The sequence below is a fragment of the Paenibacillus amylolyticus genome, from assembly GCF_051136285.1.
Lineage (GTDB): Bacteria > Bacillota > Bacilli > Paenibacillales > Paenibacillaceae > Paenibacillus > Paenibacillus amylolyticus_F.
The window spans coordinates 3,516,513-3,574,183 of the sequence record NZ_CP194938.1 but is presented as its reverse complement, the minus strand read 5'-3'; the positions used below and the strand labels follow the sequence as shown (position 1 = coordinate 3,574,183).

General features: G+C 45.9%; 48 protein-coding genes and 1 other RNA gene (2 of these 49 cut by a window edge). 41 read left to right on the top strand and 8 right to left on the bottom strand.

The annotated features are described in order from the left end of the window. The 3 genes from rnr to ssrA all read left to right on the top strand — a co-directional run. Positions 1–2,613, top strand: the 3' portion of a protein-coding gene (rnr, locus tag ACR8BL_RS15710) for a ribonuclease R (protein WP_434748504.1). The gene continues 192 nt to the left of window position 1, outside the view; 2,613 of the gene's 2,805 nt are visible here — the last part of the coding sequence; the start codon falls outside the window, past its left edge; its stop codon occupies positions 2,611–2,613. Between the two features lie 155 nt (positions 2,614–2,768). After that, the gene (gene smpB, locus ACR8BL_RS15705) at positions 2,769–3,251 is read left to right on the top strand and encodes an SsrA-binding protein SmpB (RefSeq protein ID WP_434748503.1); all 483 of its coding nucleotides are present in this window, start codon (positions 2,769–2,771) and stop codon (positions 3,249–3,251) included. A gap of 629 nt (positions 3,252–3,880) precedes the next feature. Then, positions 3,881–4,245, top strand: a transfer-messenger RNA (tmRNA) gene (gene ssrA / locus ACR8BL_RS15700). 432 nt (positions 4,246–4,677) lie between these two features. Here ssrA and ACR8BL_RS15695 read toward each other — a convergent pair. Beyond that, entirely contained in the window at positions 4,678–4,890 is a 213-nt protein-coding gene (locus ACR8BL_RS15695; RefSeq protein ID WP_434748502.1) for a hypothetical protein, read from the bottom strand. A 116-nt stretch (positions 4,891–5,006) separates the two neighbouring features. Between ACR8BL_RS15695 and ACR8BL_RS15690 the strand changes: the two genes are divergently transcribed. From ACR8BL_RS15690 to ACR8BL_RS15615, 16 genes are all read left to right on the top strand, one after another. Next, the gene (locus tag ACR8BL_RS15690) at positions 5,007–5,744 is read left to right on the top strand and encodes a vWA domain-containing protein (RefSeq protein ID WP_434748501.1); all 738 of its coding nucleotides are present in this window, start codon (positions 5,007–5,009) and stop codon (positions 5,742–5,744) included. Continuing rightward, positions 5,744–6,544, top strand: coding sequence for a protein phosphatase 2C domain-containing protein (locus ACR8BL_RS15685; protein WP_434748500.1), 801 nt, complete (start codon positions 5,744–5,746; stop codon positions 6,542–6,544). The genes ACR8BL_RS15690 and ACR8BL_RS15685 overlap by 1 nt, the downstream gene beginning before the upstream one ends. 3 nt (positions 6,545–6,547) lie before the next feature. After that, on the top strand, positions 6,548–8,485 hold the full coding sequence (locus ACR8BL_RS15680) for a helix-hairpin-helix domain-containing protein (protein ID WP_434748499.1): 1,938 nt from the start codon (positions 6,548–6,550) through the stop codon (positions 8,483–8,485). A gap of 59 nt (positions 8,486–8,544) precedes the next feature. Continuing rightward, on the top strand, positions 8,545–9,375 hold the full coding sequence (locus tag ACR8BL_RS15675) for an endonuclease NucS domain-containing protein (RefSeq protein WP_434748498.1): 831 nt from the start codon (positions 8,545–8,547) through the stop codon (positions 9,373–9,375). A gap of 723 nt (positions 9,376–10,098) precedes the next feature. Next, entirely contained in the window at positions 10,099–10,437 is a 339-nt protein-coding gene (locus tag ACR8BL_RS15670) for a hypothetical protein (protein ID WP_434748497.1), read from the top strand. 173 nt (positions 10,438–10,610) lie between these two features. Then, positions 10,611–10,808: a hypothetical protein gene (locus ACR8BL_RS15665; RefSeq protein WP_123066182.1), complete on the top strand. Its 198-nt coding sequence runs from the start codon at positions 10,611–10,613 to the stop codon at positions 10,806–10,808. After that, entirely contained in the window at positions 10,801–11,019 is a 219-nt protein-coding gene (locus ACR8BL_RS15660) for a hypothetical protein (RefSeq protein ID WP_434748496.1), read from the top strand. The genes ACR8BL_RS15665 and ACR8BL_RS15660 overlap by 8 nt, the downstream gene beginning before the upstream one ends. A gap of 302 nt (positions 11,020–11,321) precedes the next feature. After that, the gene (locus ACR8BL_RS15655) at positions 11,322–13,757 is read left to right on the top strand and encodes a histidine kinase (protein ID WP_434748495.1); all 2,436 of its coding nucleotides are present in this window, start codon (positions 11,322–11,324) and stop codon (positions 13,755–13,757) included. After that, positions 13,745–15,463, top strand: coding sequence for a response regulator (locus tag ACR8BL_RS15650; protein ID WP_434748494.1), 1,719 nt, complete (start codon positions 13,745–13,747; stop codon positions 15,461–15,463). Before ACR8BL_RS15655 ends, ACR8BL_RS15650 begins: the two co-directional genes overlap by 13 nt. Before the next feature lie 359 nt (positions 15,464–15,822). Next, entirely contained in the window at positions 15,823–17,142 is a 1,320-nt protein-coding gene (locus ACR8BL_RS15645) for an extracellular solute-binding protein (RefSeq protein ID WP_434748493.1), read from the top strand. A gap of 168 nt (positions 17,143–17,310) precedes the next feature. Then, entirely contained in the window at positions 17,311–18,180 is an 870-nt protein-coding gene (locus ACR8BL_RS15640) for a carbohydrate ABC transporter permease (protein WP_434748492.1), read from the top strand. A gap of 15 nt (positions 18,181–18,195) precedes the next feature. Further along, on the top strand, positions 18,196–19,077 hold the full coding sequence (locus ACR8BL_RS15635; protein ID WP_434748491.1) for a carbohydrate ABC transporter permease: 882 nt from the start codon (positions 18,196–18,198) through the stop codon (positions 19,075–19,077). A 160-nt stretch (positions 19,078–19,237) separates the two neighbouring features. Beyond that, a complete protein-coding gene (locus ACR8BL_RS15630) occupies positions 19,238–19,858 on the top strand; it encodes a polysaccharide deacetylase family protein (protein WP_434748490.1) in 621 nt (206 codons plus the stop codon). A 170-nt stretch (positions 19,859–20,028) separates the two neighbouring features. After that, the gene (locus ACR8BL_RS15625) at positions 20,029–21,282 is read left to right on the top strand and encodes a mechanosensitive ion channel family protein (protein WP_434748489.1); all 1,254 of its coding nucleotides are present in this window, start codon (positions 20,029–20,031) and stop codon (positions 21,280–21,282) included. 314 nt (positions 21,283–21,596) lie between these two features. Further along, positions 21,597–23,552 (top strand): helix-turn-helix domain-containing protein, encoded by a 1,956-nt coding sequence (locus ACR8BL_RS15620; protein WP_434748488.1) that lies wholly within the window; start codon positions 21,597–21,599, stop codon positions 23,550–23,552. A 114-nt stretch (positions 23,553–23,666) separates the two neighbouring features. Continuing rightward, positions 23,667–24,518: an aldo/keto reductase gene (locus tag ACR8BL_RS15615; RefSeq protein ID WP_434748487.1), complete on the top strand. Its 852-nt coding sequence runs from the start codon at positions 23,667–23,669 to the stop codon at positions 24,516–24,518. 186 nt (positions 24,519–24,704) lie between these two features. On the opposite strand, the gene ACR8BL_RS15610 is transcribed toward ACR8BL_RS15615, so the two are convergent. Beyond that, on the bottom strand, positions 24,705–27,878 hold the full coding sequence (locus ACR8BL_RS15610; RefSeq protein WP_434748486.1) for an alpha-mannosidase: 3,174 nt from the start codon (positions 27,876–27,878) through the stop codon (positions 24,705–24,707). A gap of 211 nt (positions 27,879–28,089) precedes the next feature. On the opposite strand from ACR8BL_RS15610, the gene ACR8BL_RS15605 reads away from it, so the two are divergent. Beyond that, complete coding sequence (locus ACR8BL_RS15605) at positions 28,090–29,079, top strand: helix-turn-helix domain-containing protein (RefSeq protein WP_434748485.1); 990 nt, start codon at positions 28,090–28,092, stop codon at positions 29,077–29,079. A gap of 134 nt (positions 29,080–29,213) precedes the next feature. Here ACR8BL_RS15605 and ACR8BL_RS15600 read toward each other — a convergent pair whose 3' ends face one another. The 4 genes from ACR8BL_RS15600 to ACR8BL_RS15585 all read right to left on the bottom strand — a co-directional run bounded on the left by ACR8BL_RS15600 (position 29,214) and on the right by ACR8BL_RS15585 (position 32,218). Beyond that, positions 29,214–29,900 carry an ABC transporter ATP-binding protein gene (locus ACR8BL_RS15600; protein ID WP_434753140.1) on the bottom strand — a complete coding sequence of 229 codons (687 nt, stop codon included), beginning with the start codon at positions 29,898–29,900 and terminating at the stop codon, positions 29,214–29,216. Further along, entirely contained in the window at positions 29,900–31,021 is a 1,122-nt protein-coding gene (locus ACR8BL_RS15595; RefSeq protein WP_434748484.1) for an ABC transporter permease, read from the bottom strand. Before ACR8BL_RS15595 ends, ACR8BL_RS15600 begins: the two co-directional genes overlap by 1 nt. Positions 31,022–31,134: 113 nt before the next feature. After that, positions 31,135–31,701 carry a TetR/AcrR family transcriptional regulator gene (locus tag ACR8BL_RS15590; RefSeq protein ID WP_434748483.1) on the bottom strand — a complete coding sequence of 189 codons (567 nt, stop codon included), beginning with the start codon at positions 31,699–31,701 and terminating at the stop codon, positions 31,135–31,137. A gap of 181 nt (positions 31,702–31,882) precedes the next feature. After that, on the bottom strand, positions 31,883–32,218 hold the full coding sequence (locus ACR8BL_RS15585) for a winged helix-turn-helix transcriptional regulator (RefSeq protein WP_434748482.1): 336 nt from the start codon (positions 32,216–32,218) through the stop codon (positions 31,883–31,885). 105 nt (positions 32,219–32,323) lie between these two features. Here ACR8BL_RS15585 and ACR8BL_RS15580 point away from each other — a divergent pair, with 105 nt between their 5' ends. From ACR8BL_RS15580 to ACR8BL_RS15525, 12 genes are all read left to right on the top strand, one after another. Beyond that, on the top strand, positions 32,324–32,707 hold the full coding sequence (locus tag ACR8BL_RS15580; RefSeq protein ID WP_434748481.1) for a RidA family protein: 384 nt from the start codon (positions 32,324–32,326) through the stop codon (positions 32,705–32,707). A gap of 190 nt (positions 32,708–32,897) precedes the next feature. Next, on the top strand, positions 32,898–33,881 hold the full coding sequence (locus ACR8BL_RS15575) for a carbohydrate deacetylase (RefSeq protein WP_434748480.1): 984 nt from the start codon (positions 32,898–32,900) through the stop codon (positions 33,879–33,881). Between the two features lie 221 nt (positions 33,882–34,102). Continuing rightward, positions 34,103–34,456, top strand: coding sequence for a response regulator transcription factor (locus ACR8BL_RS15570; RefSeq protein ID WP_434748479.1), 354 nt, complete (start codon positions 34,103–34,105; stop codon positions 34,454–34,456). Positions 34,457–34,640: 184 nt separating this feature from the next. Continuing rightward, complete coding sequence (locus ACR8BL_RS15565) at positions 34,641–35,348, top strand: PspA/IM30 family protein (protein ID WP_434753139.1); 708 nt, start codon at positions 34,641–34,643, stop codon at positions 35,346–35,348. A gap of 30 nt (positions 35,349–35,378) precedes the next feature. Next, the gene (locus ACR8BL_RS15560) at positions 35,379–36,410 is read left to right on the top strand and encodes a TFIIB-type zinc ribbon-containing protein (protein WP_434748478.1); all 1,032 of its coding nucleotides are present in this window, start codon (positions 35,379–35,381) and stop codon (positions 36,408–36,410) included. 23 nt (positions 36,411–36,433) lie between these two features. Further along, positions 36,434–37,207, top strand: a complete 774-nt coding sequence (locus tag ACR8BL_RS15555; protein WP_434753138.1) for a TPM domain-containing protein — start codon at positions 36,434–36,436, stop codon at positions 37,205–37,207. Positions 37,208–37,300: 93 nt separating this feature from the next. Next, positions 37,301–38,311, top strand: coding sequence for an SPFH domain-containing protein (locus ACR8BL_RS15550; RefSeq protein ID WP_434748477.1), 1,011 nt, complete (start codon positions 37,301–37,303; stop codon positions 38,309–38,311). 339 nt (positions 38,312–38,650) lie between these two features. Then, the gene (locus tag ACR8BL_RS15545) at positions 38,651–38,878 is read left to right on the top strand and encodes a DUF896 domain-containing protein (protein ID WP_090924289.1); all 228 of its coding nucleotides are present in this window, start codon (positions 38,651–38,653) and stop codon (positions 38,876–38,878) included. Between the two features lie 184 nt (positions 38,879–39,062). Next, positions 39,063–40,022, top strand: coding sequence for a ring-cleaving dioxygenase (locus tag ACR8BL_RS15540; RefSeq protein WP_434748476.1), 960 nt, complete (start codon positions 39,063–39,065; stop codon positions 40,020–40,022). A 139-nt stretch (positions 40,023–40,161) separates the two neighbouring features. Next, complete coding sequence (locus ACR8BL_RS15535; protein WP_434748475.1) at positions 40,162–41,250, top strand: low temperature requirement protein A; 1,089 nt, start codon at positions 40,162–40,164, stop codon at positions 41,248–41,250. 297 nt (positions 41,251–41,547) lie between these two features. Further along, positions 41,548–44,331, top strand: coding sequence for a glycoside hydrolase family 3 C-terminal domain-containing protein (locus tag ACR8BL_RS15530; RefSeq protein ID WP_434748474.1), 2,784 nt, complete (start codon positions 41,548–41,550; stop codon positions 44,329–44,331). A gap of 240 nt (positions 44,332–44,571) precedes the next feature. Next, the gene (locus ACR8BL_RS15525) at positions 44,572–44,763 is read left to right on the top strand and encodes a hypothetical protein (RefSeq protein WP_090924244.1); all 192 of its coding nucleotides are present in this window, start codon (positions 44,572–44,574) and stop codon (positions 44,761–44,763) included. Positions 44,764–45,079: 316 nt separating this feature from the next. Here ACR8BL_RS15525 and ACR8BL_RS15520 read toward each other — a convergent pair whose 3' ends face one another. Both ACR8BL_RS15520 and ACR8BL_RS15515 read right to left on the bottom strand, forming a co-directional pair. After that, on the bottom strand, positions 45,080–45,280 hold the full coding sequence (locus ACR8BL_RS15520) for a hypothetical protein (protein ID WP_434748473.1): 201 nt from the start codon (positions 45,278–45,280) through the stop codon (positions 45,080–45,082). A 9-nt stretch (positions 45,281–45,289) separates the two neighbouring features. Continuing rightward, on the bottom strand, positions 45,290–45,994 hold the full coding sequence (locus tag ACR8BL_RS15515; RefSeq protein WP_434748472.1) for a hypothetical protein: 705 nt from the start codon (positions 45,992–45,994) through the stop codon (positions 45,290–45,292). A gap of 711 nt (positions 45,995–46,705) precedes the next feature. Between ACR8BL_RS15515 and ACR8BL_RS15510 the strand changes: the two genes are divergently transcribed. The 9 genes from ACR8BL_RS15510 to ACR8BL_RS15470 form a co-directional block, all read left to right on the top strand. Then, entirely contained in the window at positions 46,706–47,071 is a 366-nt protein-coding gene (locus ACR8BL_RS15510; protein WP_434748471.1) for an exo-alpha-sialidase, read from the top strand. Between the two features lie 75 nt (positions 47,072–47,146). Next, complete coding sequence (locus ACR8BL_RS15505) at positions 47,147–47,959, top strand: copper homeostasis protein CutC (protein ID WP_434748470.1); 813 nt, start codon at positions 47,147–47,149, stop codon at positions 47,957–47,959. Positions 47,960–48,285: 326 nt separating this feature from the next. After that, entirely contained in the window at positions 48,286–49,764 is a 1,479-nt protein-coding gene (locus ACR8BL_RS15500) for an alpha-L-fucosidase (RefSeq protein WP_434748469.1), read from the top strand. A gap of 1 nt (position 49,765) precedes the next feature. Continuing rightward, positions 49,766–51,574: a beta-galactosidase gene (locus tag ACR8BL_RS15495; RefSeq protein WP_434748468.1), complete on the top strand. Its 1,809-nt coding sequence runs from the start codon at positions 49,766–49,768 to the stop codon at positions 51,572–51,574. 109 nt (positions 51,575–51,683) lie between these two features. Beyond that, positions 51,684–52,550, top strand: a complete 867-nt coding sequence (locus tag ACR8BL_RS15490; RefSeq protein WP_434753137.1) for a sugar phosphate isomerase/epimerase family protein — start codon at positions 51,684–51,686, stop codon at positions 52,548–52,550. Positions 52,551–52,832: 282 nt separating this feature from the next. Continuing rightward, on the top strand, positions 52,833–53,891 hold the full coding sequence (locus ACR8BL_RS15485) for a Gfo/Idh/MocA family protein (RefSeq protein WP_434748467.1): 1,059 nt from the start codon (positions 52,833–52,835) through the stop codon (positions 53,889–53,891). 746 nt (positions 53,892–54,637) lie between these two features. After that, the gene (locus tag ACR8BL_RS15480) at positions 54,638–56,050 is read left to right on the top strand and encodes an alpha-L-fucosidase (protein WP_434748466.1); all 1,413 of its coding nucleotides are present in this window, start codon (positions 54,638–54,640) and stop codon (positions 56,048–56,050) included. Between the two features lie 347 nt (positions 56,051–56,397). Then, positions 56,398–57,342 carry an ABC transporter permease gene (locus tag ACR8BL_RS15475; protein WP_434753136.1) on the top strand — a complete coding sequence of 315 codons (945 nt, stop codon included), beginning with the start codon at positions 56,398–56,400 and terminating at the stop codon, positions 57,340–57,342. Positions 57,343–57,357: 15 nt separating this feature from the next. Further along, positions 57,358–57,671, top strand: the start of a protein-coding gene (locus ACR8BL_RS15470; RefSeq protein ID WP_090924237.1) for a carbohydrate ABC transporter permease. The gene runs 595 nt beyond the window's last position; 314 of the gene's 909 nt are visible here — the first part of the coding sequence; the start codon lies at positions 57,358–57,360; its stop codon lies off the right edge, out of view.

The following is a 57,671-nucleotide window of genomic DNA, read 5'->3' as shown; positions in this document are numbered from 1 at the left end:
CGTATGAATCTGGTGCGTGGACGCCTGCAGGCGCATGCAAAAGGGTTTGCTTTTTTGATTCCTGAAGATCGGGAGCACCCGGATGTATACATCCATGCCAATGATATGAAAAGTGCAATGAATGGTGATATTGTACTCGTTAAAGTAACGTCCCAAGGGCCGTCTGGCGGTCGCCTGGAAGGTGAGATTGTACGGATTGTGACGCGTGCGATCACACAGATTGTGGGTGTTTTTCAGAGTCACGAAGTATATGGATTTGTAATGCCGGATGATAAACGGATTAATCGTGATATTTTCATTCCGCGTACGAATTTTGCAGGTGCAGTGGATGGACAGAAGGTGGTTGCCAAGATCGTCAGTTACCCTGAGGGCCGTGCAGCAGCTGAGGGTGAAATTATCGAGATTTTGGGTCACAAGGATGAGCCAGGTATTGATATTTTATCAGTCATTCGCAAGCATCAGTTGCCTGAAGCCTTCCCGGATGAAGTGATGCAAGAAGCAGAAAAAGCACCGGATTCCATTACGGATGAAGAGATTATTCAACAGGGACGCCGCGATCTGCGTGGCCTGAACATCGTTACGATTGATGGTGAGGATGCGAAAGATCTGGATGATGCGGTTAACGTGGAAAAACTGCCGAACGGCAACTACCGTCTGGGTGTTCATATTGCCGATGTGGGCTACTACGTGCGTGAGAACTCCAAACTGGATCAAGAGGCGTATAACCGTGGATGCAGTGTGTATCTCGTTGACCGGGTTATTCCGATGCTGCCGCAACGCCTGTCGAACGGAATCTGTAGTTTGCACCCACAGGTGGATCGTCTGACGTTGTCTTGTGAGATGGAGTTTAACGACCAGATGAAGGTTGTGAAACACGACATTTTCACAAGTGTCATTAAAACGAAGGAACGTATGACCTATACCAACGTACGCAAAATCCTTGAAGGCGAAGAGCCAGAGTTGCTTGAGCGCTACAAAGATTTGGTGGATGACTTCCACCTGATGAAGGAAATTGCTCTGAAACTGCGTGCGATGCGGATGCGCCGCGGGGCGGTGGACTTTGATTTTGAAGAATCCAAAATCATTGTCGATGAGAACTGCAAACCGGTCGATATCGTGAAACGGGAGCGCTCCATCGCGGAGCAAATCATTGAGGAGTTCATGCTTGCCGCTAATGAGACGGTAGCGGAGCATTTCCACTGGCTCAAAGTGCCGTTCATCTATCGTGTGCATGAAGATCCGGATCAGGAAAAACTGCAAAATTTCCTCGCCTTTGCGGCGAATTTCGGACACCAAGTCAAAGGACGTGGCAATGCGATCCATCCAAGAGCGCTCCAATCGCTGCTGGAGGATATCAATGGTACGAAGGAACAGACGGTCATCAGTACGATGATGCTGCGTTCCATGAAACAGGCGAAATATGATTCTGAAATGTCCGGTCACTTTGGTCTGGCTGCTGAATTCTACAGTCACTTTACATCACCGATTCGTCGTTATCCCGATCTGGTCATTCACCGGGTTATTCGTGAAGTTATTGAGAACAAAGGAGCGTTACCGGAGAATCGCCAAGAGTACTTGGCAAGCCGGATGTCGGATATCGCACAGCAGTCCTCGGAACGTGAACGTGTAGCGGTGGAAGCTGAACGGGATACGGAGAAAATGAAAAAAGCCGAGTACATGCTCGACAAGGTCGGCGAAGAGTTCGAAGGCATGATCAGCAGTGTAACCAGCTTTGGTATGTTCATTGAGCTGGAAAACACAGTGGAAGGATTGATTCGTCTCAGTGCGTTGACAGACGACTATTACCATTTTGATGACCAGCATATGGCATTGATTGGGGAGCGTACATCCAAAGTATTCCGCATCGGTGATGAAGTGAAGATTCGCGTGGCACGTGTGAGCATGGAAGAGTATACGATTGATTTTGAAATGGTCGATATGAAACCTCGCCAAGAACGTGATGGCGGATTCGACCGTGGTTCACGCGGTGGTAAAGGTGGTCGTCCTGCAAGCGGCGGCGGACGAGGCGGAGCCAAAGGTGGCTTCGGTGGAGGCCGTGGCGGCAAAGGCGGCAGCGCTGGTGCAGGCGGTAAACGTGATCGTGGTGGCCGATCAGCTACGCAAGAGAGCAACAAGGGTGCTCAAGCTGGTCGCGGCGGAGCAGGAAATGCTGGAGCAGGAGCGAGCTCTTCGAAGGGTGGATTTGCCGGTAAAGGCAGCGGTAAACCGAAAGGTGAACGTCGTGCGGGTGAAACCGGTGGTTCAAGCAACCGTGGTAAAGGAGCGGTAAGCTTTGGTTTTGGCTCAGGTAAAGGCGGTTATAGCTCAGGATCGTCTGGGCAAGACACGACTTCTTCTGCAGGCGGTCAAGGCGGCGGCTTAAACGGCAGTGGCCGTGGCGAAGGAAGCTTCAAGTCCGGTAAGGGCGGTAGCTTTAAAGGTGGCAAAGGCGGAGGTAAGCGTAATAATACATCGCCTAGTGGTATTTTCATCGGAGAGAATGCTACACCAGGCGGCGTGCAAGAAGGCGGAGCACCGCGTCGCAAGCGCAAGAAAAACAAAGGCGGAGCAGGAAGTGAAACGGCAGCTTTTGTACGTAAGAAAAAGAAGTGAGTAAGAAGTAAGGAGGGGCGGCAGAGGCCGCCTCTTTCTTGATTTTAACAGCCGTCCTTGCTACAATTAAGGTCTGGCACGGGTGTTTTGGTGCAACATGGAACCATGCTGATACAGCAGGGTACGGGTTTATTTTATGGAGAAGGAGTGAGGACATGGGTAAGAATGATGGGCAGAGTAAAGTGCTTGCACAGAACAAAAAGGCTTCCCATGACTACTTCATTGAAGATACGTATGAAGCGGGCATGGTGTTGACTGGTACGGAAATCAAGTCGATTCGTAACGGTCGTGCGAACATTGGAGACTCATTTGCAACGATTCGTAACGGTGAGATTCATATTCACAATATGCATATTAGTCCTTTTGAACAAGGCAATCGGCATAATCCACTTGATCCTACACGCACACGTAAGTTGTTAATGCATAAAGTGCAAATCCATAAGCTGCTTGGCTTGTCAAAGCAGGATGGATACAGCATTGTGCCGTTGAAGATCTATATTCGCAATGGCTATGCGAAGCTGTTACTGGGCCTTGGTAAAGGTAAGAAGCAATATGATAAACGTGACACCGCTGCGAAGCGGGATGCTCAACGTGATATCCAACGTGCACTGCGCGAGAAGCAGAAGGTTGCTCGTTAAGCGAGAACTACGTTGTTTCGTGCGATTCGCAATCTTGTGAGATGTCAGCATGAGGGCGTAGCTTGTCTTGGGTTAATGAATTAAGAATTGAAGGAGTCCTCACGGCTGCCCTTGTAACGGGTGAGCGTGAGGCTTTTTTGATGAAGGGCGCTGAGTAAGTTTGTTTAAGAGTGGGTAAGTTAATAAAGGTAACGGTTGCAGACTGGATTCTACGCATGTTTGTGTGTTTGAGAGTGTATACAATGGCTTATAGCTTATGTACAATCATTAACATCTGTGCACCTCTTCATGATAACAATGTTCCAGTCAATGGAGTCCCATTCTATAAGATGTGACGTGTAGTCTGAGTAAACTTTACTTCCGATGAGTGAAGTTGTATAATATGTAGACGATTGAGCATGATGGCGTAGTGAGTTGGTTAGTTTGGATAACCTTTCATCTGTGCTCAATACAATGGATTGCCTTCCAGCAATCTGCACTATATCGGTGACTTGGGCTGTGATATGATTACTCATGTAGCAGACAGGAATGCCGAGTATGTAAGAAACATCTTTTCACCTTGGAGGGATTAGATGTGTAGCACCTTTGCTCCGTATTCACGGATTAATCCTGGAGCCCTTCTTCATTGAGGGGGCGTTTATGGATTCGACGGGGATAGTTCGAGCATGGGTAGCGGGTAGTGGGGACGCGTCCGCTTTATCAACGCTAAAGCCTATTAAACGGCAAACAACAAACAAACTACGCTTTCGCAGCCTAAGAAACTGTGTGCGTGCTTCTACCCTGCATCGCCCATGTGACAGGACTAGGGGCTAACAAGTAGTGGGATACGCTGTCACATCTCCGCCTGGGGTGTGCTGAAGAAGACAATCAGGCTGACCCAACGTATAGCCGGTTACGGGGCGATACTCGGGTGACATCAAAACTGTGACTACACCCGTAGAAGCTTATGTGTCGTTATCTTCGGACAGGGGTTCGACTCCCCTCGCCTCCATTAGTAGTATTAGAAAAAGCATCCAAAAGGGTGCTTTTTTTCATGTTTTCAGGAGATCACCAGGGGTACATTTTGGTTGGAAAGCCTTGATAACACTGGGTTTACGAGTAATACTGGCAATGAATAGCATGAGTCCCTCTCATAAGGTTTATTCTGGTGTTGGGTGAACCACCATGAATATGCGAGAGAAAAGGGGGCAGAAACACAGTGGTTAATGCCCCGCATTCAGTGGCTACAGACGGGAAGAAACGTCCCCAATCTGCCGCTATGGACTTTTCATAAAGTGTATTTCGGTCATGCACTATTTGAAATGTAAGATGCACAGTCTTGGTTTCCCACTGCAAAATTAACTTTTGGACGTTTTTACTAACTATGATATTCAGTTGCTCTAAACTGCGCATTTCATCGTCCAGAAGTTCAATCAGTTTCTTTAATTCATGCTGTATTAATTGCAAAATTCATTGGTTTATAGCTTCTCATCGCCTCTTTGTGCTCTGTTTCTTTGGTCTTAAGCTCACTCATCATCTCCTCCAGCAAGTCTTTATAGAAGGGTTTGACCCTTCCTGAATTGATGTCTGCTTGCATATCATTTGTCTTCTTCCTCAGAAACTCTATATCAGTTTCTAGTGTCGATATGGCACTCAGCATTTGCTTGTTCGTCTCCTGATGGTAGCCGAGTATTGCCTGTTCAAGCTGATTATCCAGTGTCAGCCGTAACTTAGCTAAGCGCCATTTTAGCGCTTTTTATTTTTAAAGAAGGAAAAATGTCACAAAAGGTAGAAAATAGATATATTGAAGATTATAAATATATTCTACATAAGGTGGTTGGGGAAATGTCGGATTTGAATTTTGAACAGATTCCTTTTGCAGTTGAGTTTGCTGAAAATCCAGAGCCTAGATGTCCATGCATATTACTATTAGATACATCGTATTCTATGCAAGGCAGACCAATAAGGGAGATGAATGATGGGCTCAAGCTGTTTAAAGAAGAGTTGCTATCCGACTCCATGGCAACGAAAAGAGTTGAGCTGGCTATAGTGAAATTTGGACCAGTTGAAGTTCATACAGATTTTATGACGGTAGATAGTTTTTATCCTAATGATCTGGAATGCACTGGTGATACCCCACTTGGTGAAGCAATAGAGCAAGCGTTGGACCTTTTAAATCATAGAAAGGATATCTATAAACAAAATGGTGTGAGTTATTATCGTCCATGGATTTTTCTAATTACTGATGGAGAACCAACAGATAGTTGGCAGCGAGCAGCCTCTTTAGTAAAAAAGGGGGAAGAGACAAAGGCATTCTCATTTTTTTCTGTCGGGGTTGAAGGTGCAGACATGGATATTCTTAAGCAGATGACAACTCGAACTCCACTCAAGTTAAAAGGGCTTAGGTTTAAAGAACTATTCTCTTGGTTGTCTAATTCTTTAAGTTCCGTATCACGTTCTGCTGTTGATGATCAAGTGAAGCTAGAGAGTCCAGAAGGGTGGGGCAGTGTCTGATGTGCTTAGAGAAATGGCGTTATGGTTTTATTTCAGTGAAGGGGACTTCTCATGAAACTACTAATACAAACTGTCAGGATTCATCAGTATGTACAATATTAGAAGATAAACAGGGCAAGGAAATCCTTGTTGCGGTCATATCTGATGGGGCTGGGAGCGCCAAAGTATCTGAAATGGGTTCATCTCTTGTGTGTTCATTATTTGTAGATGAAATACAAGCGTATCTTGAAACAGGAAATGAAATAAGAGATCTCGGCAGAGAATTCTATGAAGAATGGATACTCCGAGTTCATTCAGAAATAGATATTAGAGCAGAGGCGATGCAATTATCCAAGAGGGATTTTGCTTGTACCTTTTTGTCTGCTGTTCTTACAGATGAGATAGGGTTTTTCGCACAAATTGGGGATGGAGCTATAGTGATGAATTCTCCTGAGGAACCAGATACATATAACTGGGAGTTCTGGCCTCAACAGGGTGAGTACGAGAACACTACATATTTCATAACTGAAAATAATGCCATACAAAAGTTGATGTTTAGTCCACGCCAAGGAAAAGCATGTACAGAAATTGCAATGTTTACAGATGGTATACAACGTTTGGTGCTGCATTATGAATCTCAAACTGTACACAGTCCGTTTCTCCAACCATTTTTCAAAATTCTTAGGAACCAAGATGAATCATCAACAGAAAGGTACACGAGTTCTCTAGCAGCTTTTCTGAATTCAGATAAAGTTAACGAACGAACAGATGATGATAAAACGTTGCTTCTGGCAACACGATTAGCGAATACAGCGGTGTAAATAATGAAAATGATAACGAACGCAATTAATGGCAAGAATCAGAACATCACTATTGGTGAAGAATTGGGAAAAGGAGGCGAAGGCAGCGTCTATAGGCTGGGGAACAACAGCAATTATGTTGCCAAGCTGTATCACAATTCTTTAGACAATGGTAAGAAGGCTAAGTTAAGAGCTATGGTTCAGATTCAATCAGATGATCTGCTTGCATTTACAACTTGGCCCGTCGATATTCTCAAATCTTCTAAAAGTAATGAGATTATAGGATTTGTGATGCCGAAGCTTTCAGGCAAGAAGATTCATGATCTATACAGCCCAAAGGCGAGAAATAATGAATTTCCTTCTGCTTCCTATGCCTTTCTAGTACACACAGCGATGAATCTGGCAAAAGCTTTTGCGGCGGTACATCAGGCAGGCCATATCATTGGGGATGTTAACCACGGTAACTTTTATGTGACAGAGCAAGGAATCGTGACATTGCTTGACTGTGACGGTTATCAGATAAAAGTGGGAAATACGATATACTCTTGTGATGTTGGAATACCTATGTATCAGCCTCCAGAGTTACATCAAGTTAAATCCTTTCGTAATTTAACGAGAACTGAGAATCATGATAATTTTGGCTTAGCCATTTTTATTTTTTTGCTGTTATTTATGGGCAGACATCCTTTCGCTGGGCAGTATTTAGGTGTAGGGGACATGCCTATTGAAAAAGCTATATCCGAAAATCGTTTTGCGTATAGCAGCTTAGCTTCTTCAAAAATGATGAAGCAGCCTCCAGGATCGCTTCCATTAACTATGCTTTCTGATGAGATAAGTGCTCTTTTTGAAAGAGCTTTTGATGAACAGAGCTCACGCAACGGCAACAGACCTTCAGCACTTGAATGGACAAATGCTCTCAAAAAATATTCTGACCAATTGAAGAAGTGCTCTCATAAAAATGGACATGTGTACTTCAACGGTCTTTCCAAGTGCCCTTGGTGTCAGCTAGAGCAGATGGGACTGATACTCTTCACTGTTGTAGGAGTGAGTGCTCAATTCAATAGTGGCTTTAAACTAGACGAGATTTGGGTTCGCATTAATTCAGTCCCAGTTCCAAGAACAGCACCAATCTTACCCAATCCACATAGTCTATCACTGTCACTTAAGCCTTCCCAAAATGTTTTAGAACAAAAGAAAAAGAACAAACTTCCATTCTCATTTGGAGTAGCTGGCTTGGGATTAATAATGATCTATCTATTCCCAAGTGCCTGGTTTCTTACATTAGTGGCTACTATTGTTACAATCTCGCAGTTGCCTAGGAAGCCGAGCTTTAAACTACGTCAGAGTTTAAATACACAAAAAGCAGAAGCGCAAAAGAAATATGAGACACTAAAGAATCGTTGGATTAACGAAACCAGTAATATTGCATTTACGAGGAAAATGAATGAGCTTAACAAGTGCAAACAAGAATATTCTACTCTTAATCAGTACAAGGCAGAACGGATTAAGCTTCTTAAGGATAAACAATACGAACATCAATTAAGCTTTTACCTTCAGCGTTATCGAATAGAGGATGCCAAGATTGAAGGTATTGGCCCTAGCCGAAAGGCTACATTAGAGTCATTTGGGGTCGAGACCGCTGATGATGTGGTTGCAAGCAGTATTAGACGGATACCAGGTTTTGGGCCTTCATATACAAATAAGCTACTTGATTGGCGTAAGAGCGTGGAGAGAAGATTCAAATTCGATCCATCCAAAGGCATTCCGAGAGTTGATTTGGATAATGTAGAAAGAGATGTACAGATTAAAGCGAAGAAGCTGGAGCAAGAGCTAAAGGCTGGGTACACTCAGTTGATGCATATTTCAAAACAAATTGAGGAGAGAAGAAGGGTGTTTTGGACTGAAGTGAATGAGGCTGCTAATGTTTTAGGGCAGATTGAGTGTGATCTTAAGGCGCTGTAAACAATTATGGGCTCTGCTACAAATTGATTAAGGATTCACTTTATAAGGAGGTTGGTTTTATGGCAGATAATCCATTTGTTTGGCAGATGGTAAAGGAAGCGGTAATTAATCTTGGTGGGAGAGCTTCCAACAGCGATATCAAGAAGTATATAAAGAGTAAGTATGAGAAGGTCAATGAAACTACAATTAATTGTTCCATCCTCACATGTAGTGTAAACAAGGATTCAAGGGTGAATTGGCCTGAGAATTCAAAACCAAGACTTGCTGTCTCTCAATATGATTTTCTTTATAATGTAGGAAGAGGGCAGGTTGAATTATACAATGAGGAAAAGCATGGTAAGTGGGAAATACGCAAAGGCAGTGATGATAAGCTAAAAGTTTGTAAAGTCGGTGAATCTAATACAACCTCATATAAAAACTATCCTATATCTGAAACTATTAATCAGAATAGCAATGATGTAGAATTCAGAAATCCAGAAGACATGAATTTTGCAATGGAGAATCATTTAAGGGATTTCATAGCGAAAAATATTACTTCTTTAAATATAGATGGAAAAGCGTTAAGGCTGTATGTTGATAATAATGATGCGGTGGGCATTGAATATCACACAGGTGTAGGTAGAATAGATCTTCTTGCTGTGGATGACGATAATAATTTTGTTGTGCTGGAGCTAAAGGTGGGTAAAGGTGCTGATTATGCAGTAGGGCAGATACTGCGATATATGGGTTGGGTAAAATCTAAGCTTTGTTCGGATAATACAGTAAAAGGAATTATTGTAGCGCCAGAAATTGATGACAGACTCAAGTATGCTGCTAGCTTGGTGAATGATATAACCCTTTACAAGTATCAGGTCAACTTTTCTGTTGAGAAAGTTAGTTTGTTGAGCTAGACATTAAATAGAAAATATTTCTTAATAGTTTTAAGTAGTGAGGTAATACTGTAATAGTTGTATTTATGTATATTAAAATACATATATTATATATATTCAGAAGGCAGTGAAGAAGTTTTATAGGTTAGATGCTTTCTTAATAGAAAAAACATAATTTTCATGGTAATGTAATGTTTAATTTTAATAGGTTATCAGTTTTCTTGTTGATATATTAGCACTATATTGAAAAATGTTACTTTAGATTTAGAAATTGAACTCGAAGAAATTATTCAATCCAATCTAGCCATACTGGATGACAATTGGATGATTATCCGAAGACAACTCATGACTGAGTTTAATACACATATTGATTTATTAGCAATTGATAACAGTGGCTCAATAATCATTATTAAGATAAGTCGAGAAGTTGTGATACAGGGACTAGATTATGCAACGTGGGTTAAAAGCTTGTCAGCAAGTCAAATTATCGCAATATATGAGGCTTATATAGTTAGATACTCTTAAAAACAAAATATTTTAGAGGATGCATATTACGAGAAGTTTATAGTTTAAACTCGAAGAAGAAAGTATTAATCACTCTCATCAGATTGTTAATGTAGCGGCCGAATTGGATTCAAGTACTGAAAGTATTGTGGAGTATTTGAGAGACTCTCTTATATCGATAAACGTCATTTTTTCACTGTCTTTGAAGAAGAATCTATTAAATATATAAGCCGTGCATGGATGATTGATTCACAAGAGACCATAGATAATGCATGGTTGTGTTGGTGTTGGAAAGTAACTGATACAGCCAAAAAGGCAGATGAAGTTTTCTTTGAAGAAAATGGAGTTGAACAGAATATATATCAGCTTAGCAATAATGCAAGTTACTATAAAGAATTCTTATATGGCGATGATCGCGTTGAGTTTATTGTAAAAGTGGAGTGGATTGAGGCTCTGCCTGCGAGTAAAGCTATATCGGAGATTGGTTTTTTCGGAAACCAAAACACTGTTTGTAAGCCACGTGCTTCTAAATGGATGCATACCATTAACCGCTTAAAAGGTATTTGGCAGATACAATAATTTCAGATTTTGCTTCTTATAATTTTCATCATTTATGTGTCGTTATCTTCGGACAGGGGTTCGACTCCCCTCGCCTCCATTAGATTCAAGTCAAAAGCAATCAACCAGTGTTCTGGTTGGTGGTTTTTCTGTTTATGATATAATAAGCATAAATTTAGATTGGGGGATTCCAGATGTTTGAAACTCGAGAACAGCTCCAAGAAATCTTAAAAAAAGCCAATCAACATGCGCGGAAACAAGCTAAAGAATCGGGAGCTTCTATTTATTATATAAAGAACAACAAACGCGTTCGTGAGGATGCTGAAGGCAATAAATTTGAAATTATATTTGATGCTACTGGGAACCGCCAGGAGTTTGAATATCATGAGTGAAGCCAGACCAGTCACGACTGTGTTTGCTGGAACCAATGGAGCAGGGAAAAGTACACTCAGCATGCAAATGAGAGAGTGGCTTGGTGAACTGGTTGATCCAGATCAAATTGCTAGAGAGTTGAAGCCAGAGAATCCACGGAGTGCTGACCTATCTGCTGGTAGGGAAGCTGTAAAACCATTCCTTACGGCAAAGAAGGTAGCTACACGCTGAAATTTGCCTCCAAAAAGGGTGTTACTGAGTTTTCGCTATGAGCAAACAGGAGTGATCTTCACATCTCACAGTGGAGGTCGTTTTTTTGTGCCTACTAAATCAAATCCGCTTCTAGTTCAGCATTCCTCTATCTGCCTCCCTGACATTATACGAAAATATACCAGAAAAAAGCGATAAAAGGTGTTGAGACTCTTCCAGATTCAGGCATATAATATACAATTGTATGCAATCCGAGGGAGCGTGAATCTCTCGTAAATCTGAGAAGAATGGAGGGTTCCTTATTGCGTAGGAAGTTAAATCTGATGTTACGTCTAAGAGAGTTTATGCAGCGCAAACCCAAGACACTTGCCTTTAAAATCCCCTTTGCGTACTTTGTTATTATTCTGCTAACGGTGGCGTTTAGTGCGTTGGTACTGAATCGAATCTCGGAAAATGACGCGCAGCAAAAGATCAACGAATCGTCCCTGCAGACGATTACGTCGATCCAGACGAATGTGAATCTCATGATTGAGAACGTGAACAATTATTCGAAAATGATTTTCTCCGATCCCAACCTGCAGAACCTGCTTCGGCAGGGCAACGTGTACTCCAATTTACAGATGCAATCCAAGGTTAGTTCGTACTTGACTAATCTTATGCAAGCGGTTCCAATTATTGATTCTGTCTACATTTATGATAACTCGGGGCATCGTTTTTCGGTGGGCACACAGCAGTGGCCGGCTTTTCTCGAAGCGAATGTGAAGGATGCACCGTGGTATGAGCAAGCTCTGAAGTATAAAGGGCGATATTTACTCAGACTAAATGGCGGTGACAGTAACGAAAAGGAAACCGGAGTCGGAGCGTTGACAGAGAACATAAACAACACGGTATACACACGGGCAGATGTAAAAGAAAGTAAACTTCGAAATTTTCCTCATCATGAATCTGCTAACAATGAAACAATCAAAAACATGATTAACAAGGGTCAAGGTACTGAGCAATTTAATAGAGAAAATCATGAAAACAACAAGAACATGGACAGCAAAAATACCAACAATTTAACCAATAGTCAAAATGTCGGCAGGCTCCCGGCCAACGGAGAGAGTTCCGAAATGAAGACTGAGAAGGAAAAAGAACAGGATAAAGTAAAGGATAACGAAAAAGAGAAACAAAAAGAAAAAGTGGTCTCTTTTATTCGTTTGATGCGTGACCTGGATGATACATCTCCGCTGGGCTTTCTGGTCATGAACATCAAGGAGAAATCGATTGCTCAGGCTTACGCTAATCTGCCGGCTTCCGATTCATTTCAGGTAGCCATTTTGGACGAACATCAGCGAATCATTGCAACCAACTCCACTACACATACCACAACGAATATGACAACAGATGCTACAACGGCTAAGGTCTCTACAGCATCATCGACATCTTTGGCATCTATAGCTTCAGCAAAATCAACCGCACATATAACAACTCTGGTATCTACAGAATCCGAAGAGGGTACTGCGCCTGATGCACCCTCGTCTACAGCTCAGAAGCAGGTGGGTATGCAAGAAATTTTGGAGTCCAATCAAGCGGAGTTAACACAGGCATTCCAGAAACAGCCGTCAGGCGTCCTGACTCTACATTCAGGTGGGCAGGATTACGCGGTGACCTACCACTCAGCTGGTGAGGATCAGTGGAAATATATCAGCATGAGTCCGTACCGCGCAACCGATACACGCAGCACATCTTTTGTTCTGCTTGCTTTCATATTGCTGGCGGTCAATGGGTCTGTCTTTTTTGTCAGCTCATTTATTATCTCTCGAAGTGTCATCAAGCCCATTCATAAGTTACTCCGATCCATGCAAAAAGCACCCAGTGGCAACTTCCGCAAAATCAAAGTGGAGCTAAACAGTTACGAATTTGAACAGCTGTATAGCGGATACAACCAGATGATCGAGCAGATTGAACAGATGCTCACGCGCATTATTCAGGAACAGCAGACGATTCGCCGAGCCGAGTTGAACACCCTCCAAGCACAGATCAAACCACATTTTCTGTATAACACGCTCGACTCAATCACCTCTCTGGCAATGTCCGGTATGAATGACAAGGTGTGCGAGATGCTGGAGGCACTCGGAAGCTACTATCGGCTGAGTGTAAGCAAGGGCAATGAGGTCATTACACTACGTGAGGAGGTTGAGATTGTAAGTCATTATTTGACCATCCAGCAGGTACGTTATCCGGGTGTATTTGAGGTGCAATACGATACCGACCCAGACTGCGAGCATATGATGATTCCAAAACTCGTACTCCAGCCGCTGGTGGAAAATTCACTGTATCATGGGATTCGCGCCAAAGGTAGTCCAGGTATTATATGTATTCAGGCTCGACAATCAAGAGATGCCGTTACAATAACACTCACTGACGATGGAGTAGGCATGTCTGAGGAACAAGTGCAGCAAATCCAGCGTACAGAAAAACAAAAAATCATTCGACCTGCGTCTAATCAGTCAATGTCCGGCTCCTTCAGCGCCCGTGATCTAACTAATATAACTAATCAAGCCAATCCCTCCAACTCCTTCAAACTCGCTTCCACTTCAAGGGCTGTGTCAAACTCGACCTCCAATGTGAATACAAGCTTTGGTCTGTGGGGAACGATGGAGCGGCTGCGTATTTTTTATGATCGTGAAGACGTGTTGAAGCTTGAGAGTGTGCCCGGAAAAGGAACCACCATAACCATTACCATCCCGAAGGAAGGTGCATCATGGAACCATTAAAAGTAATCATCGTGGATGACGAATATCTCATCCGAAATCTGCTGCGTATGCGTATCGATTGGCAGCAGCAAGGTATGCAGATTGTTGGCGAAGCCTCCGATGCTGCGGAAGCTTTGGAGCAGATTGATTTGCTACATCCGGACATCGTATTCACAGATATTTATATGCCCAAGATGGACGGCATTGAGCTAAGTGGTCTGATTCTGGAGCGTTATCCAAGTGTCAAAATTGTAGTGGTGACGGGACATAATGAATTTGAATATGCACGTCAGAGTGTGAAGCTGGGCATATTTGATTTTATTTTGAAACCCATTCGAGCTACTGAGTTATTAGAGGTTACTAGCAAGCTGCGAGCGGCCATCGAGCAGGAGAGAGGGCGGGAGTATGAGCTGACCAAGTTGAGGGGGGAGATGAAGCGCAGTTTGCCGTATCTTAAGGAACGTTTTGTAAATCAGTGGCTGCAGGGGGTGCTGCATGAGGAGGAGATACGCGAGCAGGTGCGCTTCTACGGCATATCTATCCCATCAATCACGTTGAACTCTCAAGTAGCCGTGATAGAAATAGAGGCATCTGCACCATTACAACAACGTGAACCAGAGCAGTGTGATACCCGTGAAACTCATGAAATCCAACATTCGTTAGAATCTCATGCCCATGCTCATTCCGATGGTCAGCTGAATCCTCATTCATATGTCACAGAGGAAATCCATATCCTGCTGCGCATAGAGGGTTTGAATTATGTTCAGGCCTATTATGAGCAGGATGCGCAAAAAGTCATCGTGATGGACACACATAATCGGATCGTCATTCTCGCAATTGCCCCTGACGCCAACCTAGCTGCTCAGATGGAGCATCTTCAGGAAAAACTACAGCAATCACTTACTGTCGAAGGCATTGAAGTGCACGTGACTGTCGGGATGGGACAGGTGCATTCTGGGTCGGAGGAGGTCAATACGGCGTATCGGGAGGCTTGTCGTGCTCTAGAGTTTCAGGCGTTTGCAGGGAAAAATCAGGTGATCTACTTTGAGGATCTTGTGATTGGCAGTCAGCACACTAGCCAGCCTTATCGCTCGGATGCAGGCCAGCTTCAGCAGCTACAATTCTGCGTTAGTATTGGGGCGGAGGAAGAGGCGGTGTCCAAACTTGAGCATATCCTGTCTGCGCCTTTTTCCAACGTAGCACAGTTCCGCTTGGCGGCTATGGATGTGATCACTGAATGTCAGCGTGCCGCAATGGAACAGCAGCTTGAGGGCGAGCAGGTGTTTAACAAAGAAGCTGTCGCTATGATGCTGATGGCAGAGCATTTACCAGAGCTGAAAATAATGTTGGAGCAGCATGTCCGCGCAATGGCTGGTGTGATTCAGGTGAAGCGACAGGCCAAAGAGGGCAACCTGATTGACCAGGTCAAGGCGTACCTTGAAGAGCAGATGGGCAATGCGGAGGTGGGGCTGTCGAGTACGGCTGCGGCATTTTACGTAAGTCCGGGTCATTTGGGTCGTTTGATGAAAAAAGAAACCGGGCAGACGTTTGTTGAATATTTAACACAACTTCGTATGAAAAAGGCCGAATCGCTACTGAAGCAGACCGATTTGAAAGGGTATGAGATCGGGGAGCAGGTAGGCATCCCAGACCCGCACTATTTCAGTGTTTTGTTCAAAAAACAGTTTGGCCGATCCATGAACGAATATCGGAATGTCAAAAGTTAGTCCTGCGCATTTCACTATTTGGTCACGCTTTCATATATGTTCGAATATTACAAGTTGATGCCTGTTTTCTAAATGGAGAACGCCGCGCTCAATTACTAAAATATGGGTACATAGTTGAATTGCTTTTTACACAATAACGGAGAGGACAGAAAAAACCTGAAGGAGCAAAGCCAAAGCTTTCTGAAAGAAAGCTGCATCGAAAGAATACACTTCATCTTTATCACGGGATTGTACCCTTTCAAAAGGGAATCAAAAAACTGGGGATAACAGCGATTGTAAGGTTATTCTGTCATCGGAGTGTATGTGTAAATATCTGAGTTCAACGATGTATATAACCAAAAACAGATCAGGGAGGTCATATGATGAAAGCGCTATTAAAGAAATCTTTAAGTCTATTTCTGGCTCTGGGGCTTGCAGGCAGTCTGGCGGCATGCTCGTCTGGATCAAACGGAGGGGCTCAAGGAGAAAGCAATGGCAAGATCAAGCTGACGCTGTGGGATCAATCGGTTGGTACGACAGATCCATCGGCTAAATTGCTGCCCGAGATTGTGGAGAAATGGAACAGTGAGCATCCCGACATCCAGGTTGAACGTACAGGCACAACAGGGGAACAATACAAAACCAAAGTAAAAACGTCCATCGCCGCTGGTGAATCACCAGACCTGTTCTACGGCATGGGCGGAGGTAGCTTCATGCAGCCATACATTAAATCCGGTAATGTGCTGGAGATCACAAGTTACCTGACAGACGATATCAAGGAACGCATGGGGCCAGGAATGGCTGAGGCTATCAATATGGATGGCAAAATCTATACGCTGCCTGTGTACACACACATTGCTAACCTTTACGTAAATACGGAACTGTTCGAACAGGCGGGTGCCAAAATCCCGACTACATATAACGAGCTGCTGGATGCAGTCAGCAAATTGAAAGCAGCGGGCATTACTCCAGCTGTGATTGGGGAGAAAGACCGCTGGCCGGGCATGTACTGGTATGACATGATTGCGATGCGTCAAGCCGGGAATGCGGCGGTAATTGAAGCGTTTAAAGATCCCTCCAAGTGGAATTCACCGGACTTTGTGGCGGCGGCAACCAAGATGCAGCAGCTGGCAAAGGCCGGAGCATTTAACAGCAGCATGTTTAGTATGAGCTATGACGAGATGCTTGGGGCATTTAATGCAGGTAAAGGGGCGATGATGTTCCAAGCCAACTGGGTGAATGCAGGTATTGAAGACCCGTCTGCCTCGGCAGTTAAAGGCAAAGTAAAGGTGATTCCATTCCCGGTATTTGAGGATGGCAAAGGCACCAGCACTGAAATCTTCGGCGGAGCCGTCGATGGTTTTTACATCAGCCAGACAACCAAGCATCCGAAGGAAGCTACGGAATTCCTCATGTATCTGAGCGAGCAACTCGGCACACAAGGTTTCCTGGCGGGAGCGGGACTGCCAAGCTGGAAAACTGATTCACTCGACACGTCCAGCTTGTCTTCACTTGATCTGTCTGCTGCGGACATTATGAAAACGGCAACCTCCTTCATCGCTTGGTGGGATAACATCCTGCCTGCAGAGTCTGCTGAAGCACACAAAAATCTGATCGCCCAGCTATTGGCTGGTGACGTGACGCCTGAGGAATTCTGCAAACAGATGGCGCAGCTGAAACCAACGGAATTAAGTCTGTAGGTTAACCAAGCAAGCAAGTATAGGCTTATGCTGTGTGCGCGTCCTTTCGAAGTTTATACGGAGTGGATTGTGTAAAATCTTTAGTTCAACTTATATAGTAATCAAAATAATGCCCAAACGAGGCGTGATCCGGGATGTTCCGGTCACGCCTTTGAGAGGAGAAGAGCAATGAACTCTGTATTTTCCAATAAAGGTACGATCGCCGTGTTTGTGCTGCCTACATTGATTCTGTTCTGCGGCATTGTGCTGATTCCGATTTTTGTCTCCAGTTATTACAGTTTGCTCGATTGGAATGGCGTAGGGAAGGGCGCGTTTATCGGCCTCGACAACTATGTGGAGATGTTCAAGGATACCCGAGTGATTAACTCCATCAAAAACTCCCTGCTATTTGCAGGTGCTTCTGTATTCATTCAATTGCCAATCTCCTTGGTGCTTGCGCTGATTTTAGCGTCCAACGTCAAGGGAGAGGGCTTCTACCGAACCGTATATTTCATACCCGTACTAATCTCTACGGTAGTGATTGCCCAGTTATGGTCGAAAATTTATAACGCCGATTATGGTCTGTTAAACGTGCTGCTGCAAAACATCGGTCTAGCCAGCTGGGCGCAGGACTGGTTGGGTCAGAAGCAAACTGCACTGACCGCATCCTTTATTCCAACGCTGTGGCAGTACATGGGATACCATATGCTGCTGATGTACGCGGGCGCTAAATCCGTTTCCCAGGATGTGCTGGAGGCAGCTCGAATCGATGGTGCTTCCCGTATGCGTGTGGCTTGGTCTATTATGATCCCGTTGATGAAGCCGATTCTGAAGGTGTGTCTTGTATTTTCGGTGATCGGGGCGTTCAAGGTGTTTGACCTGATCTATGTACTGACGGGCGGTGGGCCTTTTTATAGCACAGAGGTGCCAAGCACGCTGATGTACGCCACGATTTTTGACACGTTCCGGTACGGATATGGCAGTGCCATTTCGGTTTTTATCATTGTGGAATGTCTGGTGTGCACCATCCTTATTAATTCATTGTTCAAGACGGAGTAGAGGGAGGGAAGAAGCATGAGTACCGTTAATGATATCATATTGCAAAAAAAGCCCCAGCCGCGGCGCTCCATTACCGGAGCCATCGGCAAAGTATTGCTGCAAGCATTTTTGATTCTTATCGCTGTCATTCAGATCTATCCGCTGATCTGGCTGGGGCTGTTCTCCCTGAAGGATAACAGTGAAATTTTCAGCGGGGACGTGGCAGGGCTGCCCAAAGCCTTTCTGTGGAGCAACTATACCAAGGCACTGTCTGATGGGCATGTGCTGAACTATTTTATGAATAGTGTGCTGGTTACGGTAGTCTCGATCGTACTGGTGTTAATTCTGTCCTCTATGACGGGATACGCGATCACAAGAATGAATTGGAAACTTAGCGGGCTAACAATGACGATGATACTCATGGGCATGATGGTGCCGATTCATGCGGCGCTGTTGCCATTGTTTATTATTTTGAAAAACCTGGGTCTGCTCAACAGCTACTGGGCACTGATCATCCCGTATGTAGCCTTTGGTATTCCGATGGCGGTTTTCATTCTGGGTAGTTTTTTCAAAGGTATTCCGAGAGAGATGGAGGAGTCGGCGGTCATTGACGGCTGCGGCATATACCGGACGTTTTTCTCGATTATTCTACCTCTCGTAACCCCGGCGATATCTACGGTGGCGATCTTTACGTTTTTGTCGTGCTGGAATGAGCTGATGTTTGCGGTTACGTTTATTAACAATACGGCGTACCAGACGCTGACGGTGGGTATGATGTCGATGGTTGGGACGTACATTACGCAGTGGGGCATTATTGGTGCGGGTCTGATGATTACGACCGTACCAACGGTTGTAATCTACCTGCTGCTGAACAAACAGGTGCAGAAGAGTATGATTGCGGGTGCAATCAAAGGCTGATCCGTACGATGAAGTTTGCTTCATGGGAAAGAGATAGCGGATTCAATGAATTTTAGATAACGACTCCATAAGTTGTGACGATTACACTAGACCCGGGCTTGCGGCCGTGGAATAATAAGGGAGAGTTGATCCGAGCAGTCAGAGAGGGGAATGTGGTTACATGGTGGAACAGTCGTTAGTTGAGCAGGTATCTGTACAGGAAAAGGTTGTGGCTTTTACGTTTGATGATGGCCCACATCCAGTATACACCCATCAAGTGTTGGAAATTTTCCGCCGCGCAGGCGGGCATGCGACATTCTTCATGATTGGCAAGGAGATGGAGGCATACCCGGACATTGCGGCAGAGGTGCACCGTGAAGGACATGAGATCGCCAATCATACATACACCCATCCGAACCTGACCGAGCTTACGCTGGAAGAGGCCGGAGAGGAACTGCAGCAAGCGGAACGTCTTGTTCAAGAAGTCACGGGCAACGCTGCACGAAGCTTCCGGCCGCCTTATTTTGGCGTAAATGAAGACATTCTGGCTCTGGCTGCGGAGCGTGGTTACCGGACGATCGGTGCGGTGAACGGCGGTGCACAGGATTGGGACAATCCTGGAGTTGACCACATTTTGGAGCATACTCGTTCTGTGGTAAAACCCGGCAGTGTGTTGATCTTCCATGACGGGTACGGGGATCGTTCCCAGACCGTAGAGGCGGTGCGTGTTCTGGTGGAAGAATTGACGGCGGAAGGGTATCGGATGGTTACAGTAAGTGAATTGTTGAGAATGGCCGAGTAACATACTTTAAGCTATATAATGAAGCGGCATAAAACAGAGGAGACCCATCATTCTATAGAATGAGAGGGTCTTTTTGTTGCAACGAAGCAGAATATCTCTCATGAATTTTACTTCATGCTCCAATCTACTTTATAATAGTAGGCTAAACTAGACTGCGTTAGGAGGAAACTATGGATTTTATCAGAAACCAGTTAAAGGAACTTGGCATGACTGAACCCTCCATCGGGTACTTTTCCAATGTCATTATGATTATATGTATCGCGCTGATCTCGATGATTGCCAATTATATCGCCAAACGGCTTGTACTCAAGAGTGTGCATCGGATCGTGAGCCATAACCGGTTCAAATGGGGGCACATCGTCGTTCAGAAAATGCTGTTCCAGAGGCTGTCACACCTCGTACCGGCTATTATTATCTATTACACGGCGTATATTTTCCCGGCCTATCAGGCTTTGATTGAAAAAGCGGCCATGACCTACATGATTGTCATCATGATTACGGTGCTGAATGCATTGCTTAACGTATTTGATGATATCTATCGTACCTATGAAGTGTCTAAAATCCGCCCAATCAAGAGTTACATTCAGGTAGCCAAAATTGTGTTGTTTATCATTGGCGGTATTATTGTTATCTCTAGTCTGGTCGGACAGAATCCGTTAATTATTCTCAGTGGACTCGGGGCTTTATCGGCTGTATTAATGCTGATCTTTAAAGATTCGATCCTGGGTCTGGTCGCTGGTGTGCAGCTGTCGTCCAATGATATGGTGCGTGTAGGCGACTGGATTGAGATGCCGAAATACAATGCGGATGGTGACGTGATCGACATTACCCTGAATACGGTGAAAGTCATGAACTTTGATAAGACGATTACGATGATCCCGAGTTATGCGCTGATTTCGGACTCATTCCGAAACTGGAGAGGCATGCAGCTATCCGGCGGCAGAAGAATTAAGCGAAGTATTTATATCGATATTAGCAGTATTCGTTTTTGTGATGAAGAGATGGTGGCCGAGTTCGAAAAGATTCACTATTTATCTGAATATGTGACGTCGAAATTAAAGGAAATTGAAGCTTATAACTTAGAGCATCAAGTGAATCGAGAGAGTAATGTAAATGGCAGACAACTCACCAATATTGGTGTGTTCCGTGAATATATCCATCAATATTTGCGACATCATCCGAAGATCAATAAGGATATGACGATGATTGTAAGACAGCTTGCTCCTGAGGATCGCGGATTACCTCTCGAAATTTATGCGTTCAGCAGTGACACCAACTGGGGTGTATATGAGAATGTGCAGGCAGATATTTTTGACCATATTTTTGCGGTGGCATCAACGTTTGGACTGCGTGCCTTCCAGAATCCAACGGGCCATGACATTGTGCAGCTCAAGGAAAATAAAGAATATGTACGTGAATATTGATAGGCTGCCCTAACTTACCAAGTTAGTTTTTGAGTTATGCTCATGTATTACGTGTCATTTTGTTCAATATAAAGCTCTAATATAACATCAGTATGTAGTTCCGATATACGAAAGGGCCATTAACCTCTCCGGTTGATGGCTTTTTGTCTATGATATAATAGGGCATATTTTAAGGACAGAGAACGAGGCGAGCCAAGAAGGTAATGAGTAGAGGCGATGTATCTGCTGAAATTGCTATTTCTTCTTTATAGAGGTAAGGGATTACTCGTTTAAGAGATCAGGATACAGTACAGGTACAGGCAGGGGGAGTATGGATGGAGAGCATAACGGATTGGAATGCTTATATCGAGCAGTGGAGCCGAACCGCTGTACATTTGCAGTCTATTCGTTTATATCGCGGCGAGGGTGAGGAGAGTACGGATTTGTCCGAGCTCAGGCTTGAAGGACGCACTGGTTTTTTCTTCATTCTTACGCGTGGAGAGATTCGGATCAGGATGTCCGATAAAATGTATCATTGTCACTCACCTTACATTTTGCATGGAGGAAGGGAAGAGAATACAAGTTTTAAAGCGCCAGATGGGAACCAGAACTGGGCAGGTTATCTGATCGAATATACAGCGTCGCCTGCATCATTGGAGGATCAGGGGAGTCTAGCTCTGTCTTATGGGTTTACACCAAACGCGATGCTGTCAATTCAGGAGAAATGTGAAGCCGTGGGACGTCTGTTGAAAAGCAATGAGCCGTTAGATCGACTACAAGCCCAATCCATCTTTTTGCCGTTGGTGTACGAGGTTTTGAGCCAAAAGCTGCGGACACTTGCGCATACAGAGAGCGTTAAACCCAATATTGTTACTGAGGCAATTCAATACATTCAAGCACACTATAGTGAATCCATTACAGCGGAGAAATTGGCGGGCAGATATGATTGTAGCACCAGTTACTTATCGCGTTTATTTCGCAATCAGATTGGACTGGGGCCGATAGAATACTTGATTCATGTGCGTGTCCACCGGGCCAAGCAGCTGCTCTTGAAGTCAGATGCACGAATTCAGGACGTTGCAAGCAATGTGGGATATGCCGATGTATATTATTTCAGTCGATTATTCAAAAAATACACGGGTCATTCCCCGCTTCAGTTTCGCGCAGAGCAGCAGCAGAAAGCTCGTGTGCAGGTTCAGAATAATCCATTACACAGGTTGGAATCGTCTATTGTCTCCCCTCCTTTTCATTCTCATAATGAGAATGAGTCTTATTATCAACAAGATAAGGAAGGGGACACATCCATGTTTCAATTTTCAAGACCTGCTTTTGGAGCCATGATGGTATTATGTACATCTTTGATTCTTAGTGCATGTCAGGCAAGTAATACAACAGGAGGGGCTGCGGCTCAAGAGTCTACGAGCCAGACAGCTGCAACGACTGCATCAGATAGTACTGCTGCGCAAACGAGAATTTATAAACACCTGAAAGGTGAGACCAACATTCCTGTGCATCCACAGCGTGTCGTCAGTTTCTTTCATCTGGGTGAGCTTGTCGCACTTGGCGTAAAGCCGGTGGGCACAACGACATATGTTCTGGACAACCCGCATATTAGCGACAAAACAGGAATTACCGATATCGGCATACCGCCTGATGCGGAGAAGATTCTGTCTCTGCAACCAGACTTGATTGTAACAACACCTGCATTAGCCGAGATTGTGGAGGGTGGGTATGATGCGCTGAGCAAGATTGCTCCAACCCTTGTGATTGAGCAGAATAATGAGCCCATCAAAGATATAGAGATGTTTGGTGATATTCTCGGTAAACAGGAAGAAGCGAAGCAGTGGAATGAGAAGTTTACAGCCAAAATCGCAGAGTACAAAGCGAAGATCAGCCCTTATGTTCGTGCGGATGAAACGTTCTCCATATTGAACGTACGTCCAGATGCCATTTTTGTATACGGAGATACCAATATGGGTGGCAATATTATTTATAAATATCTTGAATTGAAGCCAGCGGCCAAGGTAGAGTCAGATGTCATTCATGGCGAAACATGGGAGGTATCCACCGAGGTGATTCCCGAGTTTATCGGTGACCGTCTGTTCCTTGCGGTGAATAAAGGTGCGGAGGACAAGCTCAAGGATGTACAGAAGCTGATCGATGCCTCACCAGCGGGGAAATCAGGCCATGTATACTCTATTGATTTTGATCAGTTCCTTCCAAGTGACCCTGTTGCGGTAGAGAAACAGCTGGACATCATCACAGATCTATTAATGGGAGATGCCAAATAAGGTTATGGATTGATTCAAGCTGGCGTGGAGGGGTAGAATAACGGGAGAACGATGCATATTTTCCAGTCTTGCTCAGGAAAGATCATACTACCTTTTACAAAGGAGAGTTCTCGAATGAATCATATCCCGGAATACACGTTGAATGATGGCTTGAAGGTGCCTGCCATTGGATTTGGTACGTATAGTTTGAAAGGGGAGGCGGGCGTTCAGTCTATTGTGTCTGCGTTCGATGCAGGGTATCGCTTAATTGATACGGCGTACAACTACGAAAATGAAGCTACCGTTGGTAGAGCGATCAAACAAAGCTCCATCGCGCGCGAGGAACTGCTCATTACCTCCAAGCTGCCGGGCAGATATCATGCCTATGACAAAGCGTTGGTCGCGATGCAGGAATCGCTGTATCGAGCCGATCTGGATTATTATGACCTGTACCTGATCCACTGGCCTAATCCGAAGAAAGACATGTATGTAGAGGCATGGCAAGCCTTAATTGAAGCGAAAAAACGGGGATATATCCGCTCCATCGGTGTCAGCAACTTCCTGCCTGAGCACAATGAACGACTGATTCAGGAGACGGGCGTGGCGCCGAGCTTGAACCAGATTGAGCTGCATCCATTCTTCGACCAAGCTGATCAGCGGGAGCAGGATGCGAAGCATGGCATTGTCAACGAGTCGTGGAGTCCCATTGGACGTGGTAACGATGCTTTGCAGGATATTTTAAAAGATAAGAACATTCTTCGCATGGCAGAGACACATGGCAAAACGCCAACACAGATCATATTACGCTGGCATATCCAGCTTGGCTCTATTCCAATCCCCAAGGCAGGCTCCTTGCAGCATCAGCAGGAGAATATTAATATTTTTGATTTCGAGCTGAACGCAGAGGAGATGCAGGTTATTACCTCATTTAATCGCCCGGATGGACGGTTGTGGAACCAAAACCCAAGTGAGTATGAGGAATTTTAAGAGTTTACCAAGCATTTGAAATAGAACGAATAGAAAAAGAGTGCCCTCGTCCATAAGGACAAGCGGCACTCTTTTTCTAAATGGAATGATTTACTGGCTAACATCTAACCAGATTCCCGAACTCGTCTATGCTCGGACATCTTCTGGGCTGCGTCGCTTTATGACAAGCCTGCTCAGCCAGATGCCTTATACACGCGGAATACGGAACGTCAGAATCTCATAGGGTTTGATGTCAAAAGCAATGCGTGCATTCTCCACACGGCACTCCGTTTCGATATTCTCCAGCAAATCACATGCGTACGCAGTGGAACTTGTTCCCTCAGGCAATTGCAGGGAGGCGCGGCTGCGACGGCCATGAGCTTCGTAGACACGGATGATCATGTCATCGTTGTCCTCGGCTTTTTTGATAACCTCCAGCACGACATTCTCCTGATCTACGGATGCAAGTGACCACGTATCCGGTAGCGTACCGGTTTGCTTATCAACTTCAAGGCCGACCAGCGGACGGTTAAGATCATAAGCTGCCTGAATGACACGTCCCTCGCGGAAATCACCCTGATGCGGATACAGGGAGTAGGTGAAATCATGTTGCTCTTTGTCGGCATTTTCGTTCGGATAGGTCGCGCTCTTGATCAGGGACAGGCGCATCACCGAATTGTGAATGTCATATCCGTATTTACAGTCATTCAGCAAGGCCGCACCGTAACCGCTCTCGGCCAAATCAGCCCACTTCTGACCACATACCTCAAACCGTGCCTGATCCCAACTCGTATTGCGGTGTGTAGCGCGTTCCACGTTACCATACTGGATCTCATAGACAGCTTTTTCACTCCAAATATCGAGTGGGAAGGCAGCTTTCAGCAGCAAATGCTCCTGTTTCCAGTCTACGAAAGTACGGAAGTCGATTCGCCGTGTATGTGCATAGAAAATGATAGTCTGTTCAACGACAGAGTCAAGGAACTGCCTTTTCACTTGAAGAACGGAACGTACGGGTCCGCTTTCTACCCATTCCATCGACTGAAGGTCGTTAATCTCCCACATATGTTGTTCATAATATTCGTCAATGTTCCATGCTTCGTACTCCGCAGGGCGATCCTCGAACACTTGAAGTACATTGCCGCGCTCGCCGGATTGAAGCAATTCACGCCCCTCCAGCTTGTCCCACACGGATATAAATTCAGCACTTTCATTCAGGCGAATGTCATACCAAGGAGTCTCGATGGAACGCTGATCGGACTGCCACTGGACAACGGATACACCTGCACTGCCAAGTTCAGCAGCGGCGTCCGGTGTGATGCGGAACGTTTTGTATCCTGATGCAGGCACATTTTCTGCAAGGAACACAAGACCGCCTTCTGGTGTGTACTGGCTTGGTACAGGACGATCTCCATCGTGTACCGTTACTTTTCTCGCAAAAGTAGGCAGTTCCACCACGTCTGTCCGTGCAAAGCCGGTCGGGTTAAAAACAACAATCCCTTCGCCGTCTGACGTAATCTGGCTCACAATCCCGTTCAGGGCGCTACCTTTCAGTTCATCCGTGACACGCAGCACCTCTTCATATTGCTCCTGTGAATCGACGTATACTTGCTCAATGGAGCTGCCCGGCAGAATATCATGGAACTGGTTCAGCATCGTCAGTTTCCATGCATGCTCCAATGCGTCTGTTGGATATACAGCCTGTGCATCGGCCTGACGTTGAATCATGGAGAACAGCTCGGCATCTGCCAGTGCAAATTCGCTGTGACGATTATACTTTTTATTACGAGCCATGGATGTGTACGTACCGCGATGATATTCCAGATACAGCTCTCCTGACCAGCGCGGAACCGAGCGTACTCCGTCTAGATTCTGTTCCAGTTTTTCAAAAAATTCACGCACAAATGTACGTTTCACCGTGGGTACACCGGGTAATCCTTTTTCAAGTCGTCTCCCGTGTTCCAGCATTTCTTCCGTTGGTCCACCACCGCCGTCTCCGAATCCAAAACATTGCAGTACATCGGTGTTGATGTCTTTGTTCTGATATCGCTGCCATGTACCTTTCACTTGTGAAGCATTAAAACGTCCATTGTACGTGGTTTCGAAACGATGCTTTCCGAATTCCGGGTGTGGAATATAGTCTTTGGCCGTAATGAAATGTGTCAGAACCTCAGAACCGTCAATGCCTCTCCAATACATTGTATCGTTAGGGATCTGGTTGGTATCATTCCAGGCAATTTTGGTCGTCATAAAATAATCGATTCCGCTCTTGCGCATAATCTGCGGCATCGCTGCACTATAACCGAATACATCTGGCAGCCAGAGTACACGGTTCTCTACGCTGAACTCTTCCTTGAAGAAACGTTTGCCATAGATAATCTGACGGATCATTGATTCACCCGAGATCAGGTTACAATCCGCCTCCAGCCACATCGAACCTTCGGCTTCCCAGCGGCCTTCGGCAACTTTTTCTTTAATTTTCTCATATAAAGATGGGAAGTCTGCTTTCAGATATGCATAGAGTTGTGGCTGGGAGGACATGAACGTGTACTCCGGAAATTTATCCATCAGATAAAGCACACTCGCGAAGCTACGGATAACCTTCTCCCGTGTCTGATCCAGTGTCCAGAGCCAAGCCACGTCAATATGGGTGTGACCAATACAGTGAACGGTCGGGATATGATCACTCTCAGGACGAGTTTCTCCGTAGATATGGTTTTGCAGATATTGGCGTGCTTCCAGCACCGATGCGTGAAAAGCTTCGCTATTTTCTTGGCGTAAATCAAGCAGATTTACAGCTTCGTTCAGTTGTTCAATCAGCTTCAGGCGCTCCAGATCGTCCTCGCGCAGCAGCTCTGCCGCATCCAGTGCAGCCTTCAGGTCATAATACAAATTCGAAACGGGCTCATGATGTTCTGCAATATATACGTTCAGGAAAACGTCAGCGGCAGATGTACTGCAATAGGCATACAGTGCCAACTCAAACTCTTCCCCTTTGATAGCAGCAGGAGTCAGGTCGATCTCGGTATGATTCACATCCAGGCCGCAGATCAGCTCTCCGTTCAGAAAGGCCAAAAACTGCGGGTTATCATAATTCCATATATCTGTGGCACCGGTAACGATGGCGCAGACGACCTTTTTTCCCTCCAGGTGGTCGGGAATGCAAATGCGGGTTTTGAAGCAGCTGTGTACATCTTTGCCGCCCCAGCCGTCACCTTTGCGGAACACGTTCCATGAAGAAGGATCTTCATGCACGAGATCCCAGGTATGGTATCCGCTCTCTTTATGATAAAGCTCGGGTATATATGTCTTAGACGTTAATTGCGCACTTTCCAAGTGTTTCACAATCGTTTGGATTCGAGTAGACAAGGAATTCAATTTCATATGTGTTTCCCACCTTGGTATTTAGTAAGTACAGGCTGTAAGGGTTACTTCAACAACGATAGAAGCTTAATTATTGAAAACGCTGACATTTTAACTTTATCATATCAAACGAAAAATGTTAGAAACTACGTAATGTATGCTGAAAATGCCGTCTTTTTATTGCATTTCATGCTAAAATGAACGTATGAATGATCAGGGAAGGAGCATGTCCATGACATCATCGGTTTTGGCATATGAGAAGGGATATGCGATCCATGTGAACCAGCCGGGGGATTCGCTTTATTATCACCTGGACTACGACGAGCGTTCGCATGATCTCAATATGGAGTTTCAGCATTTTCATGATTTTTATGAAATTTGCATTCTGCTCGATCGCACCGCTGCGCACATTATTGAAGGCAGTTTATACGAGATTCAGCCCTATGATATGGTGCTGCTTCGACCTGCTTTGCTTCATAAAACCCAATATCCGAAGGGCTCACCGCCCAAGCGGTTAATGATTAATTTTGCTATACCGCGTAGTATGCCTGGACTTGAGAACGGTTACAGTGAGCTATTTACAATATTCAATGCACAGGTTCCTATTTTCCGCTTCTCGGAAGAGCGGCGTAAGGAAGTTCTTGCACCCCTCAACGACATTTTTGCGATATCACAGCAGTTATCTCCTATTCAATCGGTGGCTATTCATCATAAATTTGTCGAATTTCTATGTGGTCTTCATCGTTATGCGGCAGAGAATGACTATGTACGAGAGGAAACGGGATCATCGATGTCGCGGCGGATGTATGCCATTGCATCCTATATTCACAGCCACTATCAGCAGGAACTATCGCTGGATGAGGTGTCCAGACGCTTTTATGTAAGTGCCCATCATCTGTCTCGCCAGTTCAACAAAGTCACAGGTTTTACGTTCACGGAGTATGTACAGATGACCCGGATTCGAAATGCTCAGCAATTGCTGCTGCATTCAGGTGAGAAAATTACGGAGATTGCTGCTCAATGCGGCTTCACCAGCTTTTCGCAGTTTAATCGCATTTTTAATAAACAGAATGGGATGTCACCAAGTGCGTATCGCCGCAGCAGACCAGCACAGGACGAGCGTCAGATGGTGTTTGCAGGTGAAGGGCATAAGGTGACGACTTCGAGCGACCCGAGCGGTGGGGCGGTGGGAGTTAATAGAGCGTCCGTAATATCCTTGTAGACGAGCAGCGTGAGAGAAAGATTAGCAAAAAAACAAAGAGCTAGCTATTGGGTTCGAAGCTGGCTCTTTGTTATAAAAGGAAGTGGGGAAAACACCGTTATCTTATTAAGAGTAGTGTTCGGTTAAAGTTTGTTCTAAGATGTTGCAGCGAGCGTTAAAATTCCGTCATTTATTCTGTATACCTTATCGCAGTAGGCAAGCATACGCTCATCATGGGTAACCATAATGGCTGCTTTTTGACGTGATTTTACCTCTTGTGACATGAGACTGACCACTTCATGAGCTCGTTTCGTATCCAAGCTTGCGGTGGGTTCATCCGCCAAAATAAGATTGGGGTCATTCATTAAAGCACGAGCAATGGCCGTCCGCTGTTTTTCGCCACCTGACAATTCCTCTGGGAAGTTTCGAAGCTTTTGTCCGAGCCCCAGCTCTTCCAGCAGCTTCGTTGCAAATTGCCGATCTTCCTTGCTAATGGCGCCAGACATTCGTTTAACGACGAGCAGCTGGTCAAGAACGTGCAGATAAGGAACTAAATTGGAGGATTGCATAATAAAGCCGATCTCTCTCAATCGGATATTAGCTAATTTTTTCTCCGTAAGCGTTGATATTACATTTCCATTGAGTCTGACTTCTCCTTCGGATGCCTTAAGCATAGCCCCGGCAATAGACAAGAACGTACTTTTACCTGATCCGGACGGTCCAACGACTGCGACAAATTCTCCGGGTTCCACAGACAAGGAGACATGATCAAGTGCCCTAATCTGATGACTTCCTTCACCATAAACCATCGTAACTTCATCCATCTGTAGTCCCTTAATCATCATTCAACCCTCCCGAGTGCTTTGAGTGGATCAATCTTAGTAATTTTGCGAACCGATACCATCGAGCTTAACATTGCAATTACGAGCAAGATGATGGAATAGGTCACGACAAGACTGGTCTCCAGCTTGAATGGCATACCTTTAGGCATAATTGCAGCTGTTCCATAAGTCAGTAAGATACCAATGATAATACTCGTCAGAGACAGTACGAATACTTGGGATACAATGGCTTTACTCAAAAATTGGTTACTGGCACCTATGGCTTTCATAATGCCAAACGGATTGGTTTTTTGCATCGTGATGACATAAAAGAATACACCCAGCACAAAGGCGGATATGGCAAGCAAAAATGCAAGCATCATCAGAATCGTACCGTTTTCTTCCTTATATCCGGGCATGCCTTGTACAGCTTCATCCCGAGTAACGGTATCCGTACCAGACAACTTGTTATTCATTTCAGCTGAATCTATATTTTTGCCTTGAAGCATGATTGCATTGACGGGCTCTGCCACTCCTTTATCGGAACCAGGAGCCGCAAAAGCAACCTGCCTCCATTGATCCATCGGTGTAAATACAGATGCAACATGGTTATACGTCTCATCCTGCACAAATCCGATAATCGTTAAGGATTGTGTCGTACCATCTAACTGAAAAGTATCCCCGAGTTGAAAACCCTCTTCTTTCAGGGTTGTATTCACCACGACACCCGTAGGGTTATCCGAAGATAGAGGTTGACCTTCGACTACATTCGGTTCCAGGAAGCTCCCCGGAATAATGCCTATGATTGCAATATCGACCTTATCTTCATTCTTTGAACTTTTTCCCTTCATAGCTGTTGCCATCGTACTACCCATGGGTGCGGCGGCTTCGACATTAGGTAACTTTTCCGCCTCAGTTACTCGTTGACCAGACAATAAAGACTTGCTCATGGAGGATTGGGAGCCCTCTTCAAAAATGACATAGTCTGCTTTCATATTTTTGAAGGTAGATGCAGCTAGTGTAGACAATCCATTGCCTAGACCGGATAAAATAAAGACAAGCCAAGCGATCAATACAAAAATAATGATAATCATCAGAAATTTCAGTTTGCTATGCATTAATTCTTTTATAGCTAAAAACACACTCTCAACTCCTTTTATGGCACTTGTGTCAAATTCGAGGTGTCGCGACACACGTTCTCACTTATTAAACAATATAAATGACACATGTGTCAAATTAGACCCAAGAAGAAAACTTAGCTCTTGGCTCCTCCAATCCACGTTTGAAAAAGCAGTCTACCCCAATCGGCTGTAGGCATATTCAGCATGTTAGGTGTGTTAAATAAGTTGAAAAAGACACCAATAAGTACAGGTAGAGGGATATCTTGGCGCAGAGATTGATCCTGCTGGGCGCGTTCAAACAAACGTGATAATTGAATTTTGAGCGTCTGATGCGCATCTTCAATAAATTCAAGGTCTCTCGCTGCTGCAGGAGAGTTGGAGGTATTAATTTTATTCGCATCCCCTAGAAGCTGATGGAGCGCAGCTTCTTCAACGTAAATAAGAAGCAGTTCTTCAAGGGCTTTCATTGGATCGGACTCATCAACGGTTGACGCATGTTCTAATACATTAGCGATGACTCGCTTCATACAAGCAGCTACAATCTCTTCTTTATTGGAGTAGTATTGATATATGGTACTTCGAGCTCCAGAGAGATGCTCAGAGAGCAGCTTGAGATGAAAGCCATCATAGCCATGCTCAAGTACCAATTTTTTGGTCATATCCAGGAGTTCTGTCTCCGTAAATGATTGTTTTCTTCCCATAGACAATCTCTTCTTTCATATGATTTAAAACGTGTCTTGTGGTAATAGAATGGTGCAGTGTACTACCACCCATTTCACTGATTATATTCAGTTTAGCATAAGATACCCGAATGCCGAATATAGACCATTGAAAATGACAGGGGATCCATCTTAATTAGTTGTCTCTAAAAGCATTACCGCGTTAACGATTATTTTCGCCCCACTCGCAAAGTTGTTCCAGCACAGGTAAGAGTGTCTGCGCTTTGGATGTCAGTGAATATTCTACTTTGGGTGGAATCTGCGGGAACTCCTTGCGCGTAACTAATCCATCAGCCTCCAGCTCCTTGAGCTGTGCACTTAAAACTTTGTAAGTAATCGCTCCAATCTGCCGTTGCATTTCATTGAAGCGAACCGGTTGTTTGGCAGCAAGCAGATATAAAATAATCATCTTCCACTTTCCGCCGATGACTGACATAGTGTAGCCAAATGGTGTATCTTGAATAGTCATATTCTCGCCGTTAAAGTCGGATATGCCCATGTTTACACTATCCTTTCAGATAGTACCTATCTTTATTGTGCGTACTATCCTAATCTTTTTGCCCAGTCTATACTAGCCTTAATTTAAAGTAAAGGGGCTAGTTACATGACCACAATTCAAACGTACAATCACGATCTTTGGGATCATGGCATCTCTCAAGGCTACTGCGTCAACAATACTTTGTACATTTCTGGACAATTTTCTCATAATGCAGAAGGCAGCTTTGTTGGAGAGGGTGATATTCAGGCACAAGTATTACAGACATTAGAGAATTTGGATATCGTATTAGCACAGTTTGATGTAACAAAGTCTAATCTCGCATATGTTGAAATATATTTGACTCAGGCCCAGAAGCACGGGGAGATCGCTATCGAAATGTTTAAACAATATATTGGTGAGCATCGGCCAGCAGGCAGTCTGATTGGGGTGAGTTATCTGGCGTTCCCGGAACAATGGGTGGAGATTCGAGCCGTTGCTCATATCGGTTAACGAAAGAAAAGCAGAGGGGTTAGCGTTAACATGAATAAAAGGCAACCAGCCAGCCAACCAAACCTGTCTGAGTAAAGAGACCCTTCGGATGGGACGTAGCTTCAGAATATAAAAGGCATGTGCCTCAATCCACCCGCCAATCTTTTGCATTCAATATGGGAAACAGGTAAGAGAACGGAGCGATCACGTCATGAAACATTTGATCATCAATGCAGATGATTTCGGTCTGTCTCCAGGCGTGAACCAAGGGATTGTTAAGGCATACCAAGCTGGAGGGATCAGCAGTACAACGTTAATGGTTAACATGCCTGGCTTTGAAGATGCTGTAAGGCTGGTACGCTTACATCCGGAACTTGGGGTGGGTCTGCATTTCAATCTGACCTATGGTCGGCCTATATCTGATGTGAGGCTTGTGCCGTCTCTCGTTCAAAGAGATGGCTGTTTTTATCCGATTAGCGAGATCAGCAGCAGAGAACTGTGCGAGATCGAGATAGAACTGTTGGCCCAGTGGGAGCGGTTCATTGCCACGGGCCTGTATCCAACACACCTGGATGCGCATCATCATTTGCATCAAGTTTGTCCAGAAGTATATGAAGCTATGGCGCAGTTAGCGGTCAGAGAGAACATCCCGATGCGACGACTACAGCAGCCACATAACTTGAATGGAAATCCAGCTTTGCTGCCGATAACTTCGGATCAGGTTCTGCTGGACACTTATGAAGCGGATAATGGGTTACAGAAGCTGCTCTGTTATCTTCATAATCTGCCAAACGGTTCGACTGAAATCATGTGTCACCCAGGATATGTAGACGAGCCATTACGGTTGATTTCCAAACTAACTAAAGAACGGGAGTTTGAGATGGCCGTATTTTGTAATCTCGCAGTCAGCAGAACCATTCAGGCCCTTGGTATTCGTCTGATCCATTACGGTCTGCTCCAATCTGCCATGAAAGGACCTGTACCTACACGATCAGGTGCCGTTTTCGATACAGGCATTGTGCCTCCCGTTGTACCAGTACTGTCCCCGAGGCCGATCAGAACAATAGCGAAACGGAAAAGCTTTGGGAAGCGAAAGCTCCAGTTCCGCTCATTGCAAGGGAAAAAGGGGCGTCAGCGGGCTTTCCCCCGAAAAAAGACACGAATGGCTGTGAGGAAAAAGGAGAAAAACAGGTGAGAGCCTCATCCTGGATTATATGTTAGATGCGTGTTGGATATGAAAAAAAACAAAAAAGCAAATCCGCTAATAAACGGGTTTGCTTTTTTCTAACTTTACTATGACTGTATAGGTATATGTGAAAATAGTGCTCTCTTTTTACACCAAATCTTTGGGTGCAAGTTCAATGGCGGAACGAATAGCGGCTAGCATGCTTTTGTCGTCAGCGATGTTTTTGCCTTATGGATAAAAACAGCCTGTTACAGGCGATCCGAGATGCTGCGGCAGGACGACACATGCTTACACCGGAGATCGCATCCAAGCTTGCTGCACGCCTGTCCGCAATGACGAAAAGCCATCAGGTTCATTTCAATGCCGAGAAGCTAAGGCATGCAAGGGTAGAATTCACCGAGCGAGAGAAACAAATTATTGCGCTTATGATTCAGCCGATGACCAATACTCAGATCGCTGAGGCATTGTACATGAGCGTAGGTACAATCAAGAACTATATCAGTGTCATTTACAGTAAGCTAGGCACCAGTGATCGGATGCAGGCTGTAGCGTATCTTCATGATTTTATGGTGGTGGAAAAATAGATAATGATGGTTGTGTAGCATAACAGGGCAAGAGGCCCGTTCTTTCTGGTACGGGTGCTAATCATGCGTACTCTTTGTCGCAGCAATTTTTTGTTCAACAAGACGGTGATTCATTTTAATGAAACGTATGCCGTGTTATTCATGTATTATAGTCATATGAACATACCCGAAGGAGGAACAAATGATGGGAATCTTATCGAGGTTTAGAGACGTGATGAAGGCCAATGTGAATCATATGCTGAACCGGGCGGACGACCCGGAGAGAACCGTGAACGAGTATATGCGCAGTTTGAACAGTGATTTGGGACAGGTGAAGGCCGAGACGGCTGCGGTGCTGGCAGATGAGAGTCGGGCCAAGCGGGCACTGGATGAGTGCCAGGCTGAGGTGAACAAGTTACAGCGTTATGCGGAGAAATCGGCAGAGTCGGGTGATGTGGATATGGCACGGGGCTTTTTGGAGAAAAAAGTGAAACTGGCCGATAAACGCAATGAATTGCAAGCGGCGTATGATCGGGCTTCCGCTAAAGCTCAGATGATGAAACATATGAATGACAAACTTGTTGCAGATTTGGGGAAATTGGAAGCAAGACACGCAGAATTGAAAGGCCGAATGGCCGATGCGAAGGCTAAGCAGCACAGGAATGACCAGAATGCCTCTGTGAGCCGTGCTGAATCCGCATTTAAAGCGATGGAAGATCAAGCGAATCAGGCACTGAATGAAGCGGAAGCACTTGCAGAACTTCGGGCAGGCACACAGGAAGATGATCTGGATGAACTTATTGCCCAGTTAGAGCAGGATATGAACGCAGATGCGGGTAATAGGGAGAGGGAGAATCCAAGTCCAAGTGCGGACGAGGAGCTGGCAGCGATCCAGGAGAAAATGCGGAAATAAGACATCCAATATAGAAATGGAGGTGAACAGATGCCGGTATTAGAGTATAAATGTCCGAACTGCGGTAGCGGCATGATTTTTGATAGTGTGTCCGGTGCATTATCCTGTCCGAGCTGCGGACGTCAGGATAACATTGAGCAGCTTCCCGATCCCTTGAAGAAACAGGTATTTACCGAGGGAGAAGTGAAGGAATATCACTGCAACAGCTGCGGAGCAGATATCGTAACCGAGCCGGAGACAAGTGCAACGACATGCAGTTTCTGCGGTGCGGCCGTAGTGCTGAGTGATCGGCTGACGGGCAATTTGGCCCCGGCGATGGTGATTCCTTTTTCCATCAACAAAGAGCAAGCGAAACAGGCGTTCAAAAAATGGTGCAGAAACGGTCTGCTTACGCCCGGTGGCTTCATGACCGCTGATCGCATCCAGAGTGTTACCGGCATATACGTGCCGTTCTGGCTTTATGATTTACATAACCGAATTGAGGTTCACGCCCAAGGTACCAAGGTACGATCCTATACACAAGGTGACTACCATTATACAGAGACACAGCATTTTGATATTTATCGTAAAATTCGGTTGGAATATGTGAATCTGCCCATCGACGCATCGGAAAAAATGAACGACGAGCTGATGGATAAGCTGGAGCCTTTTCCTTACAATGAGCTAAAATTGTTCAAAACCCCGTATCTGGCGGGATATATTGCGGAAAAATACAGTTATACCGAAGATGAGCTTTTTCCACGGGCCAAGGATAAAACGAGATCCTACATTGATTCCTACATCGCCTCTACCGTATCGGGATATACAAGCGTGAGCTACACCAATAAAGAGATCGATACCAAGCTCAAAAATGCAGACTATGTGCTGTTACCCGTATGGATGGTCAACTATGATTACAACCGTAAACAGTACACCTTTGCCATGAACGGACAGACGGGTAAAGTTGTTGGCAAACCGCCGATCAGTAAAGCTAAAGTGGCCGGATGGTTCACAGGTGTTGCTGCTGTTTCGATGTTGTCGCTGAAGCTGGTGTCGTGGATGATGGGTGGTGGATTCCTGTGAGCAAAAAGAGACCTGTAGCAGTCATGGCTGCGCTAATCGTACTCCTGGTGACCATGCTGGCTCCGATCTTCCCGGTATCATCGGCATCCGCAGCAGAGAACAAAAACCTCATCTACGATGAGGCTAACCTGTTAAGTGAGCAGGATCGGACTGAATTGAATGCACTGGCGAATCAGTATTCGGCCGAGCGGCAGACGGACTTGATTATCTACACCTCTAACAATGAGGAACAGAAAAGTGACGAACTGCTTGCCGAAGAGTTCTATGATAACCGGGCACCGGGATACGATAAGCCACATGGGAATGCTGTTATCCTGACCATGGATATGTATCATCGTGAAGTATACGCAGCCGGATACTACAAAGGTGAAGAATACGTCGATAACAGCAGGGTAGATAAAATTACAGAAAAAATTGCCCCAGATCTGTCGGATGGTAATTATCGGATGGCTTTTGAAAAGTTTTTGAATCTGTCTTACGAATATTTGGACCTTAAGCCTGGGGTGAACCCCGATAATATTTTATTCAAAACATGGTTTCAGCTCGCTGCATCCGTAGCCATTGGTGGTATTGTGGTTGGCGTTATGATGTATCGTTCGGGTGGACGTGTCACGGTGAATCGTGCAACCTATGAGGATTCGGAGAACTCGCATGTGATTGATCGTCAGGATCGATATATTCGCACAACGGTCACGAAGACCAAAATTGAGAAGAATGACAACAATAATGGCGGAGGCGGCGGTGGAGGTACGACCGCAGGTGGACATTCGCACAGCGGCAGCAGTCGGTCGTTCTAACTGTAATCACCAGACACATCGCAATCATTGTTGGTTTATGGCACAACGTAGATAAGGCCTGACAGGTTTATTATAGAAGGGATGGGATTGAACATGGGATTTTTTAAAAATCAGTTCTCCAACGTAGTGGAATGGGAAGAATTCAGAGATGATATGATCTTCTGGAAGTGGAGTAACCGAGAGATCAAGAAAGGCAGTAAGCTGATTATTCGTGCGGGCCAAGATGCCATTTTCCTGAATAACGGCAAGGTGGAAGGTATTTTTGAGGACGAAGGTTCGTTTAATATCGACTCGGAGATCATTCCGTTTCTGTCCACGCTAAAAGGGTTCAAGTTCGGATTCAACAGCGGTATGCGGGTTGAGGTTCTGTTTGTAAATACAAAGGAGTTCACCGTACGCTGGGGTACGCAAAGTCCGGTATTGATTCCGACACCGCAGCTCCCTGGCGGTATGCCAATTCGGGCAAATGGAACGTTTAACTTTAAAGTGAGTGACTATGTGACTTTAATTGATAAAATTGCAGGCATCAAACAGAGCTATCTGGTCGATGATGTCAAAATCCGCATCACATCTGTGCTGGATCAGTTGCTGATGAAGTGGATCAGCCGTGAAGGCAAGGACATGTTCAATCTACAAGCGAATGCCTCTGATATTGCACGCGGTATTCAGGAAGATCTGGATATGCAGATGATGGATATCGGGATTGGTATTACCGGCTTCCAGGTGATGAGCTTCAACTATCCGCAGGAGATTCAGGATATGATCACCAAAACGGCTTCCCACGAGATGATCGGCAATCTGCAAAAGTACCAGCAGGTGAGTATGACGGATGGTATCTCCTCTGGTAAGGTGCAGGGCGGCGGTGCTGCCTCGGATATGGCAGGTATGATGATGGGCATGAACATGGCCAATGAGATGATGAAAAACATGAACCAGAATAGCCAGAATTCAAATAACCAGAGCCAGGGTCAACAGCAGAACAGTAATGCTGGTGCATCTCAGTCTTCAAGTGGTGAGGGTAAAAAGCCGAACTTCTGCCCGAACTGTGGTGCGAAAAATGAAGGAGCCAACTTCTGTCCGAACTGCGGACAAAAATTGGCATGAAGCTTAGGCTAATCTGTATTCAGCTGTTATCTGATTGTTCGTGTAAAATAAGTTAAGCTTATCTTATACATTCTAAGCTGAACTTCGAATAAAAGGTTAGTTCTACAGGAGATTATATCCGTAGGGCTAACCTTTTTTGATTTTATTTATAGGAAGCGATGCGTTTAAGGCGAAGTAAACGCGCTCTATTTTTCATAAAAAAACAAAGTATTGACAATCCATTCAAAATAAATTATCTTTATATTAAGATATTTAATTTGAATGCAAGCGACAACAACACCAACGACTATACTCAAATAAATATCTTCAACTGATTGAATAGGAGGAGAGATCCAGATGATGATTCCAACATTGACACGAATTAATGAACTTGCGAGAAAAGCTAAAGCGGGTGGATTGACGGAGATGGAGCAGGCTGAACAGACTCGCCTTCGCCAAGAATATTTGCAGACTTTCCGTGGTTCGGTCAACGACATTTTGCTGAATGCCACCATCTACGATCCTAACGGCGATGACGTGACTCCAGATAAATTGAAACAAGAGCAGGCGTCCAGACAGAATCCATAGCGTATGTTGCAGAAGCAGAAGGGGCATCAAGCGTTCCCTGAATGAGAGGACTATTACAACTAAGGTATCACTAGTGCAGGTTTGAATTCCGATTCTGCATTAGTGGTACAGATTATATATCTTAATTTAAAGATAATTGAAAATAAAAAATAAACGAGCTTTTCAAACCAAGGAGGACATAATCATGAACATTCAAACGACAGGTATCCACCACATTACAGCTTTTGCTGGAGATCCACAGGCTAACGTTGATTTTTACGCCGGAGTTCTGGGACTTCGTCTGGTGAAAAAAACAGTGAATTTTGACGCTCCGGATGTATACCACCTGTACTTTGGAGATGAACAAGGCAGCCCGGGAACGATCATTACCTTCTTCCCGGCGGCAGGTTCACCACAAGGCCAGATTGGCGGTGGTCAGGTCGGCATCACCTCGTATGTCATTCCACCAGGCTCCATGGACTTCTGGCAGAATCGTCTGGAAGGTTTCAATATCGAAGTGACCCGCACTAACCGTTTTGATGAAGAGTTGCTGCAATTCGAAGACAGCGAAGGCTTGCGTTTGGAGCTGGTTGAGCGGGAAGAGGGCGCTGCGAATACATGGGTGCAGGAGGGTATTCCAGCTGAACATACGATCAAAGGGTTTGGCGGAGCGGTACTGTTTAGTGTGAACCCACAACGTACGATGGATGCACTTGAGCGTATTCTCGGATTTGTGAAAGTGGGCGAAAATGAAGAATATGCCCGTTTCCGTTCTATCGGTGATATCGGCAACATCGTAGACGTGCCTGTTACCCGTGTACCGCTGGGTATGGGAGGCGCAGGAACGGTGCATCATATCGCATGGCGCGCAGTCGATGACGCACAGCACGCACAGTGGAGTGAAGCTGTGCGCGAGTACGGATACCAGCCGACTCCGGTGCGAGATCGTCAGTATTTCAACGCCATTTACTTCAGAGAAGCGGGTGGCATTCTGTTCGAAATTGCGACTGATCCTCCAGGTTTTGCAAAAGACGAACCAGCCGAATCGCTTGGACAGAAACTGATGTTGCCGGAGTGGTTTGAACAGTACCGTACTCAGATTGAGGATAATCTGCAACCAATTCAGGTAAGAACACTTACCCCTTCAGCAACTGTAACGGAGTGAGGTAGAGATAAAAAAGGTAGGGGAAGGTTTTGACAAAGGGAAGGTTCTAAAATAAGATGTACCGGGAGCACGTTCCCCCGGCACATCATGAATTTCCATAACTTAAGTACAAGTTAATCTACCAAAGGAGCATTGAGGGATGATGGAGAAAAAGGTCACCTGGCTGGAGCTGTTCTATGATTTACTTTTCGTCGCGGCAGTCTCCAAAGCAGGCCATGTCTTGTTACATGCCGAGAACGGCGTAATTACATTTGAATATCTATTGAAATTCGTGTTAATCTTCATCCCGGTATGGTGGGCATGGGTTGGTCAGACCTTATTTATCAACCGTTATGGTCAGGATATTCTGAGCCATCGGATCTTCCTCATCCTTCAACTGCTGTCCGTTCTCATCATGACGGCGAGTCTTTCTACTCATTTTGACGAACACTATCTGTCCTTCTTCGTTGGATACATTGGTTCCAGAGCGTTTACCGCAATTCAGTACCTGACGATCCACAAGTCGAAAAGCAAGCATCAACAGCAGGCTGCCCGTTTCCTGGGTTACTCATTTATCCTTGGCATCGTAATCTCATCGGGTTCCCTGTTCTTTGATTCGTGGGTGCGTTATGTGATTCTGTATGCCGGGATTGCCATCGATATTATTTTGCCACTACTGGGTCGTAAAAATCTGGTGAAAGTGCCTGTGCAGACACACCATCTGCTGGAACGTTTTGCTCTCTTTACACTCATCCTACTTGGTGAATCTGTTGTCAGCATCATCGCGGTTTTGTCAGCCGATCACTGGGATCTGGAATCAATCCTGTTTGCTGTCTTCACATCCTTGTTTGTCATCGCCATGTGGTGGCAGTACCTCGATAACGTGGAAAAAAAGGTGAGTAAAGAGATGCAGACCGCCGGGCAAGCCATCATCTACGGGCATCTATTTATCTACATTTCCCTGAGTATGATCGCCGCGTCGATCCAACTGCTATACCAGAATTTGCTGAGCTATGAGTTTATGCTCGCGTTTGTGTTTGGCTCGGTGTTGCTGTATTTCCTGTCGACAACCCTTGTGTTTCATCGCTACAGACATCCGCATCTTCGCCTCGGGCCGCTCCATCTGATAATTATGGTAGGGTTGTTAGTGGCTTTTGTAGTGGTGGATCTGATCTACCATGTTCCCGGATATGTGATTATGGGTGAGAATATGTTGTTCTTTCTGGTGTATGCGAAGCTGACGACCTGACCTGTGTTTTTTTATATAAAAAGAGAGCCACGAACAGCCCCGGTTCGTGGCTTTAATATTTGTTATCTGAACATGAATATTTCTCATATATTTTCATGTCTGCAATCTGTTAAGATGGGAATAGGTACAAGTAAATCTGCCATATCCATGAAGTTAGTTCTATTTTTAAATGAGCTTAGCCGGGGAAAAAGCGATATTAAGGTTATTTTGCTATCGTAGTAAATTGGGGTAGGATCTAATCTTGTTTATAAGTAGTCGTTTCATAAGATATGGAGATGACATTCAGGAGGGAAATCATTGAGTACGAATCTAATTGGTGTTCCATTGGAAGGGTTTGCAGAGTTCAGTCGAACGGTAGCTTCAGAAGGTGCTGTTTTACTCAAAAATGAAGGACAGGTGCTTCCACTCGGTCATTCCGAAAACGTTTCAGTTTTTGGCCGAACTCAAGTGAACTATTATCGCAGCGGCACAGGTTCAGGCGGAAGTGTTCATGTTGCGTATACAACGAATCTGCTGGATGGACTGCGCAGCAAAAAGAACATTACAGTCAACGAGGAATTGGCAGCCGTTTATGAGAAATGGATTGAAGAGAATCCGTTTGACGATGGCGGAAAAGTGTGGGCAGCCGAGCCGTGGAATCAGAAGGAAATGCCACTCGCGGATGAGCTGGTTGCACAGGCCAGAAGTAAATCCAGTAAAGCTATTGTCGTCATTGGACGTACTGCAGGGGAAGATCAGGATAATGCAGATGCACCCGGAAGTTATCGTCTGACAGATGATGAGAAGGCGATGTTGAAGCATGTGACAAACCATTTTGAACATACCATTGTGGTACTCAACGTCTCCAATATTATGGATATGAGCTGGCTGAACGAAACGGTTCTACATCCGATTCAAGGGGTAATCTACTCTTGGCACGGCGGCATGGAAGGCGGTAACGCCATCGCGGACGTATTGGCTGGAGACGTGACACCAAGCGGTAAACTGACGGATACGATTGCATATTCCATCGAAGATTACCCGTCCACAAGCAACTACGGAAACGAGTTCAAGAACCTGTATCAGGAAGATATTTATGTGGGTTATCGTTTTTTCGAAACGTTTCGACCTGAGAAAGTACAATTTGAGTTTGGTTATGGCTTGTCTTACACCACCTTTGCGACACAAATTGAGGAAGCTCGTACGGTGACCGAAAACGGGGAGACCTCGATCGAGGTTCGCGTGAACGTGACCAACTCGGGGACAACCTATGCGGGTAAAGAAGTGGTTCAGGTGTATTACGGAGCACCGCAAGGAGAGCTGGGACAACCGGTGAAGGCATTAGCGGCTTTTGGCAAAACAGGACTGCTGCAGCCCGGCGAATCCGAGCTGTTAACGATCCGTTTCCCGGTAAATCGCATGGCTTCGTATGATGATGCGGGTGTAACTGGATATGCTTCTGCCTATGTGCTTGAAGCGGGAACGTACCGCCTGCATGTGGGTACAAGCGTGAAGCAGGTTGAACACGTTGGCATCGATGGCCAAGACGGCTATGTTGTGGACACGGTTCAACTGGTGGAGCAATTGCAGGAAGCGATGGCACCAACGGAAGATTTCACACGCATGAAACCGGGCATTCGCAAGGCGGATGGTTCGTATGAGCTGATTTACGTGGACGTGCCGAAACGTAAAGTGTCTATCGCGGATCGCATCACGCAGAACCTGCCACAGACGCTGGAGCAAACGGGCAATCAGGGTTACAAGCTAAGCGACGTGAAGGCGGGTAAAGTCAGTCTGGAAGCCTTTGTAGCTCAACTGAGCGATCAGGATCTGGCAGCAATTGTGCGTGGCGAAGGCATGAGCAGTCCGCTGGTCACTTCGGGAACAGCATCAGCGTTTGGCGGTGTGAGTGATAGCCTGTTTAACTATGGCATTCCTGTGGCCTGTACGGCAGATGGCCCGTCTGGTATCCGTATGGATAGTGGAGAAAAGGCAACACAAGTCTCCATTGGTACGTTATTGGCGGCAACGTGGAACGCAGATTTGGTGGAAGAACTGTATGTGATGGAAGGACAGGAGTTGCTGCGCAATCAAGTGGATACCCTGCTCGGGCCTGGACTCAATATCCGCCGCAGTCCGCTGAACGGCCGTAACTTTGAGTACTTCTCGGAAGATCCGCTGATCTCGGGTGTATTTGCCGCCGCATGTACGAAAGGCATTATGAAAGGTGGCTCCAACGCCACACTGAAACACTTTGCCTGCAACAACCAGGAGAAACACCGCAGCAAAGTCGATGCCGTTGTATCTGAACGTGCGCTGCGTGAAATTTATCTGAAAGGGTTCGAGATTGCAGTAAAAGAGGGTGGAGCGAACTCCATCATGACCTCCTACAATCCGATTAACGGACACTGGGCTGCGTCCAACTACGATCTGAACACCACAATTCTGCGCGGAGAGTGGAATTTTGACGGCATTGTGATGACCGACTGGTGGGCCATTATGAACGATGTGGTAGAAGGCGGAGAAGCTGATCGCAAGTTCACGAACTGGATGGTTCGCGCTCAGAACGACCTTTACATGGTTGTGCCAAACTATGGCGCAGAGATCAACGGCTGGGACGACAATACGATGGAATCGCTTGAAAATGGAACCTTGACCCGCGGCGAGCTGCAACGCTCCGCGATCAACATCTGCAAATTCATCATGAATGCGCCGGTCTCCTCACGCAAACATGAGATTGTAGAGAACGTGGCTTCATTCCAGGCGAATGCGTCCCTGTCTGTTGCAGACGCTCAAGCACTGGCCGAGAATGCACAGGTGAAACCTGCCGTAGCTGAGCCAGTATACATGAAGGTTGATGAAGCAGGCCAATACCGGATTATTGTGCAGATCATGTCACCTGAGCCTGAACTGGCACAAAGTGCATGTAATGTGCTCTTGAATGGTCAGCTCGCTACAACAATACAAACGAATGGTACAGAAGGCAAATGGATCAGACAAAAGCTGGTGAAAGTGCAGCTGGAGCCTGGGCTGTATGAACTCAAGCTGGACTTTACCAAACCAGGTCTGCAGATCGATTGGATTGAATTCAAGCAGGTGTAGGTTAGGTGTAACTGTATACGTGCGATATAAAAGGTGATATGTAAATGGATTGGCGCACGCATGCACTCGGGTCTCTTTCTAAGTAGAAGTGCAACAATGTAGAGCCAAAACCATTATAGGGATTATAACAAAGGACACTGCTTGCGGTGTCCTTTTGTTGTCACCGAAGAAGCAGACTGTTATGATCGAGTTACGGGATCGTGGTCAAACAGAATAATGGGGTCAGGGGTGTGGCAAACGATGAAAAGATACAATTATTTAAGTCCAATTCTGCTGATTGTCGTGGCATTAATCGTGCGAGGGCTGGTAACCAACGTGTGCATGCTGTTTGGATTGTCGCAAGAGGTGTCCAGTAATATTGCGATGCTTGCCATGATCATTGTGGCTTTGATTATGTTCAACCGAATGACAAAAGCCCGGCGTAACAAGTAAATCGGTGTAGTCTGCGATGGGACAAGTAGATAGAAGAGAGTGATTTTGAAAGCCCTTTATTTTTTTGTTAAAGGGTGATGTATGTGGAAGATTGAAGCAGGTAATAAAGACGCTAGAACAGGATACAAAGACGATGCAGAGATTTTTCTGCCTCGTCTTTTTTGCGTCGTCATGTGAGAAACAAAAAAGAAACGGCACAGGATATTTCCTATACCGTTTCAGATTTCATTTTTAAGCTAGATCTGCGTTTGAACTAAACTTATGACATTGCTCTTGAAAACCATTTGTCTTGGATGGAGAAAGTAGTATGAATATATTAATTTCTTTTTTCATCATCTAACCGCCGACGAAATACCAAAGCTGAGACAGCAAATATAATAAAAGATAATGTTGAAGCAGCAGTAACCATCTTCAACATATTTCCTATTGGTGGATTAAACCATAGAGCAACAGAGAAGATTAAAACGGCACCAGTTAAACCCATTCCCAAAATCGAAAATGCTAAAATTTTGTTCATCAAATCACCTCACAGGTAATTGAAACAAGCTACTGCTCCAGCGATACCACCAGCACCAATAACTGCATATGCACCAATACATGCAGCACATATCGGAGCAGTCACTGGTGTCGGTACTGCACACGAACCGCCGCACGCCACCGCAATAATATAAGCTGCCGTACCACCAATACCAAGCACTGCCCCAAGACAACCTGCCACTGCGCCTATACCATTCGGTTGAATTCCAGAGTTAACTGGTTCTTCTGCAAGCATTTCTTCATCTGTGATATAAGGTCTGTCAGTGTCCACAGATTTAACAACGGATCCATTCAAATACGTCTCAACTCGGAAGTTTCCTGCCTCATTCTTGGTCACCAACATTTCATTTGTCTGCAATACGGTATCGTCCTCATCGAAGAAAACTGTTACGTTACTAGGAAGGCTATACTCCCCATGTACAGGAACTGTGACAACCGTAACCCCACCGCCAACCGTGTACACACTTGATTTTTCCAAATCAAAAGCAGACACAGGGGCAACATTCTTTATTTCACCTTTTTCTATTCCAGATAGTGTTGTATTGATCAATTCCTTGGCTTCATTACCTATAACTACACCAATATTTTGGCTATTATCTGCTTTTGCTGTAGTACTCAAATTTGGAGACAAACTTAAACTGAAAATAGACAAAATTAATAATAATGGAAAAAAGACCTTTTTAGCCTTGGACATAATAAAAACTCCTATTTTATAAAATTTCGTAATAGTATTTCCACTTCAAGATCGATATCGTCTGTAACCAATTGCTTAGATACCAGCTCGATCATATCTGCATGTTCAATGGAGATTTACGTTCTCATTTTTCGGCGTAGCTAAGAGTGTATTAATAGAAATGAATACTGCTAGCCTGAACCTGATTTCTTCTCCTGCCCTTAAGTGGGTCTTAGCCTGAAAAATTGCCTATTAAGCTGAAGTTTAGGGCATGCGTACGTACTCGCAATCAATAAAGATTTCAATAACATTCACGCTCCTTATAACAAGTTTTAGGATTAACCCTACAGTTATAGATGCGAAAAAAGGAAATTAGTTTCCTTTTTATCCAATATTTTGTTTAAAATTTAAAAAAGAGCGATTAACTGCCTCTATGGACGATACACCTAGAAAAAAATTCCACATCCTAAGTACGAGAACCGGTCTCAAACGATTGTTATGGCTCAACTCCTTAAGCATGCAACAAAAAAAGTCCCTTTTGGGAAAAGCCAACCCAATCCGGCTTCTAAAAAATCCTCATTGCAACAACCCAAATTTAAAAGAGGAAGCCTCATATACGAGTATTGACGTTAACTACCTAACGTTTTAGACTGGATGTGTAAAAGGATAACAAAGTTAAATAACGAAAATAACAAAAAAGGTCGAAAAAGTGATAAGGGAGGTGGCTCACTCATGACCATGATGGCTGACAAACAGTATGTTTTTCGGGAAGGGCAGCATTTCCAGAGCAGTCATGCGTCAACCATCGCTGTCTTGCCAAGTGGCGTGGTTTTTGCAGCTTGGTTCGTAGGCTCGTATGAGAAATCCAGCGACACCACTATCTGGATGATTGTTCAGGAGCAAGATGGCTCGTGGTCAGCGCCGTGCAAAGTAGCGGATGAAGAAGGTATTGCCCATTGGAACCCGGTGCTGTATGTGCAGGATGGTTCACTTGTCCTCTTTTACAAGGTTGGACATGAAATTACAGACTGGCATACCTATACGTGGAAAAGAGATCGTGTTGCGTTCTGGAAACTGAACGTTCAAACATGGGAATAAGCAAGGGCCGCAGAAACGCTAATCAGGCGTATATTCGGTCCTTTCTGTCGTGGTTACTTGTGAGGAGGTGTTCCTATGAATATGCGAGTCAACAACATAAAGCCGATATTGGAAGTCATAGCGGTAGATGCAGCAGATGCCCAAGCGGCCGAGCAGGGGGGAGCCGATCGGATTGAGCTGGTATCGGCTATGTCCGAAGGTGGTCTTACGCCCAGCTATGGGCAGATTGAACAGGTTGTATCCAAGGTGTCGATTCCGGTGTATGTCATGATAAGGCCTCATAGCCGCTCATTCTGCTATAGCGCTGAGGATCTTCAGGCGATGCTCCAAGACATACGCGTGGCGCGGGAGCTTGGTGCCGCAGGCATCGTGATTGGAGCTCTCACCCATGAGGGAGAAGTACATCGCTCGTTTCTACAAACTTGTCTGTTTGAAGCTCTGAGGTTGGGAGTTACGTTTCATCGTGCCATCGATTCGAGTGCATATGTGGCGAGCGCGCTGGAGAGCATTGGTGACATGAATGGCAGGATCGAGGGTAGGGACGATAGTGGTAGTGGTAGTAAAAGTAGGAGTAAGAGCGAGGGCGAGTATGCGAGGGAGATTGCTGTCGTTGAGCGCGTGCTTACATCGGGAGGCAAACCTACTGCCCCTGAAGGTTTGCTCGAACTTAAGCAGTTGCAGGAGATGGGACAGACATTAAATATATCCATTATGGCGGGTTCAGGTGTCACGATTGGGGGCATTTCAACCATCGTGAGCCGAACGGCGATTACCGAGATTCATATGGGATCGGGTGTGCGGCGTGGAGGGAGTTTCGATCATCCTGTGGATGCTGGGCTTGTCGCTCAGGCCAAAGCAGAGTTGATTCGTGCAGTACAAGAGCTGTAGTAATGGTAGACATTGTGTGGGTGTATTAGAAGTAGCCAACAAAGCGGCGGCTATAGAAGCGGATGAATAGCTATATAAGTTGAACTAAAGATTTTACACAGTCCACTCCGATGACAGAATAACCTTTCAATCGCTGTTATCCCCAGATTTTTTGGATTCCCTTTTCCAAAGGGGAAAATGCGGTGATAAAGGCGGACGCTTCGCTTTTCCAGGTTTTTTCTGTCCTCTTCGTTAACGTGTAAAAGAATAGTTCAACTTATATAGAACAAAAAGTAATAAAAGCAATGAAAACAAAATGCACCTTTCATATAAGGGAGTGGGAAGCCATGAACTCAAAGCTTTCACCAGCACCAGAGGATTGGATTAAAAAGACGGCACAAATCAGTCCATCCGAGCGCCAAAGGAGATGGCAGGAGATGGAGTTTTATGCATTTATTCATTTTACAGTGAACACATTTACCGATCGGGAGTGGGGGACGGGCGAGGAAGCCCCGGCGATCTTTAACCCTACTGAACTACATGCAGGGCAATGGGTGGAGGCATGTCAGGACGCAGGCATGAAAGGGTTAATTTTGACGTGCAAACATCATGATGGATTCTGTCTGTGGCCCAGTCGTTATACAGATCATACTGTCGCAGCAAGTCCATGGCGAAATGGCTCTGGTGATCTGGTTGGAGAAGTTGCGGATGCCTGTCGTGATGCAGGGTTGAAATTTGGGGTGTATCTCTCTCCGTGGGATCGTCATGAAGCATGTTATGGGGATTCGGAGCGGTATAACGCCTTTTTTCTTCACCAACTGCGCGAACTGCTAACGAACTACGGTGACATTTTCTGTATCTGGTTTGATGGCGCATGTGGCGAAGGGCCAAATGGGAAAAGACAAGTCTATGACTGGGATGCATACTACGCGCTCATTCGTGAGCTTCAGCCGGAGGCGGTCATTTCGGTCTGCGGCCCGGATGTCCGTTGGTGCGGCAATGAGGCAGGACATACGCGTGACTCGGAATGGAGCGTTGTACCGGCGCATATGCAGGATAATGAGAAGATTCAGGAGCAGTCGCAGCAGGTGGATGATGGAGAGTTTGCGAGGAAAATCAATACACAGGACAGTGATCTGGGGAGTCGCAACGTTATCCGTGATTATGCTGATCAGCTGGTGTGGTATCCTGCCGAGGTGAATACCTCGATTCGTCCGGGCTGGTTCTATCATGCGAGTGAAGATGATCAGGTCAAAACGCTGGAGGAATTGCTTTCCGTTTATTACGGCGCCGTAGGTGGCAATGCATGCTTTTTGCTGAATCTGCCACCAGATAAGCGTGGTCTGCTTCATGAAAATGATGTTCAGCGACTTCGCGAGTTCGGTTCAGCGCTGCGTACCACGTTCAGTGAAGACTTGGCGCAAGGTGCACAGGCGGAGGCTTCGGAGACGATGGATGAAGCACATGGAGCTTCACAAGTTTTGAATTCGGTTGAAGAGTGGGAAAAAGAAGCTTATTGGTGCCCGGGCGAAGGAACGGAGCAAGCATGGATTGAATTGATTTTGCCCGAAGAAAAGACCTTCGACCGTGTGATGCTGATGGAGCACATCCAATCGGGGCAGCGGATTGAACGGTTTACACTGGAAGTAAGCGATGAGAATGGTCGGTGGCAGGACATCTATTCTGGAACGGTGGTTGGATACAAGCGGATTTGCTGTTTTCCAAAAGTCACTGCACGCCGGGTTCGGCTAACCATTCAGGAGTCCAGATGGGTTCCAACGTTATCGAAATTCAGCTTATTTTACAGTGAACGGGAGGACATGTGAGATGGCGGTACTGACGGTTCAGGGGTCTCAATTCATGCTGGATGGAGAACCGATTCAAATTCTGTCAGGTGCCATTCATTATTTTCGAGTGGTGCCAGAGTATTGGGAGGATCGGCTGCTGAAGCTGAAGGCCTGCGGGTTCAACACGGTGGAGACCTATGTGCCATGGAATATGCATGAGCCGCAGCCGGGAGAGTATTGTTTTGAAGGTATGGCGGATGTGGAGACGTTTATACAGCTTGCGGGGAGCCTGGGGCTGTATGTGATCGTTCGTCCAAGTCCTTACATCTGTGCGGAGTGGGAATTTGGTGGTTTGCCGTCCTGGCTGCTTGCAGATGACCATCTGCGGCTTCGTTGCAGCGATTCGGCGTTTCTGGCGGATGTGGATCGATATTACGATGTGCTTTTGCCCAAATTAAAACCCCTTCTGAGCACCTCTGGCGGACCCATTATTGCGTTGCAGGTTGAAAATGAATATGGCAGCTTCGGGAACGATGCGAGTTATCTGCAATATTTGAGAGATGGTATGGTGCGGCGGGGTATGGATGTGCTGCTCTTTACCTCAGATGGGCCAACCGATCATATGTTGCAGGCTGGTTCCGTGCCAGGACACTTGGCAACAGTTAATTTTGGGTCGGGGACAGAGTGGGCGTTTGCCAAGCTGCGTGAATATCAAGCAGAGGAACCGCTCATGTGTATGGAGTTTTGGAATGGCTGGTTTGATCACTGGGGTGAGTCTCATCACACTCGGGAAGCAGAAGATGTAGCTAAAGTGCTGGAGGAAATGTTAGAGACGGGCGCATCGGTGAACTTCTACATGTTCCATGGCGGTACGAATTTTGCATTTTATAATGGAGCGAACTGTCAGCAAAAGGATCAATACGAACCAACCATCACGAGTTACGACTATGACGCTCTGCTTAGCGAATCGGGGGAACCAACAGCGAAATTTAATGCGGTAAGAGAGGTTCTCTCGCGATATAGCGGTTCTAAAAAAGAGGGTCGTGACTCTGAACCGGGAGATTTGGTTTTACTAGAACCTATGGGGAAGGCCGCTTACGGCAGAGTCGAGATGGCGCAGCACGCTAGTTTGCTTCAACAACTGAATGCACTGGCTATTCCAATGCACCGTACAAATCCGGAGCCAATGGAGAAGTTGGGGCAGGATTACGGATTTATCAGCTACCAGACCCGGATTTCGGGGCCGAGAGAACGACAAGAGTTATTTGTTCAAGAGGTGCGTGATCGGGCACTGGTGTTTGTAGATGGTTTGTTGCAGGGTGTGCTTGAACGTGGGAATGCTGAGACGACGATATCTTTTGAGGTGCCTGCGGAAGGCGCAGAGTTACTCATTCTTGTTGAGAATATGGGGCGGATCAATTACGGGCCGTACCTGAGAGATCCGAAGGGAATCACAGAGGGTGTGCGACATGGATTTCAGTTTTTGTATGATTGGACGATTTACTGTTTGCCGATGACAGATCTTTCGAGTTTATCCTTTGCTGTGCTGTCTGAGCTTGAGAGCAGTGTAAGAACAGTAAAAGAGGAGCCATTTTTTTATAGAGGAAGTCTTCATATTGAGGATGTGTTGGATATAAAGGATACCTTTCTTCGTCTGGACGGCTGGACAAAAGGGATTTCATTTGTAAACGGATTCAATCTGGGTCGCTACTGGAATAAAGGCCCGCAACAGACGTTGTATGTCCCTGCTCCGCTCCTCCGTCAAGGAGAGAATGAAATTATTATATTTGAACTTCATGGAACGGCAGATGCTGCTGTCATGTTCGTAGATCAGCCAGATTTGGGCTAAAAAAGGAAAATCGGTGAGCCATGCGATTATTGTCAATTGCCCTATGGACTGGAACACGGTATAGGTTGGGTATGGACACCCAGCACAGGAGAGGGAGAGGATGAGGAAGATGAAAGTTGGACTCAGTACGTACAGTTTGCAGCAAGCACTGGATCGTAAGGAACTTACAGTGCCGGATGCCATTCGTTGGATTGCGGAGCAGGGCGGGCAGCATGTGGAGATTGTACCTATGGGCTTCAGTCTGATCGACAATCCGGCATTAATTGAAGAGATCAAAGCTGCGGCTCAGGAGGTTGGTATCGACATTTCGAATTATGCCATTGGTGCGAACTTTGCGGTTCAGGAGAGCGCCGTGACTTTGGAAGAAGAAATTCAGAGCGTTATGCGCCACGTTGATGTTGCCGCTGCTCTGGGTGTGAAACGGATGCGGCACGATGTGGCTTTCCGGCCTGCACCGGAAGGGACGGTGGCACAATTTGAAGCCGACCTGCCCGTACTCGTCAAAGCCTGTCAGCGAGTTGCCGACTATGCCGCAGGCTTTGGGATTACAACGAGTGTGGAGAATCACGGATATTATGTGCAATCGAGCGAGCGTATTCAGCGGCTATTATATGAGACGGGGCGGAAAAATTTCAAAACCACGCTGGACATCGGTAATTTCCTCTGTGTGGATGAAGATCCGGTGAGTGCGGTGAAAAATAATATTGCTCACGCGTCTATCGTTCACGCCAAAGACTTCTACTGGCGGCCCTCCACCCGGAATCCTGGCGAAGGCTGGTTTCAGACCTCCCACGGCAATTATCTGCGCGGAGCCATCGTGGGTCATGGTGATATCAACATGCCAGAGGTGTTCCGTGTGCTGAAGCAGTCCGGGTATGACGGCTACATCTCGGTTGAATTCGAAGGCATGGAGGATTGCCGAACCGCCTCGCGCATTGCGATGAATAACGTGCGCCGTTTGTGGGACGAGGCGTGAAATTGTGTTGTTATGTGCCTTGCTATGATCTAGCATCGCTATGCTATCCCGTGTTTATTGGTTTAGTGCTGTGAGGTGCAGTGTAGTGAGTTTTCTATACAGGAGGGTTTAGTAAGAAAGTAGGCGGTATGAAAGAACGCCGTTATCCGTTCTCTCTCAGATGAAATACATCGAAATGTGATCAGTATGAATGATTCAAGGTCGTGCAACTTTTTATAAAAAAATGGCTCTGCCGAGCTGAACGATATTCATTTTCAATTTTAACATTGGAGGGGTAGTAAAATGTCCAAATTGAAAGTTGCTGTCATCGGCGCCGGTTCGATATCGGATTGCCACCTGCAAGCGTACGCTAGTAACCCGGAAGTGGAGATTTATGCGATCTGTGATCTGAACGAAACTCGTGCCACCGATGTGGCGAAGCAGTATGGAGCAACCCATGTGTTTACGGACTATAGAGACTTGCTTGCTCTGCCGGAAATTCATTCGGTTAGCATCTGCACTTGGAATGATTCGCACGCCGAAATCAGTATTGCGGCGCTGGATGCAGGCAAAAACGTACTGTGCGAGAAGCCGCTCTGCCAGACGGTGGAGGAAGCACTTGAGGTAGAAAAAGCCGTCCATCGCAGCGGAAAGCTGCTTCAAGTGGGCTTTGTTCGCCGCTATAGTGACAACGCTCAGATTCTGAAAAAGTTCATCGACGAAGGTGAACTGGGCGAAATCTATTATGCCAAAGCTTCCAGCCTGCGCCGTCTCGGCAATCCGGGTGGCTGGTTTGCGGATAAAAGTCGCTCTGGCGGCGGCCCGTTGATTGATATCGGTGTACATGTCATCGACATCTGTTGGTACCTGATGGGCAGACCGAAGGTGAAATCTGTTTCTGCCAACGTCTCCAACCGGCTCGGTAACCGGGCGAACATTCGCAATCTTTCGTTTTATAAGGCTGCTGATTATGATGCAGAACAGAACACCGTGGAGGATATGGCGAATGCATTGATCCGTTTTGAAAATGGAGCAAGCCTGCTGGTGGACGTCAGTTTCACCCTGCATGCGAAGGAGGATGAAACAGCGGTCAAGCTATATGGCGACAAAGGCGGAGCCGAACTGGAGCCGGAGATTTCGATTATTGGTGAGAAGTTCGATACCATTCTGAACATGACACCGCAGGTGGATTTTAAGTCCTTTGACTTTATGGGCTCGTTCCGCAATGAAATTAACCACTTTATCGACAGCACGCAGGGCCGAAAAGAAACCCTTAGCCCCGTCGAGGACGGCGTGGAAGTCATGAAAATGCTGTGTGCCATCTACGAATCCGCACGCGAGGGCAAGGAGATTATGTTGTGAAAACATCCATTTACACGTGAAACGGAGAGTGCAGAACCAATCGGGAGAAGCGAAGCGCTCGCCTTTAGCACCGGATTTCCCCATTAGGGGAATAGTTCAAAGGAATCCGGGGGTAACCAGCGATCGAAAGATGGTACTGCAATCGGAGTGACCCAGTGTAATCCGTCAGTGATCTTAAGGTCGTTGTTCTACCCAAAACGGAGGGATAAGTAACCCGACGTATCCAAGTTGCCCCATCGACGAGGTGAAACCGTCTTTGCCCGTTGTAAAAATCCATTTACACGTGAAACGGAGAGTGCAGAACCAATCGGGAGAAGCGAAGCGCTCGCCTTTACCACCGGATTTCCCCATCAGGGAAATAATTCGAAGAAATCCGGGGGTAACCAGCGATCGAAAGATGGTACTGCAATCGGAGTGACCCAGTGTAATCCGTCAGTGATCTTAAGGTCGTTGGTCTACCCAAAACGGAGGGATAAGTAACCCGACGTATCCAAGTTGCCCCATCGACGAGGTGAAACCGTCTTTGCCCGTTGTAAAAATCTATTTACACGTGAAACGGAGAGTGCAGAACCAATCGGGAGAAGCGAAGCGCTCGCCTTTAGCACCGGATTTCCCCATTAGGGGAATAGTTCAAAGGAATCCGGGGGTAACAGCGATCGAAAGATGGTACTGCAATCGGAGTGACCCAGTGTAATCCTATATCTTTTTACAACGTCAGAAATTTCAACTAAAGGAGATGCTTTATTTTGACTCAAACCAATCCCCCCCTGCCGGAGCAGGAAGAGCACATCGTTGAAGCAGGTGTACACAACTTTAGCAAAGAGGATGAGTGGGTGAAGCCGGAAGACCCGCTGCTACTGGAGCGGCTGGAGTGGTTCAAAGATCAGAAGCTCGGCTTAATGATGCACTGGGGGCCGTACTCTCAGCTTGGCTTGGTGGAATCGTGGGCGCTGAGTGATGAGGATGGCGACTGGTCGCGGGATGATGTGGACTGGACGGACGATATGGAGGATTTCAAACGTGAATATTTTGACCTGAACAAAACCTTCAATCCGATACGGTTTCAGCCTGAGGAATGGGCACAAATGGCTGCCGATAACGGCTTCAAATACTTCCTCTTTACGACCAAGCATCATGATGGTTTCTGCATGTGGGATACCAAAACGACCGATTACCGGATTACAGGCAAGGATACGCCGTTTCACAAGCACAAATATGCCGATATCTGCCGGGTACTGTTTGACGCCTTCCGAGCAAAGGGGATTGGCATCTCGGCGTATTTCTCCAAAGCAGACTGGCATACCCCGTATTACTGGGCACCGGGCATGGAGCGTGGACGCCATATGTGGCGTGGGCCTTCATACGATCCACACAAGTATCCATGGATGTGGGAAAAGTTCGTGGAGTTTACCCATGAGCAGATCATGGAACTGCTGACGAATTACGGACGAATCGAGTGCCTGTGGCTCGATGCCGGCTGGGTTCGAGAAGGCCGCCACGGTCAGGATATCCGGCTTGGTGAAGTGGTCGAGCGGGCGAGAAAGAGCACGCAACCTTGGCTTCTATCGGCAGATCGCACCGTTGGCGGGCCATATGAGAACATCGTCACCCCGGAGCAGACGATCCCGGAGCAGCCGATGAATATTCCGTGGGAGAGCTGTATTACCGTCGGGCATTCCTTTGCTTTTGGCTTCGATGATCAGTACAAATCGGGCCGGCAGCTTGCACATATTTTGCTCGAAGTGGTCTCCAAAGGTGGGAATCTGGCACTGAATGTCGGGCCGCAGCCGGACGGACGTCTACCCAAAGGGGCCATTCGAGGCATCCAGGGACTGGGCGAGTGGCTGAACACACACGGCGAAGGTATTTATGGCACCCGTATTTGCGCACCGTATTACACGCAGGAGTGGGCATTTACACAGAAGGAAGACACCCACACCGTGTATGCCTTCCGCATCTATCGCAACGAGAGCGAAACCCCGGAACAGCAACTGATCATTCCTTATGTGGAAAAGGTGGAGCGTGTTGAACTCATCGGTACAAATGACGTACTTTCGTTTCAGCAAACGGAAGAGGGGTTGCTCGTGGAGCTGCCACGATCCGCTACAAGTGGTGAAGCACCGATCACTCATACGTTTAGATTGATCACCAAATCATAAAATCACATGTCAATTCCGGGGGAGATATCAGCACCTCCGGAATTTTCTTTTTTATACATAGAACATACAGATACCCACAGCACATGGCTCTAAACGCTTGCCCCACAAGGTTTTTTGGAATAAAGAGAGGTCGGAGAAAATTGCAAATTGATCAAAAAGCCCCCGGCAAGGTACTATCAAATCAAGAAAGCGTTACCTGATATGAATGTTGACATTGTTTAGGTTTGAAGCAACGAGTTAGCATTGAAAACGGACATTTAAGGAATGTAAATGTAATGTATTATTACACTTGAGGCTGAGAAGGAGTGACGCAAATGAGTCGAGGTACAGAAAGCATACCTGCGAACATGGAGCTGCAGCAACTACGTCAGAAAGCACCCAAGCAGCAGCATCCGTTCATCAAAAGCTTCAAAAAGCACTGGGAGCTGTACCTGCTTGTGCTGCCTCCGGTGTTGTATCTATTGATCTTCAAATACATTCCGATGGTAGGTGTGCAGATTGCCTTTAAAGATTTCAGTGTGGTCAAAGGCATCTGGGGTAGTCCATGGGTCGGGCTCAAACATTTTGAAGCCTTCTTCGATTCTCCGAACTTTTGGCTGCTGATCAAGAACACTATTGGTATCAGTTTCTATTCCCTCATTGCGGGTTTCCCTATACCGATTTTGCTAGCCTTGGCGCTGAATGAGATTCGAACGGGTTACTTTAAAAAGACCGTACAGATGGTCACGTATGCTCCGCATTTTATCTCCACCGTTGTTATGGTATCCATCATTATACTGATGCTCTCGCCACATGTAGGTGTCGTAGACAAGTTGTTTACCTGGCTGGGCTTCCCGATGACCAACTTTATGGGTATTCCTGAATATTTCAAATCGATCTATGTCTGGTCAGGGGTATGGCAGGGCATGGGGTACTCCTCCATTATCTACATCGCGGCATTGGCTGGAGTCGATCCATCCTTGTATGAAGCGGCCAAGATGGACGGTGCCTCAAGGCTGCGTAAAATATGGCACATCGATCTTCCCACCCTCGTTCCCGTCACCGTGATCATGTTGATTCTAAGTCTGGGCAGCATTATGGGCGTTGGTTTTGAGAAAATATACCTGATGCAGAATCCGCTGAATACAAGCGCCTCGGAGGTCATCTCCACGTACGTGTACAAGGTCGGTCTGATTGGAGCCAACTTCAGCTTCTCCGCGGCTGTCGGATTCTTTAACTCCATCATCAACCTGATACTGCTGGTCATCGTCAATAGCATTTCCCGCAAAGTATCCGAGAACAGCTTGTGGTAAAGGAGGAGCATGTCCATGTTTAATCTGATCAATCGGAACCGAATCAAAGACCCCATTGGCGACCGTATTTTCATGACCATCAATTATATCTTTCTGATTGCCATTCTGTTAACGGTGTTCTATCCGCTCTTGTACATCGTCAGCTCCTCGTTCAGTTCGTCACGCGCCGTGACATCCGGTCAGGTGTGGCTGTTCCCGGTAGATTTCAACATCAAGGCTTATATCTCCATTTTCAAAAGCCAACAGCTCATGCTTGGTTTTTATAACACAATCATCTACACGGTGGTCGGTACGTTCATTAACGTGGCTCTGACCGTTATGCTGGCCTA

Bases quoted from the DNA above. Each gene is read 5' to 3' on its own strand.
- ACR8BL_RS15600 (WP_434753140.1), bottom strand. From the start codon at position 29,900: ATGATTAAGGGACTACAGATGGATGAAGTTACGATGGTTTATGGTGAA.
- ACR8BL_RS15605 (WP_434748485.1), top strand. From the start codon at position 28,090: ATGACATCATCGGTTTTGGCATATGAGAAGGGATATGCGATCCATGTG.
- ACR8BL_RS15490 (WP_434753137.1), top strand. From the start codon at position 51,684: ATGAAAGTTGGACTCAGTACGTACAGTTTGCAGCAAGCACTGGATCGT.
- ACR8BL_RS15685 (WP_434748500.1), top strand. From the start codon at position 5,744: ATGTGCTTAGAGAAATGGCGTTATGGTTTTATTTCAGTGAAGGGGACT.
- ACR8BL_RS15495 (WP_434748468.1), top strand. From the start codon at position 49,766: ATGGCGGTACTGACGGTTCAGGGGTCTCAATTCATGCTGGATGGAGAA.
- ACR8BL_RS15665 (WP_123066182.1), top strand. From the start codon at position 10,611: ATGTTTGAAACTCGAGAACAGCTCCAAGAAATCTTAAAAAAAGCCAAT.
- ACR8BL_RS15630 (WP_434748490.1), top strand. From the start codon at position 19,238: ATGGTGGAACAGTCGTTAGTTGAGCAGGTATCTGTACAGGAAAAGGTT.
- ACR8BL_RS15610 (WP_434748486.1), bottom strand. From the start codon at position 27,878: ATGAAATTGAATTCCTTGTCTACTCGAATCCAAACGATTGTGAAACAC.
- ACR8BL_RS15535 (WP_434748475.1), top strand. From the start codon at position 40,162: ATGATGGAGAAAAAGGTCACCTGGCTGGAGCTGTTCTATGATTTACTT.
- ACR8BL_RS15645 (WP_434748493.1), top strand. From the start codon at position 15,823: ATGATGAAAGCGCTATTAAAGAAATCTTTAAGTCTATTTCTGGCTCTG.
- ACR8BL_RS15615 (WP_434748487.1), top strand. From the start codon at position 23,667: ATGAATCATATCCCGGAATACACGTTGAATGATGGCTTGAAGGTGCCT.
- ACR8BL_RS15565 (WP_434753139.1), top strand. From the start codon at position 34,641: ATGGGAATCTTATCGAGGTTTAGAGACGTGATGAAGGCCAATGTGAAT.
- ACR8BL_RS15555 (WP_434753138.1), top strand. From the start codon at position 36,434: ATGGCTGCGCTAATCGTACTCCTGGTGACCATGCTGGCTCCGATCTTC.
- ACR8BL_RS15475 (WP_434753136.1), top strand. From the start codon at position 56,398: ATGGAGCTGCAGCAACTACGTCAGAAAGCACCCAAGCAGCAGCATCCG.
- ACR8BL_RS15585 (WP_434748482.1), bottom strand. From the start codon at position 32,218: ATGGGCATATCCGACTTTAACGGCGAGAATATGACTATTCAAGATACA.
- smpB (WP_434748503.1), top strand. From the start codon at position 2,769: ATGGGTAAGAATGATGGGCAGAGTAAAGTGCTTGCACAGAACAAAAAG.
- ACR8BL_RS15695 (WP_434748502.1), bottom strand. From the start codon at position 4,890: ATGCTGAGTGCCATATCGACACTAGAAACTGATATAGAGTTTCTGAGG.
- ACR8BL_RS15580 (WP_434748481.1), top strand. From the start codon at position 32,324: ATGACCACAATTCAAACGTACAATCACGATCTTTGGGATCATGGCATC.
- ACR8BL_RS15540 (WP_434748476.1), top strand. From the start codon at position 39,063: ATGAACATTCAAACGACAGGTATCCACCACATTACAGCTTTTGCTGGA.
- ACR8BL_RS15505 (WP_434748470.1), top strand. From the start codon at position 47,147: ATGAATATGCGAGTCAACAACATAAAGCCGATATTGGAAGTCATAGCG.
- ACR8BL_RS15550 (WP_434748477.1), top strand. From the start codon at position 37,301: ATGGGATTTTTTAAAAATCAGTTCTCCAACGTAGTGGAATGGGAAGAA.
- ACR8BL_RS15515 (WP_434748472.1), bottom strand. From the start codon at position 45,994: ATGTCCAAGGCTAAAAAGGTCTTTTTTCCATTATTATTAATTTTGTCT.
- ACR8BL_RS15560 (WP_434748478.1), top strand. From the start codon at position 35,379: ATGCCGGTATTAGAGTATAAATGTCCGAACTGCGGTAGCGGCATGATT.
- ACR8BL_RS15570 (WP_434748479.1), top strand. From the start codon at position 34,103: ATGGATAAAAACAGCCTGTTACAGGCGATCCGAGATGCTGCGGCAGGA.
- ACR8BL_RS15485 (WP_434748467.1), top strand. From the start codon at position 52,833: ATGTCCAAATTGAAAGTTGCTGTCATCGGCGCCGGTTCGATATCGGAT.
- ACR8BL_RS15590 (WP_434748483.1), bottom strand. From the start codon at position 31,701: ATGGGAAGAAAACAATCATTTACGGAGACAGAACTCCTGGATATGACC.
- ACR8BL_RS15660 (WP_434748496.1), top strand. From the start codon at position 10,801: ATGAGTGAAGCCAGACCAGTCACGACTGTGTTTGCTGGAACCAATGGA.
- ACR8BL_RS15520 (WP_434748473.1), bottom strand. From the start codon at position 45,280: ATGAACAAAATTTTAGCATTTTCGATTTTGGGAATGGGTTTAACTGGT.
- ACR8BL_RS15680 (WP_434748499.1), top strand. From the start codon at position 6,548: ATGAAAATGATAACGAACGCAATTAATGGCAAGAATCAGAACATCACT.
- ACR8BL_RS15670 (WP_434748497.1), top strand. From the start codon at position 10,099: ATGATTGATTCACAAGAGACCATAGATAATGCATGGTTGTGTTGGTGT.
- ACR8BL_RS15650 (WP_434748494.1), top strand. From the start codon at position 13,745: ATGGAACCATTAAAAGTAATCATCGTGGATGACGAATATCTCATCCGA.
- ACR8BL_RS15690 (WP_434748501.1), top strand. From the start codon at position 5,007: ATGTCACAAAAGGTAGAAAATAGATATATTGAAGATTATAAATATATT.
- ACR8BL_RS15620 (WP_434748488.1), top strand. From the start codon at position 21,597: ATGGAGAGCATAACGGATTGGAATGCTTATATCGAGCAGTGGAGCCGA.
- ACR8BL_RS15500 (WP_434748469.1), top strand. From the start codon at position 48,286: ATGAACTCAAAGCTTTCACCAGCACCAGAGGATTGGATTAAAAAGACG.
- ACR8BL_RS15625 (WP_434748489.1), top strand. From the start codon at position 20,029: ATGGATTTTATCAGAAACCAGTTAAAGGAACTTGGCATGACTGAACCC.
- ACR8BL_RS15655 (WP_434748495.1), top strand. From the start codon at position 11,322: ATGTTACGTCTAAGAGAGTTTATGCAGCGCAAACCCAAGACACTTGCC.
- ACR8BL_RS15635 (WP_434748491.1), top strand. From the start codon at position 18,196: ATGAGTACCGTTAATGATATCATATTGCAAAAAAAGCCCCAGCCGCGG.
- ACR8BL_RS15510 (WP_434748471.1), top strand. From the start codon at position 46,706: ATGACCATGATGGCTGACAAACAGTATGTTTTTCGGGAAGGGCAGCAT.
- ACR8BL_RS15545 (WP_090924289.1), top strand. From the start codon at position 38,651: ATGATTCCAACATTGACACGAATTAATGAACTTGCGAGAAAAGCTAAA.
- ACR8BL_RS15675 (WP_434748498.1), top strand. From the start codon at position 8,545: ATGGCAGATAATCCATTTGTTTGGCAGATGGTAAAGGAAGCGGTAATT.
- ACR8BL_RS15575 (WP_434748480.1), top strand. From the start codon at position 32,898: ATGAAACATTTGATCATCAATGCAGATGATTTCGGTCTGTCTCCAGGC.
- ACR8BL_RS15640 (WP_434748492.1), top strand. From the start codon at position 17,311: ATGAACTCTGTATTTTCCAATAAAGGTACGATCGCCGTGTTTGTGCTG.
- ACR8BL_RS15525 (WP_090924244.1), top strand. From the start codon at position 44,572: ATGAAAAGATACAATTATTTAAGTCCAATTCTGCTGATTGTCGTGGCA.